Below are 55165 nucleotides of genomic sequence, written 5' to 3'. Positions count from 1 at the left end.
TATCCATTTTTACTAATATTTCAGTGGAATTTAAGACAGGTTATTAGATATTCCTAATGTGCGTCATTCATCACCAGAAAAAACAATATAAATAGTCCAGATGAAATTATTTATATTATTTAATAATCTTATTCTGGACGGTGAGGGAGAACAAATTTAAGCGCATCAGAAAAATCTAATTGTTCTACTACAGCCTGCAAACGCTGCACTGTGGATTTTTTTCCATAATGGCGATAGGTAAAACCAATTTTGCTATGTCCTGCCAGGTCTGCGACCGCATGTTCGGGTGTATCACGCTGTTGCAGCTCATCAATAACGGTGTGACGGAACCCATAGGCGGTAGGTCGTTGCCCCGCCACAAATCCCAGTTTCCCCAGGTAGCGGGAGAAGCGGCACTCGAAATTTTTGGTCCATTCGCCAAACTCCCCTGTAGCCGTACAACTGAATAGCTGCACATGGCCCTGCCTACGTCGTAATTCGACATAATGCAGGAATCCCAGCGCAATCAACCTGCTGTGGATGGGTACGAGTCGCCTGCTGTTGCCGTTTTTGATCGACTGCGCCTCTCCCTCGTCGGTAATGTTGAGGCAAGCGATATTATTCTGGGTCATCACATCACTGACACGTAGCTGACAGATCTCCGCAGGCCGTGCGCCAGTGTGTAGTAGTACCAAGGGTATCCAATAGTCATCGACGTTGCTGTAAGCGTGCTGGGTGAAGTTTACCGAGCTGAACAATGCCCTGAGCTGGGTGGGCTCCCAGCGCTGTCGTGGGGTCGGCTGCGCACATTTTATTTTGACCTGATCAAATGGATTTTTGGCCGTATATTCCATCTGCACAGCAAAATTCAGCATCTGGGTACAGGCCGCCTTGTATTCACGCACAGTCTTCAGTCCCTTACTGGTCGCCAGCTCCTGAACAAACTGATCTACATGCCTGAATTTCAAAGCCTGTACGAAGAAGCCACCACCCACAGCGTTGATAAGTGCTGTTGTACGAGTCTGGAGCTGCTGGAGCGAACGTGATGAGATTTTTTCATTCGATTTGCGCTCCAGAAACTCAGCCTGCAACTGGCCCATTGCCTTGGGCACTGTAACCGGATCAAGGTGCTGCATCGGCTCAAGAGACGGCTGTAACTGCGATGCCCTCATTGGAGAGTCGCAGCAGGATGCTGCTGACACGTCATCGGGCTGACTATAAGGAAGTGGGGACGACTGAATAAGCCCGTTAGCAGAGGAAAGCAGTTGTTGGCGTAAGCGAGCCAGATCCGGCGCGATAAGGTCTCGAAAACGGGTCGTCGGCTGATGGCTGTCAGTCCTCAAGAGAGCGGGTAATCTGCCCATCATTATCTTGATGCCATGTGCTGCAACCAGATTGCGTAGCGTGGCTTCACTGCGATCCTTGGTGAGCAGGGAGACTCGGATCTCTAGGGGGCAGCCTAACAGGCGGAGGGATTGGGGAAACGGAATGCGGGTGTAGTAGTTTCCGTTTCGGTTTTTCAGCAAGTAGCTCGGCATGATCGTGACACCTCATAGTGACACTGGCCTTTTCGCTCCTCCAGAAACGAAAAAACCCCATGAAATTCATGGGGTTGATTCACACTCAATTTGGCGGTGAGGGAGGGATTCGAACCCTCGATACGTTGCCGTATACACACTTTCCAGGCGTGCTCCTTCAGCCACTCGGACACCTCACCAAATTTTGGTCTGCTGTTTAACGTGCTCAGCCAGCACGATGTTCGCTGCGCCGTTGCGCTGGAACGGGGCGTAATTTAGGGGAAAGCCCCGCCGGCGTCAACGGCTTTTTGCATCAGGCGAACCGTTCGCACATTTAACGCACAAATCAGTGCACAGACTCCGGTGCAACCTGGATTTCCGGCAGATTCAGGAAGCCCAACCGCTCGCATTCGGAGACCACTTCATGGGTGGTGGCGATGGTGCTTTCAACGAACAGCAGGAACTGCTCGACCGACAGACCGGCCTTGGTGAAGACGGTGTGGCCCACCACCAGACGCGGCAGGTTGTCATCGATGATGTCGAGGAACACCTTGAGCGACGGGTACTGCATGTTGAGACGACCCAGTTCGGCCACCAGCGGCAGCAAGGCGGAGGGACGCACCTCCAGCTCGGATGAAAACAGCAACCCTTCCTCTTCGACGAAGATCCGGCTCTCCTGAATGCCTTCGACGGACTGCAGAGAGACAATGTGGATACCGTGGCACTGATCACAGACGTAGTGCTCGATACGAGCCTGCTGCAACCAACGCATTATCATTTCGGAGCTGGGGATATTCATCATTTCCACGACACAATTGGGATCAAGGGGCGCAGTCTAAACCAATTTTCCGGCAACCAAAAGCGCACTGGCCGGATAAGCACACGCCTCGCTTCTTTTTGGCAAGCCGCCTGCATATACTCAGCCCATTCCAGCGCCACACTCGCCCCACAGGGGGCTAAATGACCATCCAAGAAAAGTACCGCCTGCATCTGAAATCCCTCTCGGATGAACTCTTGATCCTGCAAAAGCCCATCCGCATTCTGGATGCCATCAAGTGGCCCCGTCACCTGCAGGCCGACTTTTTGGCCAGTGGAGGACGTACGCTGCCGGCCGTCGACAAGGCCTTCTATGACGGCCTCCCCCTCGGCTTCGATCCCCGCAACAAGTATCTGGAGCTCAAGGAGTTGCGGGATAGGATCCGCCGCCGACTCGGCCCCCAGGACGAGCTTGGCCGCATCCTGCAAGAGACGGTGGATCAATATATGGTGGTCATCGAGATGCTGCGCCAGCGCGGCCAACCGGATTTTCTGCGCTACAGCCAGCTGCTGTACGGTTCGGCCGGAGATCACCTGCGTGGCGATCGCAAGACCCTCAAGGAGCTGGGCGCGAGGCTGTGCGATATCTTCTCCCTGCCCGGTGCCCGCCACCTGGTCCGCCCCTACCCCAAAGAGTTCGAGGGGGAAGCGGCGGTGGCCAAATTGCAGGGCAAGCTGTCGAGCTATTTCAGTGACGGCACCGTGCAGGTCAAGCTGAGCGATGGCATCGTCTCGGACGCAGCGGCCGGCGGCGATTACATCAAGCTCAACTCCCACGCCCGTTTCTCCGAGCTGGATCTGCAGGTGCTGGAGGTCCACGAGGGCTGGGTGCACGTGGGCACAACCCTCAACGGACGTCAGCAACCCTATGCCACCTGGCTCAGTGCCGGTTCGCCGCGCATCACTGCCTGTCAGGAGGGGTTGGCGGTGCTGATAGAAACCCTCACCTTCAGCTCCTTCCCGGATCGAGCCAAGCGCATCTCGGATCGGGTGATGGCCATCGACATGGCGGAGCGCGGCGCCGACTTCATCGAAGTGTTCCAGCACTTCGTCGGCCAGGGCACCAGCGAACACGACGCCTACAAGATCACCCAGCGGGTGTTTCGCGGCGGCATGGTCGAGGGGGGCGCCTGCTTCACCAAGGATCTCTCCTATGTGAAGGGCTATGTGGAGACGGTCAACTTCATCCGCAGCGCCGTGCTGGAGGGGGTGCCCGAGATCCTGCCCATGCTGTTTGTCGGCAAGGTGACCCTGGACGACATCCCGGTGCTCTATCAGCACTATCTGGAGGGGCTGATCAGTGCGCCCCGTTATCTGCCCCCCATGTTTCGCGATCTCACCGGCCTTTACGTCTGGTTCGGCTTCGCCTCCGGCATGTCACTGGTGGATATCGGCCGGGTGCAGCAGCACTTTCGCCAGCTGTTCCACCGTCTGCCGGTGGCCGATCCCATCATAGCCCCCGTCGACATCGAGATTGACTGAACCGCCAGCAACAAAAAAGGCGCCAGATTGGCGCCTTTTTCTATCTACTCATCGCGATGAAGAGGGGGCTATTTGAAGGCCCGTCCTTCCAGATAGTGTTTGCGGCACAGGGAGACATAACGATCATTGCCGCCGATCTCCACCTGCTCGCCATCGCGCATCACCTGGCCGGCTTCATTGACCCGGGAGTTCATGTGCGCCTTGTTGCCGCACCAGCAGATGCTTTTCAGCTCCTCGAACTTGTCGGCCAGGCAGAGCAGGTGGTAAGAGCCGGGAAACAGCTCGCCGCGAAAATCGGTCTTGAGGCCGTAGGCGATCACCGGAATGTCCTGCTCGTCGACGAGGCGGGCCAGCTGATAGACCTGCTCCTTGGTCAGGAACTGGGCTTCATCGACGATGAACACGTCGATGTGCCGCTCGGCATGGCGGGCTTTTACCATCTCGAACAGATCGCAGCTATCGCTGAACACCTCGACTCTCAGCTCCAACCCCACCCGGGCACTGATCACCCCGACCCCGAAGCGGTCGTCGATGGCGGGTGTCATGGCCAAGGGATGCATGCCCCGCTCCAGATAATTGAAGTGCGCCTGAATGAGCTGGGTCGATTTGCCTGAATTCATGGTGGCAAACTTGTAGTGCAGTGAAGCCATGGTACTGTTCCGAAACTGAATTTATGGGGCGCATGCTAACCAAAGCCCCCAACAAAACCAAGGGGCCTGGCGGCCCCTTGTATTTTTTATGCGATGGCCAGGTCCGCTTGGGACCTTGCCTTGCGCAAATGGTAGCTGGAGAAGATGACGAACCAGAGCGCACTGACACTGAAGCCTGCCAGCACCGAGTGCATCAGCCCCATCACCAGATAACCGAGGGCGGCGCCGAAGGCGATGGCCAGGGCATAGGGCAGCTGGGTCATCACGTGGTCGATGTGGTGGCAGCCAGCACCGGTGGCCGACAGGATACTGGTGCTGGAGATGGGCGAGCTGTGATCACCGAACACGGAACCGGCCAGAACGGCGGCCAGCATCGGCAGCATCAACGTGATGTCACTGGCCGCCGCCATGTCACCGGCCAATGGCAACATGATGCCGAAGGTGCCCCAGCTGGTGCCGGTGGCAAACGCCATGGCGCAGGAGAGGATGAAGACCACAGCCGGCAGCACTTCGATGGGCAGGTTGCCGTTGGCAAGCGATGCCAGGTACTTGCCGGTCTCGACGTCACGCACCACGGCGCCGATGGTCCAGGCAAACAGCAGGATGTTGATGGCCGGCAACATGGCCATGACCCCTTGCGGCGCAGCCTTGATCCAGTTCTTGGCACCGAGCTTGAGACGCATGGCCAGACCGATGGAGACCACCAGGCTGCACAGAGCACCATATACCAGGGACGAGCCGACGTTGGTATTCTCGAACGAGCCGAGCACGCTGAACGGCTCGCCATTGGCGGCCAGCACGGCCGCGCCGGAGTCAATCATGAAATAGACGGTGGCCGCGGTCAGGGTCAGGATCGGCAGTACCATGTCGATCATGCCGCCGTTGCTCTCCTCCGGACTCTCCATATCCAGGCCGATGGGGCGCCCCTTGGACTCATCCCACAGCTTGCCTTCCAGCGCCCACTGCTCGTGCTGACGCATCGGGCCGATGTCGAGCTGGAACGCGATCACCACCAGCACCATGATCAGAGTGAACACCGCATAGAGGTTCATCGGGATCATCTCGACGAAGGCGGAGATGGGACTCTGCCCGGTGATACCGTGAGCCGCCATGATGCCACCTACCAGGGCGATGATATAAGCCCCCCAGGAAGAGATGGGCATCAGCACGCAGACCGGTGCGGCGGTGGAGTCAAGCAAGTAAGCCAGCTTGGCGCGGGAGATCTGGAAGCGGTCAGTCACCGGACGGCAGATGGCCCCTACCGACAGGCTGTGGAAGAAGTCATCGATGAAGAAGGCAAAGACCATCATGCCGGTCAGCGTCTTGGCCCCCTTGCGGGTCTTGGCGCGCTTGGCAGCCCACTCGGCGAAGGCCCGGGTCGCACCGGAAACGCTCATCAGGCTGATGAGGCCGCCCAGCAGCAGCATGAACAGCAGCATGTTGATGTTGTCACGGTTGAGTGCCCCGTCGACCCAGAAGATCTTGAGCACGGTATTCAACATGTAATGCAGGGAATCGAGGGGAGAAAACTGGTTCAGCAGCAGGCTGCCAGTGACTATGCCCACCCCCAGCGACAGCAGGACGCGGCGGGTCAGGATTGCCAGGGCAACGGCCAGCAGGGGCGGAATGATTGACCAACCGGAGTCGGCGTAGTGAATGATGTCCATGATCTCTTTGCACCTAAAGACAGCAGGTGGAGATCTACCGAGAGGATAAAGAAACAAAACCCATGGGGAGGTAATACTCCTCAGCCCCTTCAGGTAGCGCTCCATAGTGGATGACTATGGCAGTCCTGCACCTATTAGATGCAGAACCAGCAGCCCGGTATGATGGCCTGGCTACTTCGGCGCTGACTCCTTTCCTCGTGCATCACAGGCATCACCCTCCGCACAAGTAGTCATAGGCAGCGCGCCTCTACTTAAAGGTATTCGAGGCACATTTTATCGTGCCGGCACGTTATAGCAAGTTTTTTGATTAAATCACCAAATGGCGTGGCTTAAAATGGCATGGTGGTAGTCAAATGGTGCAAACATTATGATTTTGTCGCTATTTTCATCTATCAAGAACTCAGTCGAGTATGTACATTGCCAATATTGCTGAATCGGGCCTGAATCCAAAATAGATCACTTAATTTCCACTATGAATTTATTAATTCAGCTGACTTGACTTGATCATAAATGGCCGTATAAATTAGCCAAAATTACTATATCTATTTAATTCACTCTTTTGCTCGCGTGGTGAACACTATGAACGAATTTTTGAAAGTCCTGCTGAATATCCGTAGCCTGCGTGCCGCTTGCCGTGAGCTGACACTGGAACAATTGGAAGAAGGTCTGGAAAAGCTCTCCGCTATTGTCAGCGAGCGCCAGCAGGATGAAGCCGCCGAGCGTCAGGCTCGCGAAGAACATCTGCGTAAAATTAACGAATATGCCGAAATGCTGAAAGCAGCCGGCATCGATCCGGCCGAATTGGTTGGCACCGTGGCCGTTGAACCCGCCAAGGCCAGCAAGGGCAAACGTGCTCCCCGCCCGGCCAAATACCGTTATATGGACAACGGCGTGGAAAAAACCTGGACCGGCCAGGGCCGCATGCCTTCCGTGATTGCCAAGGCCGTTGCCGAAGGTAAATCCGTCGAAGAATTTGCCATCTGATAAAGCCGCATCGGCGCAATAAAAAACCTCGCATCGCGAGGTTTTTTATTGTCTGTAGCCTGGCTATCAGCCCCGCTCTGCGGCCTTGACCCAGAGCACTTCTGGGGTCGCCGCACAGGCCAGCAGGTAACGGGCAATAGTGAAGAACCAGTCACTCAGCCTGTTCATGTAGGGCAGAATGGCCGGATTGAGCTGCTCGCTGCGGCTCAAGGTCAGCAGCAGACGCTCGCAGCGCCGGGTGAGGGTTCGCACCACATGGGCTTGTGCCGCCGCACGGGAACCACTGGGCAAAATAAAATTGCGCAGCACAGGTAAATTGGCGCTGTAGGCATCAATTTGTTGCTCCAGCCGCACGGTCCACTCATTATTCACCTGCCAGATGGCTGCTTCCTGAGCGACGCTGGAAAATGCCAGCTCCCCGCCTAGATCGAACAATTCCTGTTGCAATAATAACAAGTCAGCCAATAATCCGGTTTCGGCCGCAGGCACCTCGGCAATAAGAAGACCTATATGAGAATTTAATTCATCAATATAACCATAGGTTTCTACCCGCATATCGTCTTTGGCCAGTTGCAGCCCATCGGCCAGGCGAGTCATGCCCTTGTCACCCTGCCTCGTATATATCCTCATACCGACATCCTGTTAATAATGGGAACAATCATGGATTCCAGCCCGTTGAGCTTGATTTCATAGGCCAGCGCCAGCGTTTGACCCAGTGAACCGGCGGGAAAACCGGTGCGGGCCAGCCACACCAGATAAGGCTCCGGAATATCGATGATGCGACGTCCCCGATATTTGCCATAAGGCATCTTGTTGGCCAGGGACAACAATACCCGCTCGTCGGACAACCACTCCATCTCAATCGATATCCAGATATTTATGGGTCTGGATGGAGAGCCGCCAATTGCGAGCAATGCAGGTTGCCATCGCCAATTGAGTGGCCCTGGGTTTCTGGCTGATGGGTTGCAGCGCGATCACCACGTTTTCACGCAAGCTGGCGGTGGCCAGCAACGCATCCAGCTCCTCCACATGGCGCTCGGTGGCCACCGGATGCTTGATCTCGTTGGCTCGCTCGAGGGCAGAGACCAGCACCGGCAGCCCTCCCTTCATATTGATTTTGGGAGATACGGTGACCCAGGTCTGCTCATGGGTCTGGATCTCGCTGGTACCGCTGGTTTCGATCTGCACCTGATAACCCGCCTCAATCAGGGCGGCAGAGAGATCCTGCAGATCATAGAGGCAGGGTTCCCCACCCGTGATCACCACGTGACGCGCCTGATAACCAAGCTGCTGGAAGCTGGCCAGGATCTGCGCCGTGCTCATCTTGCTCCAGCCATCGGATTCGTTGGAGCAGTCGAGTACCGCCTGTACCCCCACTTCACGAGCAGGATCGACCACCCAGGTATGACGGGTATCGCACCAGGGACACCCCACCGGGCAGCCCTGCAGGCGAACGAAGATGGCGGGCAGGCCGGTGAAGACCCCCTCCCCCTGGATGGTCTGGAATATCTCGTTGATTGGGTAGTGCATCTTGGTCACGGCTGGTTGCAAAAGTCGCGGATTATACCCCAAGCATGGCCGAGACGCAGGCTCAGCATCCGCTTTTCTCGCCCAGCCCGGTTTTTTGGTGCAAGCGTGCCGTCACGCCCGCCTTGTCCGCCAGGTACTGCTGCAGGCCACGGCTGCGCAGATCGCAGGCAGGACAGGCACCGCAACCGTCGCCGGCAATGCCGTTGTAGCAGGTGAGGGTCTGCTGGCGCACGGTGTCGAGGTGGCCGTAGTGATCCGCCAGTGCCCAGGTCTCGGCCTTGTCGAGCCACATCAGCGGGGTCTCGAAGCGAATGGCGCGATCCAGCCCCAAGGAGACTGCCTGATTGAGCGCCTTGACGAACTCGTCGCGGCAGTCGGGATAACCGGAGAAATCGGTCTCGCACACCCCGGTGATCACCGCCTCGGCGCCCACCTGATAGGCGTAGATGGCCGCCAGGGTGAGGAACAGGATGTTGCGGCCCGGTACGAAGGTATTGGGCAGGCCGTTGTCCTGCAGCTCGAAGCTCACCGGGATCTCGTCCCGGGTCAGGGCCGAGATGGCCAGCTCGCCCAGCATGGTCACGTCCATCACCTTGTGGGCGGCGATGCCGAGCCCACTGGCCAGACGGCGCGCCGTCTCGATCTCTTCCCGATGGAGCTGACCATAATCGAAGGTGATGGCGTGCACCTCGTCATAACGGGACAAGGCCTGGATCAGGCAGGTGGTGCTGTCTTGACCACCACTGAATACCACAACGGCTTTTTTCACGAATTATTCTCCTCTGGGCAGTTCAACTGCGCCGGCCCTGGGCAAAATCGTGCCACTGCCGGTTCAAATGGGTAAAAAGGGTCATCAGCGGGGCGAAGCGATCGGGCGCCCTCTCCCACTGCGACAACAGATGGTAGCCCGCTTCCAGGGTCGACAGCGCCTCTGGAAACGGCTTCTTGCGAATGGAATATTGCCCCGCGACGGCATCCAGCTTTATCCGCGGCAGCTGCTGCAACTCAGGGTTGCTTTGCAGCATCCGGTAGGCCTTGCGCCAGGTTCCATCAAGCAGCAAAAAACAGACCCGACGAGCCGGCTCGGTCGCCTCCCTCTCCCGTACCCTGGCAAGCGAGATGGCTTCCTCATCCGGCCACAGCAGATAACACTGCAGCGCGGGATCGGCCAGCAAGGCAGCCAGCTCGGGAACATCGGCCACCTGTTCGCCCACGTGCAGGCGGGCCTGCGCCAGCGAGGCGGCCAGCAGGATGGCGGTACCCTTGGGATGCCCGACTTCGCTCGGATGCTGCAAAATATGGAGAGGGGCGAGATGCGGCACCTGCCGAATATAATCACACAGACAGGCTTTGAGGGCTCTGGTGCAACGTGTACAGTAGCGGCTCTTGTTGTCGTCGGACTGTTTCATGTTGTCAGAAAAATCAGGATTGCTCTGGGTCATCACGCTTTCACTCGCCAGTTTGCTGCTCTTTTTCATCGTGCCGAATCACCAGCTCTCCTTCGATCGCACCCTGATAGCACAGGGTGAAGGGTGGCGCATCATAACAGGCAATGTGGCCCACACCAATCTGTGGCACCTGCTGCTCAATCTGAGCGGGTTGTGGGTACTTTACAGCCTGTTTCGCGAATACCTGACCGGTTGTCGGCTGCCGCTGCTGCTGTTGTTGCTCGGCTCCGCCGTCGGGCTCGGTATCTGGTGGTGGTGTCCGCAGACCCAGTGGTACATGGGATTGTCGGGCGCGCTGCATGGCCTGTTCGTCTGGGGCGCGCTGCAGGATATCCGCTATCGCCGCTACTCCGGCTGGTTGATGTTGGCAGGGGTGGCGATCAAGCTCGGGGTGGACTTCTACAGTGCGGGAGAGAGCCCGGTGTCCGCCCTCATCGGCGCCAGGGTACACATTGAATCACATCTGATTGGCTCGGGCGCCGGCCTGCTACTCGGCCTGCTCCCGATCACCCTGCGCGAGCCCGCTCCCAAGGAGTGACTCGGCCCTGATGCAATGCCGGCCCCATCGGGCCGGCATCCAGTCCATTATCGATTTGCCAGCTCTGCGTTGATACCTGCCAGCATGGCGGCAGGATCGGCCGCCTGGGTGATGGGGCGGCCAATTACCAGATAGTCGGCCCCCGCCTCCACCGCCGCCAGCGGTGTCATGACCCGGCGTTGATCCCCGGCAGCCGAGCCAGCGGGACGGATCCCCGGCGTCACCAGCTTGAAGTCGGCGCCGAGCAGCGCCTTCAATTCACGCGCCTCTTCGGCGGAGCAGACCACCCCATCGAGCCCCGCCTCCTTGGTCAATTTGGCCAGCCGGATCACCTGCTCGGCCGGGCCGACAGTAAGCCCCAGCGGCGCCATGTCGGCCTGCTCCATGCTGGTCAACACGGTCACCCCGATAAGCAGTGGCGCCTTGTCGCCATAAGGCAGCAGCGCCTCCTTGGCAGCCCGCATCATCCGCTCGCCACCGCTGGCGTGCACGTTCACCATCCAGACGCCGAGCTCGGCACTGGCGGCTACCGCCTTGGCAACGGTGTTGGGAATGTCGTGAAACTTCAGATCCAGAAAGACATCAAATCCCTTGGCAACCAGCTGACGCACGAACTGGGGGCCAAACAGGGTAAACATCTCCTTGCCTACCTTGAGACGGCACTGGGCCGGGGAGATACGTTCAATGAAGGCGAAGGCATCGGCCTCGTGCTGATAATCCAGCGCAACCAGTACTTTGGGATCTAGCATCTCACTTCCTATCGATGGTTATTCGCCGCCCGGAGCTTGGCCCCGGCTCGACCTGAAAACACCAGGCCGCAGGGGCCTGGCTCATGATCTTGTGGTGGCTCTTACTCCCCGTCCAGGCCGCGGATCGGCTTGATGGACCCCCACTGGCGGCAGGAGGGACACTGCCAGAACAGGGAGTGGGTGGCAAAACCGCACTGCCGGCACTTGTGGGTGGATTTGATCTTGATCTGCTCGCCAACCAGCTGCTGCAAGAGCTCAAGGCTCTCCTTGGCGGGGCCCTCCTCAGCGCTTGCCAGCTGGAAGCCCACCAGCTGATAGAAGCCCTTCATGGAGGGATGACGGCGCAATTGGCGCAGCACCAGCGCACGGGCCTGACTCAGGCCGTCACGCTCCTCCACCAGCTTGGCCAGTGCCAGGGTCACGCTGACGCCGGCATGATCCTCCACCGCCTGCTCCAGCAGGGGAATGAGATCGTGGGCACGACCCAGCCGCTGATAGCACTCATTGAGGGAGGGAATGGCTTCGGAGGCAAAGTCGATATCCTGCTCGAACACCCGCAAGAGATCCTTGCTGGCCTGCTCGTACTCCCCTGCTGCCATGGCCAGCTCCGCCAGACGCAGACTGGCACGGGCACAGGCGGGGTTGACGCTGAGCGCCCGCTTGAGCTTGGCAAGCCCGGCGGGTTTGTCCCCTTCACGCAAGGCGCTCTCTGCCTGCTCGCAGTAAAAATGGGAAATGGGCTCGGCCAGCTTCTTGCCCTGAAACTTCTGCAGCCGTACCGCCACGTCGATGGCCTTGTCCCAATCCCGCAGTTGCTGATGAATGATCAACAGCTGGGCCAGCGCCGTCTCTTCATAGTCGCTGTCATCGCACAGCTCGTTCCACAGCGCCTCGGCCCTGTCCAGCAGGCCGGCAGCAAGAAAGTCGCGCGCCAGCTCCTGCAACGCCAGCTGGCGCTGTTCCCGGGTCAGCTGGCGGGTCACCAGGTTCTGGTGGATCTTGATGGCGCGATCCACCTCGCCACGCTGGCGAAACAGGTTGCCGAGGGAGAGGTGGGTTTCGATGGTTTCGCTGTCCACTTCCAGCAGCTGGATAAAGAGATCCACCGCCTTGTCTGATTCATCGGACAACAAATAATTGAGGCCCGCCACGTACTGGCGGGAAAACTGGTTACTCTGTTTCTGGGTGTCCTGGCGAACACTCCTGCGCCCCATGTACCAGCCGTAGCCGGCAGCAATGGGCAACAGCAGGAAAAGCAGTTCAAGCATCGAGGGACATTATTCCTTGGCAGCCGACCGAGCCAGCTCCAACTCGCGGGATTGACGGCGCATGGTGCGATTGAGGGTGCGATTCTGCATCTTCAGACGCAGGAACAAGAGACCGAATACCAGCCAGCCCAGCAGGAAGCCACCACCAAAAAAGAATCCCAGCAACATGGAGAGTGAAAACTCACCCTGGGCAATCAGATAGTTGAACTGCACCAGCTGACCATTTTGCGAACCGACGGCCAGGGTCAGAATAAACACCAGCACCAGTGGAATGAGGGCCAAGATACGCTTCATAGGAGCTCCCTGTCAGTATCTAATGAAAGGCTGATTATCCTTAAAATCACCGGCAGACTCTAGAGCGAATGGGAAAAGACTTGGAGAAACCGGACAATTGCCACAAGGCAAACCATAAAAACAAAAAAGGCATACCCAAGTATGCCATTTTCTGCATTATTCAGCGATGTTCACACGCTCGCGTAACTCTTTGCCAGGTTTGAAATGGGGAACATATTTCCCGGTCAATTCAACCTTGTCCCCGGTTTTGGGGTTGCGGCCCACGCGGGGGGCACGATAGTGCAGTGAAAAACTTCCAAATCCACGGATTTCAATCCGGTCGCCGTTTTGCAAAGTCGATGCCATCTGCTCAAGGATCTCCTTGATGGCAGCTTCGACATCCTTGGCCGGCATATGCATGCGGCTGGCAGCCAATTGTTCGATGAGATCTGATTTGGTCATAACATTAAATCTCCTTCCCCGATCACATGCAATATTCATTACGCCAATGATAAAAAAGGGCGGCGTGACACGCCGCCCTTTTCTTGCATCAAGGATTATTCACCCTTGGCGGCTTTGAACGCTTCAGCCATGGCATTGCTGAACACAACTTCTTCTTGTTGGTTCAGGCTGTCGATAGCAACACGCTCATCAGCCTCGTCCTTAGCGCGGACAGACAGGCTTACAGTGCGGTTCTTGCGATCAACGCCCATGAACTTGGCTTCAACTTCGTCACCAACAGACAGCACCAGAGTGGCGTCTTCTACGCGGTCACGAGCAGCGTCGGAGGCACGCAGGTAGCCTTCTACACCGTCAGCCAGTTCGATCACGGCACCCTTGGCATCAACCTCGGTAACCTTACCCTTCACAATAGCACCTTTCTTGTTGTCAGACAGGTACTTATTGAACGGGTCTTCTTCGATCTGCTTGACGCCCAGGGAGATGCGCTCGCGCTCCGGGTCCACTTGCAGAACAACGGCTTCGATCTCGTCGCCCTTCTTGAATTCACGCACGGCTTCTTCGCCCTGGTTGTTCCAGGAGATGTCAGACAGGTGAACCAGGCCGTCGATGCCGCCATCCAGACCGATGAAGATACCGAAGTCAGTGATGGACTTGATCTTGCCGGAAACACGGTCGCCCTTGGCGTGAGTTTCGGCAAACAGCTGCCACGGGTTGGATTTGCACTGCTTCAGACCCAGGGAGATACGACGACGCTCTTCGTCGATGTCCAGAACCATCACGTCAACCACGTCGCCAACGTTAACAACCTTGGACGGGTGGATGTTCTTGTTGGTCCAATCCATCTCGGATACGTGTACCAGGCCTTCCACGCCTTCTTCGATTTCAACGAAGCAGCCGTAGTCGGTCAGGTTGGTCACGCGGCCAGACAGACGGGTGGTCTCCGGGTAACGCTTGGCGATAGCAACCCAGGGATCTTCGCCCAGCTGCTTCAGACCCAGGGATACACGGGTACGCTCGCGGTCGAACTTCAGAACCTTGACTGCGATCTCGTCGCCAACGTTGACGATTTCGGAAGGATGCTTAACGCGCTTCCACGCCATGTCGGTGATGTGCAGCAGGCCGTCAACACCGCCCAGATCTACGAACGCACCGTAGTCGGTCAGGTTCTTGACGATACCCTTAACTTCTTGACCTTCTTGCAGGTTAGCCAGCAGGCTTTCGCGCTCGGAGGTGTTCTCGGTCTCGATCACGGCACGACGGGAAACAACAACGTTGTTGCGCTTCTGGTCCAGCTTGATGACTTTGAACTCGAGTTCTTTGTTTTCCAGGTGAGCGGTGTCACGGATCGGACGCACGTCAACCAGAGAACCCGGCAGGAAGGCACGGATGCCGTTCAGTTCAACGGTGAAACCACCCTTGACCTTGCCGTTGATGATACCGATAACGGTAGCTTGCTCTTCGTAAGCTTTTTCAAGCTGCAGCCAGGCTTCGTGGCGCTTGGCTTTTTCGCGGGACAGCTTGGTTTCGCCGAAACCATCTTCGATAGAGTCCAGAGCCACGTCAACGGAGTCGCCTACGTTGATTTCCAGCTCGCCCATGGCGTTCTTGAATTCTTCAGCCGGGATAGCGGACTCGGATTTCAGACCGGCGTCAACCAGTACGAAACCATTTTCGATAGCAACGACAGTACCCTTGACGATGGAACCTTGACGGGTTTCAACGGCGTTCAGGGACTCTTCAAAGAGTTGAGCAAAAGATTCGATCATTGTTTATGTCACAAATGAAACATCCACTTGCAATCCGGCACAAGCGGGGTTGTTTTAAATTATCTGCGCCATCCATGGTGCAGACGACTGACATCAGTTTGTACTGACATCACCAAGTTGTTGCTCTGCATAGGCAAGTACCGTTACCAGCACTTCGTCTATGGACATGGCGGTTGAATCCACCACGAGAGCATCTTCTGCCGGTTTAAGGGGGGCAACGGCGCGATTTCTGTCGCGATCGTCACGTTCCCGAATCTCGGTTAAAAGACGCTCAAAGTTAACATCAAAGCCCTTATCTTGCAACTGCTTATAGCGGCGGGCAGCCCGTTCTTCGGCGCTGGCGTCGAGGAAAATCTTCACCTCGGCTTCCGGGAAAACCACCGTGCCCATGTCACGGCCGTCGGCGATGAGGCCGGGGGCTTGGCGAAATGCACGCTGACGACGCAGCAGAGCTTCGCGCACCCGTGGGAACGCGGCGATTTTACTGGCGGCATTGCCCACTTCCTCGGTACGGATGGTGCGGGAGACATCCTCCCCTTCCAGCACGACCTTCACCTGCTCGGCATCGACCTGGAACTGCACGTCCAGATTGGCAGCCAGGGGAACCAGCGCAGCTTCAGCATCGAGCTCTACATCGTGATGCAGAGCGGCCAGGGCCAGCACCCGATAGATGGCGCCGGAATCGAGCAGGTGCCAACCCAGTTTTTCAGCCAGCAACTGACACAGGGTGCCCTTGCCTGCACCACTCGGGCCATCAATTGTCATCACGGGGGCCATCTGCGGCATAACGTCTCTCCTGCACACTTGTTGCACACATCCCGGGAGGGATGGGGTAATGGGCGCCGATTATACCCAAATGTGCCGAGCCTGGCAGTCGTCGTGGCACACATTTGCGCAAAACCAGTCGCAACTGTCCTCTTTGTGTACCGCCAGGCAAACCATTAAGTTGTGCAAGGTTTTGTTCTTATGGTTGTTCCGCACAAGGCGCGCTAAACTGGCCGCCCTTTTTTAAGCAGCTGTAGTAAGGAGCAACCTATGAGCAGCGTTACCCTCGTGGCCAAATCCAAGTTGCCGACCCCCTGGGGCACTTTCACGCTGGTAGGCTTTCAGGAAACCGGCACCGGCAAGGATCACGCCGCACTGGTGATGGGCGATATCACGGGTGATGAGCCGGTGCTGGGCCGCATTCACTCCGAGTGCCTGACCGGCGATGCCCTGTTCAGTCTGCGTTGCGACTGCGGCTTCCAGCTGCAGGCTGCATTGGAAAACATCGCCAAGGCCGGCCGCGGCGTCTTGCTGTACGTGCGTCAGGAAGGGCGCGGCATCGGCCTGCTCAACAAGATCCGGGCCTATCATCTGCAGGATCAAGGCGCCGACACCGTCGAGGCCAACGTGGCACTCGGCTTTGCCGCCGACATGCGTGACTACACCATCTGCGCCGACATGCTCAAGCAGCTGGAGGTGAAATCCCTCAAGTTGATGACCAACAACCCGCGCAAGATGAAGGCGATGGAATCCTTCGGTATTCCAGTGGCAGAGCGGGTCCCCCTCCAGGAAGGGCGCAATCCCCACAACGAATTCTACCTCTCGACCAAAGCCAGCAAGCTGGATCACATGTTCAAGAAGTGAGCTCGCCTCGCCGCTCGTCGCCATGAAAAACGCCTCCCATCGGGAGGCGTTTTTTGTTGGTCTAGATCGCCGCGGCGCTAGCGGATGGGCAGCTCGATATCGGCAAACATGGCATCCACGTCGTCGCTGGAGCGCAGGGCGATGGCCCGCTCCACCACGTCCCGGGTCAGATGCGGGGCAAAACGGGTCATGAAGTCATACATGTAGGTACGCAGGAAAGAGCCCTTGCGAAAGCCGATCTTGGTGGTGCTATGGGCAAACAGGTGGCTGGCATCGAGCGCTACCAGATCGGTATCGACCTGGGGATCCAGCGCCATGGTCGCCATCACGCCGATCCCCACCCCCAGCCGGACATAGGTCTTGATCACGTCCGCATCGGTGGCGGTGAAGACGATGTTGGGCTCAAAACCGGCCCGGTTGAAGGCGGTGTCGAGTTCGGAGCGGCCGGTAAAGCCGAACACATAGGTCACCAGCGGGAAGCGGGCGATGTCGGCGATGGAGAGCTTGCCGACCTGGGTCAGCGGGTGGCCCTTGGGCACGATCACGCTGCGGTTCCAGTGGTAGCAGGGCAACATGATGAGATCTTCGTACAGATGCAGCGCCTCGGTGGCGATGGCAAAGTCGGCCTGGCCCTTGACCACTGCTTCGCTGATCTGGGTCGGCGTGCCCTGGTGCATGTGCAGGGAGACTTTGGGAAAGCGCTTGATGAAGCCCTTGATCACGTCAGGCAGCGCATAACGGGCCTGGGTGTGGGTGGTCGCAATGTGGAGCGTGCCCTGCTCGGGGTGAGTGTGCTGACTCGCCACCGACTTGATGCTCTCCACCTTGCCCAGGATCTCGTTGGCAATTTTGATCACGTCCCGGCCAGCCGGGGTGATCTGGGTCAGATGTTTGCCGCTGCGCTCGAAAATCTGGATCCCCAGCTCATCTTCCAGCATGCGCACCTGTTTGCTGATCCCTGGCTGAGAGGTGTAGAGGCTCTCTGCCGTTGCCGACACGTTCAGTCTGTGGTTGGCAACCTCAACGATATAACGCAATTGTTGGAGTTTCATGATGTTAGGCTCTAAAGGCGACTTGAACTAATACTAACAAACTTTTGCCTGATAGCCCTTCCTTCTTGGCCATTTATGGCTGTGCCTGCGCCAGCAAAAAATCCCGCAAGGCGCGGTTCGCCATGGAGAGCGGATCCCCTCGCCGCCACGCCACGCAGAGATCGAGAAAGATCGGGGGGGCAAACGGGATCCCGGTCAGGGCTGGCTCTTCGTCCAGCGCCATTCGCAAGAAGGTAGTCACCGCAAACCCCTGTTTCACCACCGCCTTGAGCAGCGGGATGAGGTTGCTCTCAAAGGCGATGTCGGGCTCGCAGCCCAGCCCCTGGGCCAGCGCTTCCATGTGCTCGCGGTGATAGAAGCCGCGGCGAAACATCGCCAGCTCCTGGCTGAAGAACTCGCTCAGCGACACGCTCCGGGCCTGGCGCAGCGGATGCTCCTCCCCCACCACCATCAACATCTCTTCACGCAGCAGCTGGGCCCCCTCTAGCGCCGGCGGCAGATCGCTGGTGATGAGGATGGCGAGATCCAGCGAGCCGTCCACCATGCGGCTCAATAGCTCGCGAGTGCCTGCCTCCTCCACCCGGATCTTGAGGCCGGGGTAGCGATGCTTGAAGGCCATCAGGATCGGCGGAAAGTAATAGGAGCCCATCATGTAGGGGATGCCGATTCGCACCTCTCCGCGCTCCAGCCCCTTGAGCTCGGCCATCTCGGCCTCGGCCTGATGCATCTGGCGCAGCAGGCGCTCGGCATGGCGGCAAAGCACCTCCCCTTCCGGAGTGAGCCGCACATTGCGATCCTGACGGTCGAACAAGCGCAGCTCGAGCTGCTGCTCCAGCTTGGCGATGGCCATGCTGATGGCGGGCTGCGCCACGTGCAACCCGTTGGCCGCCTTGGTAAAAGAGCCGGCATCCCGCACCGCCAGCAGATAGGTGAGCTGTTTCAGGTCCATATCAATTAAATTTATCAGATGAATAACTTAAATATATTATATTTATATTCTGGCGCGCACTAACCTGCAACAAAGCTGTCAGGACAATTGCATATGATCGAAGTCGGTAGTCGTGAATGGATCCGCGCCACCCTGGCCCTCAGCCTGGGCTCCTTCCTGGTGTTTCTCAATCTCTATCAAACCCACCCGCTGCTGCCGCTGCTGGCCGAGGTGTTCTCCGTCAGCTCGCTGTCGGCTGGCTGGACCCTGGCCGGCTGCACCGCTGGGCTCGCCGTCTCGCTGCTCGTCTGCGCCCGGCTGGCGGATCGCTTCGGCCGGCGCCGGATCATGCTGTGGAGTCTGGCCGGTGCCATCCTGCTCTCCCTGCTCATCAGCCTGGTCAGTCAGTTTGAACAGCTGCTGTTGCTGCGGCTCCTGCAGGGGGTCCTGCTGGCGGGGCTGCCCGCCACCGCCATCGCCTACATGGGGGAAGAGTTCAGCAAGCGGGCCCTGCTCTCCGCCGTCGGGGTCTACATCGCCGCCAACTCGCTGGGGGGTATCGCCGGCCGGGTGGTCGGCGGTCTGCTGGCAGGTTGGTTTGGCGGCTGGCAGCACACCTTTCTCGGCATCGGCCTCATCAGCCTGGCGCTGCTGCCTCTCGTCATCTGGCTGCTGCCGCCCCAAACCCGTTTCGTGCCCGTCATCGCCAAGCCGGGCCAGTTTCGCCAAGCCATCGCCAGCCACCTCGGCAACCCGCTGCTGGTGGGGGCCTACCTCATCGGCGGCCTCAACTTCATGGTGTTTCTGAACCAATACAGCTACCTCACCTTCCTGCTGGCCAGCCCCCCCTTCTCCTTGCCTACCCAGTGGCTCGGCATGCTGTTTCTGACCTATCTGTCGGGGACGGTGGCCTCCTCCCTCAGCGGCCGCTGCGCCCATCGCTGGGGGGCACAGCGCCTGCTGCTGGTCGGCATAGCCCTGATGGCACTCGGCAGCGCCCTGCTGCTGGGTGGCTCGCTCGGCGCCATCCTCTCAGGCCTGCTTATCTCGAGTTTCGGCTTTTTCCTTGCCCACGCCTGCGCCAGCGCCTGGGTCGGCCAGCACGTGGAGCACAACCGGGCGCTCGCCTCGTCGCTCTATCTGGTGGGTTACTATCTGGGGGCCAGTCTGGGGGGGCTATATCTGCATCCCTTCTGGGAGCAGGGGGGACTCGGGGGATTGGTGCTCGGCATCGAGCTGGTACTGGTCATCACGGCAGGGTTGAGCCTCTGGCTCGGCCACTTGAAGGGGCGCCCCGCCCGCCCCCGCATCTGCCATCCCTGATATGAGACGGGGCCAGCCAAGCGGCCCCGTTTCATCAATCCTGGTCGTAGTAGCCGGCAGGCACCGGCACCACGGCGCCGCTTACCAGCTCTTCCTCGATCACCTCGGCCAAGGTGCGCAGATGAAATTTGATCTGCCCAGAGGCCAGCATCACCGCCACGTCAGGATTGCGCTCATCGCGCAGGTTGCCGGTTTTGAAGGGCACCTCGGGATGGGCCGCCAGCAAGGCGTCCAGCGAAGGCACCACCAGTTCGATATGTTCCAGCCCCGCCTGATGGCTGCGACCCGGCTTGGGCGCCGCCAGCTCGATGCAGGGCACGATGCCGTGGGCGTGGGGTACCGGTTGATGCAGGCGGTAGGTGGCAATGGGCCGTCCGCCGATCAGCCCCTCCACCAGCAGGTCACCATGGCTTGCCAATAGAGCCTTCAGGGCCTGGTACTCCGACAGGGTGGCGGCCCGGTAGCAGAGGTGATCAACCTCGATGGCGGCAGGATGGATGGCGAGGGCCTCCAGCTCGGTCAACAGCTGGCAAACAAATGGGGCCATCGGCCCCAGTGTGGTATCGAGTGAGTGCGACATAATCACCATTTCTTCTTGGGTTGGAACAGGACGTCCAGCTCGTCCGCCTCTTTGTCCTTGATGCTTTGCAGCTCTTTCTCGCTGTGCTCCTGCAGGTGGGCATCGAGTCCGGCCAGGCCCTGCCGCATGTCCTCTTCACGGGCCATCAGGTAGGGATCCTTGTCGGTGACGCTGGCCAGGGCCGAAAGCCCCTTGGTGTAGAGCTGCCGGCAGGTGCCGAACTGCCCCTGGATCTGAGCATCCATGGCCCGTTTCACCAGGTTGGCGATGTTGATCTTGAGCTGCATCAGCTCGAGGCGGCGATCCTCCTGGGCAAAGCCCTGCGGATCTATCTTGCCCTTGTTGTGTTCAACCCGCAGCACAGCCCGCATCTTCTTGACCAGCTGCAGCATCTGAATGGCCTGGCGATCCGACTCCGGGGTCTTGAAGTGCCCCTCATCCTGGCTGCTGTAGTTCTCCTGCACGTTCTTGATCTGGGTCTGCACGTCGGCAATGCGCTGCTTGAGCTGGCCGCTCGGCATCACCAGGGTGATGGCGCGATAGGCATCGAGGATCCGGTGCTGCAACAGCAACACTATGTTCTTGGAGAAGGGCACCAGGTTGACGTTGAGCAGCATCTCTTCGGTTTCATCCACCACCGACTTGTGGCGGGCGATGGCGTGACGCTTGTCGGCCTCTGCCTTCTGCTTATATTGCTGCACCACGTTATAGGCGATGACCAGAAACAGGAGTGCGCCAATAGACAGCAATACCAAGGTTAAAATCATAGGAAGTCCAAACTCCTGTCCCAATCCAATTGCGTGATCCTACAACAGCTTACCTAGTTAAGGTAGTCCGCAGCGCGGAGCTTGCCCCCGATTTGTTGTGCCCAGACGGGCAGGAGCACAAGGGAAAGCCAGGATCACGCGGCGCTGGCGACACCGCCATTACCCCTTAGTATCGCCCATCGGGCCCATTACTTGAGGTTGAACCCCCTGGATCGCAGGAAATCCTGCATGAAGGGGCGCGCCTCCTTGCCCAGGATGCCCCGGATCTGGCCGCTCCAGCTCTGCTGCTTGTTGCTGCTGCTGCGGGACTGGTAGTAAGCCTCAATCTGCTGGTCGTAGCCGGCAAGCAGATCGCGATCCAGTTCGGTCTGATAGCGATTTTCATGCACCACCAGGGCCCGAGGCAGGCGGGGTTTCTGTTCGGGTGCCTGGGCGGGATGGCCGAGGCAAAGGCCGAACAGCGGGATCACCTGATGTGGCAGCCCCACCGCCTCGCTCACGGCGGCCGGATTGTTGCGGATCCCGCCGATATAGACGCCGCCAAGACCCATGGACTGGGCTGCCAGCAAAGCATTCTGGGCCATCAGGGCACCGTCGATGGCGCCGATCAGCAGCTGCTCCACAAAGCCGGTCTGGGCATCCGGCACCACTTCGCAGTGGCGATGGTAGTCGGCGCAAAAGAGCAGGAACTCGGCGGCCTGGGCCACATAGGCCTGGTGTCCCGCCAGTTCGGCCAGTCGGCTGCGCAGTGCCTTGTCGGTCACCCGGATGATGCTGTTGGCCTGCAAAAAGCTGGAGCTGGAAGCGGCCTGGGCCGCGCTCAGGATCTGGTCGAGCTGAATGTCGGTGATGGGCTCGGCGGTGAATTGACGAATGGAGCGATGGGCGAGAATAAGGTCGAGAGTCGGGTTCATGTTGCCTCCAGAGACGAAGTCCACACTCTACCCAAAAACAGCGAGGGGCCCAAGGCCCCTCGCATTAGCAGCGCCGCAGAGTAATGCGCTAGCCTGCCAGCGGATAGCGGCCGGCCTTGCAGCTGACCATGAACTGGCTCTCTTCCACCTGCGCCACCGTCATCGGCTTGCTGAACAGGAACCCCTGAAACACGTGGCAGCCCTGGGTGCGCAGGGCGGCGAGCTCGTGCTCGTCCTCCACCCCTTCGGCCATGATGCCGAGACCCAGGCTGGTGGCCATGGCGACGGTGGCGCGGATCACCGGCAGGTTGAGGCCCACCACGAAGGAGCGATCCAGCTTGATGGTGTCGATGGGCAGCCGGTTGAGATAGGCCAGCGACGAGTAGCCGGTACCGAAGTCGTCGATGGCAATCTTGATCCCCTGCGCACTCAGGGCGTCGAGGATCTCGATGCACCCCTTCATGTCCAGCATCAATACCGTCTCGGTCAGCTCCAGCGTCAACAGGCTGGCTGCCACCCCGAACTCCTTGAGCTGCTGGGCCACCAGTTCAGGCAGGGCGGAAGAGAGCTGGAAGCCGGAGAGATTGACCGACACCGGCACATTTACCCGCCACTCCCGTTGCCAGTGAGCCATCTGGGCCAGCGCCGTCGACAGCACCCAGCTGCCTATCTCGCGGATCAGCCCCATCTCTTCCGCCAGCGGGATGAACTCCACCGGCGAGACGTGGCCCAGCACGGGGTTGTGCCAGCGCAGCAGCGCCTCGTAGCCGAGCAGCTTGCCCTGTGCTACATCCACCTGAGGCTGGTAGCAGAGGCTCAGCTCCCCCCGCCCGATGGCCTTGGCCAGGAACTGCTTCAGGGTCAGCTTGCGATGCAGTGTCTGCTGCATGCTGGGAGTGAAGCGCTGCCAGCGCAGGCGGCCCATCTGCTTGGCCTGGTACATGGCCATGTCGGCGCGGGTGATGAGGTTATCGCCGTCGTCCGCATCGTCCGGATAGATGGCGATGCCGATGCTGCCGCCGATGGTCACCTCGGGCACGCCGCTCAGCTGCAGCGGCTTGGTCATCTGGGAGAGCATGAGGTCGGCCACCTCCTGCGCCCGATCGCTCGAGTGGCTGAGCGGCACCAGGGCGGTGAATTCGTCGCCACCGAGCCGGGCCAGCTCCACATCGCGCGGACAGATCTGCTTGAGCCGACCGGCAACCCGCTCCAGCAGCCGATCACCGGCCTTGTGGCCATAGTTGTCGTTGACCAGCTTGAAGTTGTCCAAGTCCATGAACACCAGCGCAAAACGCCCGCCCAGCCCGCAATAGGCCTCCAGCGATTTCATCAAACCATAGCGGTTAAGCAGGCCGGTCAGCGAGTCGTGCCACGCCAGGTGGCGGTGTTCCAGCTCTTCCAGTTTGCGGTCGGTGATGTCGCGCATGGTGAGCAGGATCTGGGCCCCCTGCTGAATGTGGCGAAACTGGTACTGAAACCAGCGCATCCCCTTGAGGGTGCGGCACTCCCCCTCAGCCACCACTTCATCGAGGCGGGAGAGCTTCTGGTAGAAAGCCTCGTCATTGCCGGAGAAGAGCTGGGAGAGGTAGCGGATCTGGTTGCCGAAACACATGTCAAAATGGTGGTTGCCGCTCTCCAGCTGGCCCTGATTGTCAAACAGACAGGCCAGGGTATCGCCGGTGGCGAGCGAGGACTCCTGATAGAGGGTATCGGCGTCGATCACCGCCTCGGTCATCATCATCAGCCGACCCGCCAGCTGGATGCCGGAGAGGCGCAGGTAGATCTGCTTTTTCACGCCCTTGGGGGAAAGGGTCCACCACTCGCTGTAGCTGCGCCCCTGCTGGAAATCCCCGAGGTAGCGCTGCAACAGCAGATCGATGGCCTGTGCCATGTCGGCCGAGAAATCGCGCGATTGCAGCTCGCCCAGCGAGCTCGCTTCCCACACGCTCAAGGCGGCGCGATTGGCCCAATAGATGTGGTGATGCCGGATGTCATAAACCCAGATTGGGGTATGCAGCACATCCATCCCGTTCAATAACCGTTCGTCTAGCGTATTCATCTAATATGGTGATTCATGATGTGTGATCACAGGGAAACCCAGCGACGGAGGGCCCTCCCGGGCACCCGGTGCTGGTACAAAATCGGATCCAGCCCATAATGTGAAACAAGCATGCGCAAAGGGCTGACTTCATATGAAAACGCTACATGTGAAACCCATGGTCAGAAAAAACGGACTCACGTTGGTATTGTTGGGCATCATAGTAACCATTGCTATGATTTTTATACTTTTTTTATTCGGTGAACAACCACTAATCCCCCTCGTCTCCGGCCTGCTGGCGGGTCTGATGATGATATTTATCGGTTCATTGAAGCTGATTGAACCCCACTTCAGTCTCTCGCTCTGTCACGATTGTCTGCAATATCACCATAAATACGGCGGTTGGATCCTGAAATGGAGAAATATTCAGCGAATCGACCAGCCGCGCATTCATCTGGGCTGGGATCTGGTCCCCCTGCCCTATATCGGTTTGAAAATAAAAGATTACGACGATTTTTTGACATTGATCACACCCAGATTGGCAGTACGCCTGCTTACCGAGCAACGCAGCGTCTTGCTGCAGGCTCTGCGTAGCGAACAACCGGCCTGCAGCAGCGGGGGTTGTGCCTGTGCCTTTCAGGGCGAGGGATTGCTGGAGGAGAGCCATTTTCGCTCTCCCTCCGGTCAGCGCTATGAGGGGGTGATCGCCATGCTGGCTAACCGCATGACCCGGCTGCGCGAGCTGCTCGGCTACGATCTGCTGGTGCCGGACAACAGCCTTGACCGGGATCCGGTCGAATTTGTCCGGCTGTTGCACCAGTACCAGCGGGAGTCGAATCTAATCCAGATCAATTAAACGCCGGATTGAGCTTGCCAAGGCGGGCGCCTCTTCTTAAGGTCACTGGCTTGTTACACCCAGAACACCGCTTATGAAGTACATCGAAGAGTTCTATCTGTTCGTCAAGGTGGTGCAAGAGGGAGGCTTCTCCCACGCGGCTGCCGCACTGGGCATGCCAACCGGCACCATCAGTCGACGTATTTCTCAGCTGGAAGAGCAGCTCGGCTGCTCCTTGCTACACAGATCCACCCGCAAACTCCGCCTCACCGACGAAGGGCTGCGCTACTACGAGCGCCTGTGCACCCCGTTGGCCGCAATCGAGCAGGCCACTGGCGAGATCCAGGGCAAAGAGGCCGACATCAACGGGGTGATCCGTCTGGCGGCCCCCATCGCCCTCTCCAACACCATCCTGGTCGACATGCTGGCGGACTTTGGCCTGCACTACCCAGAAGTGTAGTTCGACATTACCCAGACCAACGACCACCAGCATCTGTTCGACAACGACCGGGATCTGGTGTTCTTCAACGGCGAGCTGCCGCAATCCTTGCCCAACGCACTCTGCCTTGGCCACATCGAATACGGCCTGTTTGCCTCCCCGCTCTATCTGGAGAAGATGGGCACACCGGCGCATCCCGCCCAGCTGGAAGAGCACGCGCTGATCTACTGCTGGCCACACCAGCACTGGCAGTTGACCGATCGGGACGAGCAGACGGTACAGATCAAGCGCACCGCCAAACTGACCGTCAACCAGACCCAGGCTGCCGTCCGGGCGGCCAGGCGCCACCTGGGGATCGTCAATGCCCCGCTCCACTACGTGCATCCCTTCCTGCAGGATGAACAGCTGGTCCCGGTGCTGCCCGATTGGAAAACCGGCAACCGACCCTTCTATATGTTGCGCTGCCAGCCTCAGTTTGCCCCGCTGCGTGTTAAGATGTTCGCTGAATTTGTTGAAAAATATTCAGCGCGCTACCGGAATCGCCAATGGGACAATCAATTTTCACCGGCGACCAGCCTGTCCCATTGCATCTGACCGTTGGCGGGCCACACTTATAGCAATCCTCGTTGACCAGGCCAGCCTAACACTATGAATGTATTGATATGTGATGACTCAGGATTCGCCCGTAAACAGCTGGCCCGCGCCCTTCCCGCCGACTGGGACGTGACGCTGCATTACGCCGCCAACGGGCTGGAAGGGATAGAGCAGGTGCTGATGGGTCATGGGGATCTGATCTTTCTCGACCTGACCATGCCGGAAATGGATGGCTACGGCGTGCTGGAGACCCTCCAGCGGGAGGGGCTGCGCAACAAGGTCTTCGTGGTCTCCGGCGATATCCAGCCGGAAGCCTATCAGCGGGTGATGGGGCTGGGAGCGCTGGATTTCATCAAGAAACCCGCCGCACCGGAAACCCTCAGCGCCCTGCTGAAACAGCATGATCTGTGGCAGGCCAAAGGTGCCGCCACTGCACATGACATCCGGCCCGCTGGCCAGAGTGTCAGTGATGTCGGCAGTCTGGATACCGGCATCAAGATCAGCCCCGAGGTACGTGACGTCTATCAGGAACTCGCCAACGTCTCCATGGGCCAGGCTGCCGACCTGCTGGCCCGCCTGCTCAACGCCTTCGTGGTGCTGCCCATTCCCAACGTCAACGTGCTGGAAGTGTCCGAGCTACACATGGCCCTCTCGGCCGCTGCCGACTCGGATACTCTCTCCGCCGTCTGTCAGGGCTTCATCGGCGCCGGTATCGCCGGCGAGGCGCTGATCCTGTTCCACGACTCCAGCTTCAAGGATCTGGCCCGGCTGATGAACCATCAGGGCGTGCTCGATCGCAACGCCGAGCTGGAGCTCTTGATGGATACCGCCAACGTGCTGATCGGCGCCTTTTTGCGCGGTTATGCCAGCCAGCTCGATACCCCCTTCAGTCAGGGCCATCCTGTGGTACTTGGCCAGCACAGGCCCATCAACGAGCTCATCAACACCAACAAGAGCCGCTGGCGCCGCACCCTGGCCATCGAGATCAACTACCGGGTCCAGGATTACGCGGTGCAGTGCGATCTGCTGCTGCTGTTTACCGAAGATTCCATCGCCACCATGAACAACAAAATCATGCACATGCTCTAGGAGTGACCATGGAAATCCGTGAATTTCATTGGCTGATGAACATAGTCCAGAACCTGGACGTGGGGCTGGTGGTGCTCGACAAGGAGTACAAGGTGCAGGTGTGGAACGGCTTCATGGAGAGCCACAGCGGCCGGTTGGCCGGCGAGGTGCGCGATGGCGTGCTGTTCGAGCTCTTCCCCGACGTGGATCGGGCCTGGTTCGAGCGCAAGGCCAACATGGTGTTCAAGCTCAACAACCGTGCCTTCAGCACTTGGGAGCAGAAACCCTATCTGTTGCGTTTTTCCAACTACCGCCCGATCACCGGCTCAGCCCCCCACATGTTCCAGAACCTGACCCTGGTGCCGCTGGCCGATTTTGGCGGTCAGGTGACTCACATTGCGGTCATGATCTATGACGCCACCGACGAGGCCATGCTGATGAGCGGCCAGCGCCAGGCGTGACCCGCTTTCTTCTCAAAAAATAAAACAGGGCGCCTTGGCGCCCTGTTTTATTGAGTGAACCTTAACGTGCGGCAAGGTACTCGGTGAAGGCATCAATCACCTCGTCGATGTCGTCATCGGTGATCTGCAGGTGAGTCACCAGCCGCATCTCGCCGTAACCGGAGAAGAGGATCCCTCGCTCCTTCATGAACGCGATCAGCGCCTCGGCGTCCCCTTTCACCAGCCGCAAAAATACCATGTTGGTCTGCGCCAGCGCGAGATCCAGCTCAATGCCGGGCAATGCGGCCAACCCTTCGGCCAGCCGTCTGGCACGGCGGTGATCGTCCGCCAACCGGGCCACATGCTGATCGAGGGCAAACAGACCGGCCTGAGCCAGGATCCCCGCCTGGCGCATGCCACCACCCAGCATCTTGCGCAGCCGTCTGGCGCGGGCGATGAAGGGGCGAGAACCCACCAGCAGCGACCCTACCGGTGCTCCCAGCCCCTTGGAGAGGCAGATGGAAATGCTGTCAAAGGGGGCGGCCAGCTCGTCTACCCCATGGCCGCTCGCCACGGCGGCGTTGAACAAACGGGCACCATCCAGATGCAGTCGCAACCCGCGTTCGTCGACGAATTTGCGCATCGCCTGCAGGTAGTGAAGAGGCAGCACCTTGCCGTTATGGGTGTTTTCCAGGCAGACCAGCCGAGTCTGCACAAAATGGGCATCATCAGGGGCGATCGCCGCGGCGACATCGGCCACTGCCAGCGAACCGTCGGCCTGCATGGGCACCGCCTGCAGCGCAACCGAGCCCAGCACGGCGCTCCCCTGCGCCTCATAGCGATAGATGTGGGCCGCCTGACCCACGATGGCGCCCTCCCCCCGCTGACAGTGGCTCATCACCGCCAGCAGATTGGACATGGTGCCCGAGGGGACAAACAGTGCGGCCTCCTTGCCAAGCAGCTCGGCCCCGCGGGCCTCAAGTGCATTGACGCCGGGATCTTCCCCGTAGACATCATCCCCCACCTCGGCATGCAGCATGCTCTGACGCATGGCATCCGTAGGCTGGGTGACCGTATCACTTCGTAAATCGATATAGCGCATGACATCCCTCCTGAAGCAGGAGGATGACGTTAGCCAGCAGGAGCTGGCTTGGCAAGCGGGCCGTTTCCGGAATGTGAAGCTGGTGACGGCTTACCAGGGCAGCGGCTGCCCCTGCAGGTCGAGGAAACCGCCGGACTGGGCCGGCGACAATTGGTTGATGAGATCAAGCAGACGCGGCGCCACCAGCGCCGGATCCTGCAAGGTCTCGGCCGCCAGTTCATCGAGGAAGGGTTGATTCATGGGGGTGGCCATCAGCCCCGGATGCACGGTGACAACCCCGGCAGCGGGGAAGCGCTCCCGCCACTCGTGGGCCAGCGTTCTTGCCCCCATGTTGAGTGCCGCCTTGCTCATCCGGTAGCTGTAACGACTGCCCGTCTCGTTGGCGCCAAGACTGCCGGCCAGATCGGAAAGAGAGCAAAGCCAGAGGCGGGCATCCGGCGTCATCCGGCGGCTCAGGCAGGCGGCCAGAGCCAGCTGCGGCCAGGCGTTGGCCAGCAGGCTGTCGCACAGCCACCTGGGGTTGACCTCCTCCACCCGCCGCTCCGGCATGAAGTTGATGTCGTGCAGCAGGCCGATGGTGTTGATCACCACGCTCGGCAACGGCGCCGTGTCATAGAGGGTGAACAGGGCATCGAAGGAAAGCACATCCACCTCCTGCAACGGAAAATAGCAGACGGGATCCACGCCCTTGGGCAGCTGCCTGCCGGCCAGCACCAGCTCCTCGCCACGGGCGGATAGCTCATGTGCCAGCGCCGTGCCCAATCCGCCGCTGCCCAAGATCAGATAGCCCATCTCCCTCTCCCCACTGCCCTCATCTGCTTTAGAGGGTATCAGAATAATCCCCGGCCGTTGCCCGGCCATCCCTATCCAGGCTCACGCCTCATGCAGGTGTTTGCCAAATTCGCGCGCCCGCGCCAGATCCAGAAATCCATCAGCCTGCTTGTGGCTGCGCAAGAACTGGTAGTAAGCGAGCAGGGTAACCAGCTCGTCTTCTGCGGGCAGGCGCTGCTGCGGCAACTGTTCCTGCAACAGGGTGCCGGCAGCGCTCAGCGCTTCTCGGTCCACTACCTCCGCCTGCCGATAAAGGTAGCCGCAGCCGGTGGCGAGCCACTCCAGCGAGCAGTTGGCGGCCATGGCAATCTGGTTGGCCTTGCCAAGGCCGGGTTCGGCTCCTTTCAGATATTTACGGATCAGGGCCTCACTCAACCCCACCTTGCGGGCAAAGGCACTGATGCTGCCCGTCCCGATCAGGCTCTGCAAGCGCTCGGCAAAACCGTCCATTTCCTTCTCCTTCAGAACCAAAGTTCGAATTAACAAAAGCCGCATTATTGCCTTGCCAGCCAGAAGAGACCAAGATGCTGGCAGCATTTTTTCCCTTATCCGCCAAGGAGCCACCATGTCCGTATCCCGCCTCTCTCTGCATCCACAGGGCCCGACCTTCTCTCGCCTCATCATGGGTTACTGGCGTCTGATGGAGTGGCAACTCTCTCCGAACGCCCTGCTGGATCTGATGAAGTACCACCTGGATCTGGGGGTCACCACCATCGATCACGCCGACATCTATGGTGGCTACCAGTGCGAAGAGGCCTTCGGCAACGCCCTGCGCCTTGACCCCTCTCTGCGCAGCCGGATGGAGATCGTCAGCAAGTGCGGCATCGCCCTCACCGCCAAGCCGGAACACGCGCTGAATCACTACAACACCGGCAAGGCGCACATCATCGCCAGTGCCGAGACCTCCTTGCAAAAGCTCGCCACCGACCATCTGGATCTGCTGCTGATCCACCGCCCGGATCCCCTGATGGATGCAGACGAAGTGGCCGATGCCTTCATTACCCTCAAGCAGGCGGGCAAGATCAAGCATGCCGGGGTATCCAACTTCACCCCTCGTCAGTTCGAGCTGCTGCAGTCGCGCCTGCCCTTCCCGCTGGTCACCAACCAGCTGGAGATCTCGCCGCTCAACCAGAGCACCACTCTGGACGGCACCCTGGACCAATGCCAGCAACTGCGCATCAAGCCGATGGCCTGGTCCTGCCTCGGTGGCGGGCGCCTGTTCCAGGCCCCCGAATATGCCCCGCTGCGCGCCGAGCTCGAGCAGATCCGCCAGGAAGTGGGTGCCGAGCAGATCGAACAGGTGGTCTACGCCTGGGTCATGATGCTGCCAAGCCAGCCGCTGCCGCTGATAGGCTCCGGCAAGCGGGAGCGGATCGCCGCCGCCGTGGCCGCTGAATCCATCATCCTCAATCGCCAGCAGTGGTTCCGTATCCGCAAGGCGGCGCTCGGCTACGACGTCCCCTGATTCATCCGGCAAACGCCAGAAACAAAAACGGCATGGGGGAAACCCATGCCGTTTTGCGTTATCGAGGCAGCTCAGCGATGGCGCTGGGGGCGACCACGTGGTGCATCTGTCTTCGGCTTGGCCTGGTTGACTGTGATGGTACGGCCACCGATTTCGGTGCCATGCAAACCGGCGATGGCCTTTTCAGCCTCGCCATTGACAGGCATTTCAATGAAGCCAAACCCCTTGGACTGACCGGTATCGCGATCGATGATGATATCGACCTTGTCTACCTGCCCAAATTGGCTGAACACGGTTGTCAGTTCGTCGGCCGTCATCCGGTACGACAGATTACCTACGTAAATCTTCATGCCATCCACTCTCGATTCAAGGTGCCTTCTCTATCCAATCACCAACACAAAGGTAAGGGCACAACCCCCATGCCGGACCTGCCAGGGCATCATGCCTGGGCACTCCCCCGTACGGTTCACTCAAGTCATTGATCTCTTGGGTGAACAGAACGAGCAAGATCAATTCGAGTCACTGGCAGTATCTGAGCTTTAGGGAAGATTGTCGAGAAAATAGTCAGCTCATATGGGGAGCAGGGCATCCAACAGCACCTGTAGCGTGCGTCGACCATGCCAGGCGCGCTTAAAGCCAAAGCGATAGATGCCGGGCGCCACGACATGGGCGCCTTCCCGACTCAACCCCATCAGCGTGGTGGCGGTCGCCAGCTGCTCATCGTTCAGCGCCAGATCCAGGCTGAAGGCCAGCCACTGACCATCGTGGCCCACCTTGCGATCCCGCTCGACCCCGACCAGTACCGATCTTGGCAGGGCCTGTGCCCGATCACTGCTGCCATTGAGCAGGTAAAGGTGCGTCTCGTCCCAGGCCAGCTCCGCCAGCCGCCAGCGCTGCCAGCTGCGAGGCAGTATCATCATCAGCAGCACTATGCCGCCAAACACCAGCCCCACCCAGGGCAGCAGACCCATGTGTGGATAACCCAGACCGACGGCAGCCAGCACGGTGAAAAGGCTCGCCAGCAACAGCACCACCATCACCGGATAGAAACGACGAGCAGGGGGCATCAGCCAGACCAGTCCCTCTTTGTTCACCAGCTCACTGACCTTCATTATTCTCTTCTCCTCTTGCCTGTGCGTTTACACGCCCTGGATGCGCCAATTTTGGCGCGCATTGTGCGCGAGCCCGACACCGGGATGCAACCGGGCTCGCTCATCGGGTGACGGCCTCACCGGACTCTTGGTATCATTCTCTTCATCTGAGCCCATTCGCATGCTTGTCGGGAGTCTCATGCTTGCCACCACCCTGCTCTTCATGGCCAGTACCTTTCTTGCCGAACCTCATCCCCGCCAGGCTGAAGCGATTGGCGGCTACTCCGCCGGCTGCCTCAAGAACGGAGTAGCGCTGCCGCTGACCGGCCCCGGCTATCAGGTGATCCGCACCAAGCGACTGCGCTACTACGGCCACCCCGAGCTCATCGCCTACCTGACCACCCTGGCCAACCAGACCCGCATGGCCGGCATGCCGGACCTCTATATCGCCGATCTCGCCATGGCCCACGGTGGCCCCTTCACCTCCGGTCACCGCAGCCACCAGACCGGCCTCGACGCCGACATCTGGTTTCGCATGGCCAACCAGCCCATCTCAACATGGGAGCAGGATGCCCCCAAGGAGTGGGCCCTGATCGATGAGCCCAGCTACCGGGTACTGCCCGGGCGCTTCGGCCCCCAGCAGCTAAACCTGCTGCGCCTGGCAGCCAGCAAACCCGAGGTCGCCCGCATCTTCATCAACCCGGTGCTCAAGGCCGAGGTATGCAAACGGGCGCCTGATGAACCCTGGGTCGGCAAGCTGCGCCCCTGGGTCGGCCACTTCAGCCACTTTCATGTGCGTCTGCGCTGCCCGGCCGGCAGCCCGGATTGCCAGCCTCAGGCGCCGATCCCGCCCGGCAACGGCTGCGGCGCCGAGCTGGCCTCCTGGCTCAAAGACAAGCCGCAACTGCCCAAGGTTTCGATGGCTTACCACAAACCCAGACTGCCCGCCCGTTGTGGCGGTTGACCACAAGCTGGTATGGTGAGCCGTTATCTGCAAAAAATGTCAATGGAGAACAACAAGATGGCCACTTCACTCTGGCAGAGGGCAACCCAGTCCCTGTTGGTTATGACCCTGCTGCTGGGCCTGACCGGTTGCGGCATGAACAATATTCCGACCCTGGATGAGCAGGTCAAGGCGAGCTGGGGCCAGGTCGAGAACCAGTATCAGCGACGCGCCGATCTGGTCCCCAATCTGGTGGCCACCGTCAAGGGCTACGCCAGCCACGAGCAGGAGACCCTCAAGGCGGTGACCGATGCCAGAGCCCGGGTGGGCAGCCTGCAGGTCAGTGATCCCGCCCAGCTCAAGGAGTTTGAAGCGGCCCAGAACCAGCTCTCCGGCGCCCTCTCCCGGCTGATGGTGGTGGTCGAGCGCTACCCGGAGCTCAAAGCGGATCAGCAGTTCCTCACCCTGCAGGCCCAGCTGGAAGGCACCGAAAACCGTATCTCGGTGGCCCGGCGCGACTACATAGAAGCGGTACGCCAGTTCAATACCGAGATCCGCACCTTCCCCGGCGTCATCTGGTCCAAGCTGCTCTACTCGGATCTGGAGGCCAAACCCACGTTCAGCGCCAAGCCAGGTGCCGATGAGGCGCCCAAGGTCAGCTTCCAATGAAGCGCGTGATCCGTGCCCTGTTGTCCTGCCTGCTGGTGTGGACAACGGTGGTGTCCGCCGCCCCCACCTTCCCCGCCTTGAGTGGACGAGTGGTGGACGAGGCCAACCTGATGTCCCGCAAGCAGGCCCACCAGCTCACCCAGCAGCTGGCGGCATTCGAGAAGCGCAGCGGCATCCAGCTGGTGGTAGTCTCCATCGACACGCTAGCGGGCGACACCATCGAAGAGTACGGCTATCAGCTCGGCCGTCACTGGGGCATCGGCCAGAAGGGCAAGGACAACGGGGTGCTGCTGCTGATCGCCCAGGATGAGCGCAAGGTGCGCATCGAGGTGGGTTACGGGCTGGAAGGTGCCCTGCCCGATGCCATCGCCGCCAACATCATCCAGACCCGGATCCTACCCGCGTTCAAACGCGGCGACATGGTGGCCGGGGTGGTCGCCGGCAGCCAGGCGATCATGCAGGCACTGGCGGGCGAGTACAAACCGGTGGACAACGCCAGCAAGGATAAGCTGGGCGGGCCCTGGCTGTTCATCCTGATGGTGATAGTGATGATCGTGCTGCACAACCTGCGTGGCGGTGGTGGTGGCGGCAGGGGTGGCCGACGCCGCGCCGCTTACCTCGCCGGTGGCTTCGGTGGCGGCTTTGGTGGTGGCGGCGGTTTCAGCGGAGGGGGCGGCAGTTTCGGCGGCGGCGGTGCCTCCGGTGGTTGGTAACAGGGATTAAGAGACGACACATGATTTCGAAACAGTTCTTTCACACGCTGCAGGCCAGGGTCAAACAGGCGGAGCAGGCAACCGATGCCGAGCTGGTGACCGTACTGGCCCCCGCCAGCGACGGCTATCGCTATATTCCCACCCTGTGGGCGGCGCTGCTGGCCATGCTCACCCCGCTGCTGGTATTCGAGCTCGGTTTCTGGCTCGGCTGGTACGAGATCCTGCTGGTGCAATGGTCGGTCTGGCTGGTGCTGAGCATCCTGTTCCACTGGACCCCCATCAAGATGTACCTGATCCCCAAACAGGTTCGCCAGCACAGGGCAGCCCTGATGGCACGCCTGCAGTTCGTCGAACAGGGGTTGCATCGTACCCAGGATAGGCTGGGTGTGCTGATCTTCGTCTCGGTGGCCGAGCACTACGTGGAGATCCTGGTGGATGACGGCATCGCCCAGCACATCGACAACGGTCAGTGGCAGGAGATCATCGATGACTTCACCCGCCGGGTACGCAACAAGGAGGTGGAGCAGGGTTTCCTCGAGTGCATCGAGCGGACCAGCGCCATTCTGACCGACGCCTTCCCCGCCACCCGCGACCAGAACGAGCTGCCGGACAGCCTGATCATCCTCCCTAAGCCCTGAGCGGGTTTAAAAAACCGGCATTCTGTTCAAGGGATAGGCGTTCTATAAAGATTATGAAAAATAAGGGGAAAAGTGGTTGACCCAGGCAGCCCTTTCCCCTAAATTACGCCCCGTTCCAGCGCAACGGCGCTGTGAGCGAAAATTTGGTGAGGTGTCCGAGTGGCTGAAGGAGCACGCCTGGAAAGTGTGTATACGGCAACGTATCGAGGGTTCGAATCCCTCCCTCACCGCCAAATTTAAAGAACCGACCCGATGGTCGGTTTTTTGCTTCTGGGAGCACAGCAAATCTGATGCCCACAGAGGGAGGGTGAGAACCCTCGCCGGGTTCGAGCAGAGCAGCTTGCTGCGATGAACGGCCGCAGGCCGCCCCGAAGGGGTGAGCCACGCAGTGGCGAATCATCCCTCCCTCACCGCCAAATTTTAAAGAACCGACCTGATGGTCGGTTTTTTGCTTTTCGGGTTTTCAGATGCGTGATTCTCGTTAAAGAAAGCAGCAGCCTCGCCGGGTGCAAGCAACGTTGCCTTCGGTGATGGACGGCTTACTGCCACACCCAAGGAAAAACCACACGGACTGAAGCATCCCATCCCCACAATCCAATCTAAGAAAACCGGCTCAATACCCGGTTTTTTGCCTTCCAACATTTGCAATCTGATCTGCCCAGGCCCTCTTCCCGTCAAAGTCCCGCGACGGCCCCTCCCCTTTTCGGTAAAACGCCCTGCGTGGCCCGGCTGCTTGCCACCCGGGAAAGAAATCTGTCCATCGAGGTCAAGGCACTCACTTTATTGCTCATCGATTGGATATCATTTTGAAAAACTGATACTTAAATAGCTACACTAGCCATTATCAATATTCAGGGATGTATAAAAAATGAGCTTAATCGGCCTGGTCCTGGCATTGATCGCCATCCTGGGCGGCAACATGATCGAGGGTGGACATCCCAGCGCCCTGCTCGATCTGCCCGCCTTCCTCATCGTGATCGGAGGTACCATAGGTGCCGCCTTGACCCAGTTCCCCTTCTCCGTTGTCGGCAGCACTCTCAAGCGTTTCAAGTGGCTGCTGGCCCCCCTCAAACTCGACATGCAGCAGCAGGCCGAACTGCTGGAAAACCTGGCCGGCAATGCCAGACGCAGCGGCATGCTGGCCCTCGAAGGCATGATCGACGAGATCAAGGATCCCTTCTTGCAAAAAGGGGTGCAGATGATGGTCGACGGCTACGAGAAGACCAAGATCCACGAGGTGCTGGAGAACGAGATCGAGTTCGAGCAAGAAGATCTCGAGCAGACCGTCAAATTCTATGAAGCCATGGGTGGCTACTGCCCGACCATGGGGATCGTGGGGGCGGTGTTTGGCCTGATCCACGCCATGGGCCTGCTGGATGCCCCTGACAAGCTGGGGGGCGCCATCGCGGTGGCCTTTATCGCCACCATCTACGGGGTATCGGCCGCCAACCTGATCTTCCTGCCCTTCGGCAACCGTTACAAAGGGTTTGCCCATCAGATCCGCCACTACAAGGAGATGACCCTGACCGGTATCCTCTGCATCGTGGATGGCGAATCCCAGCAACGCCTGCAAGTCACCCTCGAACCCTACCTCGGAGGCCACGGTGGCAAAAAAGAAAAAGGCTGAAGCGCCGGAGAACCACGAACGCTGGCTGGTCTCCTATGCCGACTTCATGACATTGCTGTTCGCCCTGTTCGTGGTGCTCTACTCCTTTGCCATGGCCAAGCAGTCTGAAACCCGGGTGTTGATCCAGGGCTTCATCGAATCGCTGGGCAAAATTGGCCTCATCTCCCCTGCCGCGGGCTCCCCCGTGATGCAGGGCGGTACCGGCATCCTGGAACCCGAGTCCAAGACCACTCCCAGCAGCCCGAAGAAAGAGACGGTATTGGAGAAGGATGCCCCCATGGCCGCCTCGGACCCCTTCAACGAGACCATAGGTGCCTCGGAAAAGCCGAGCGCAACGGAGTCATGGCCTCACAAGACCAAGGAGCAGGAGTGGGTGCAGGTCACCAAGAAGAAGCTCGAGCAGCAGCTCAAGGCACAGATTGAATCCAAGGATCTGGAGGTGGAACAACTGGGCAGCCAGCTGGTGATCCGCATCGGCGAGAAGGCGCTGTTCCCGGCCGACTCCGCCTTCCTGCAGCCCCAGTTCATCCCGCTGGTCAACAAGATCTCCGGCATTCTGGCTGACATTCCGGGCAAGGTGGTGGTCACCGGCCACACCGACAACTCCCAGGCTCCGGTAGAGCTCTATCGCAGCAACTGGGAACTGTCGGTATTACGATCCGCCTCCATCGTGCACACATTGCTGACCAACCCCAAACTCGATGCCACCCGGGTCATCGCCCAGGGGGTAGCAGATGCCCAGCCACGCTATCCCAATGACACACCCGAACATCGTCAGGCCAACCGCCGGGTCGAGATCACCCTCTCCCAGGGCAAGGCAGCCGAAGAGGCGCTACCCATCCTCAAACCCTGATCGAGCAGACCCCGCCTGGCGGGGTCTCTCCTTTCACGATTAGTTTATTTTTCAAACGATCCCGCCATTTCCGCCACACCCTAAAAGCGATTGAAAATGATTCTCAAATAGGAACATTGACTCCGCTAGCAAAATACGATTTTCCTCCCGCTGATTAATAATTAATCCTTTGAAATGACATGTAAATCAGTACGAAAGTGGCATAATACGTAACATCCTTGTTAAGTCGCGTGATTAATTCGGTTAGGGAAAACTCCTATGTTTGCTGATATTGCTGTCCAGCATTGGGCTTTTGCTGTCTATGTAGTTGGGGCCATCTGCATCTGCCTGACCATGATCGGCCTTGCCGCCCTGCTGGGTGGTCGAGCCTATGGTCGTGCCAAGAACAAACCCTTCGAATCTGGCGTCGATTCGGTGGGCAATGCCCGTCTACGCTTCTCCGCCAAGTTCTATCTGGTTGCCATGTTCTTCGTCATCTTCGACGTCGAGGCACTCTACCTCTTCGCCTGGTCCGTCTCCGTTCGGGAAAGCGGCTGGGTCGGTTTCATCGAAGCCACCATCTTTATCTCCCTGCTGCTGGTAGGACTCGTCTACCTGTGGCGCATTGGCGCCCTCGACTGGGCACCGAAAAAGCGCGTTCTGACCGACAAGAAGCCAGACTGAATTACTGATTATCCCTTTGAGGTTGCACCATGAAGTACACCCTGACCCGGATCGACCCAGATGCGCCCGTTGAGCGCTACCCCCAGGAACAGCGCCAGACCGTCGAGGATCCCCTGGCTCAAGAGGCCTCACGCGGCATCATGATCGGGCGCCTCGAAGAGGTGCTGCAAGACACGGTCAACTGGGGCCGCAAGAACTCCCTATGGCCTTACAACTTCGGTATCTCCTGCTGCTACGTAGAGATGTGTACCGCCTTCACCTCCCCCCATGATGTGGCCCGCTTCGGTGCCGAAGTCATTCGTGCCTCACCGCGCCAAGCCGATTTCATGGTGATCGCCGGCACCCCTTTCATCAAGATGGCCCCCGTCATCCAGCGTCTTTATGAACAGCTGCTCGAACCCAAGTGGGTTATTTCCATGGGTGCCTGTGCCAACTCCGGCGGCATGTACGACATCTACTCGGTCGTTCAAGGCGTCGACAAGTTCCTGCCGGTCGACGTCTATATTCCGGGTTGTCCGCCCCGTCCCGAGGCATTCCTGCAGGCGCTGATGCTGCTGCAGGACTCCATCGGCAAGGAGCGCCGTCCGCTCTCCTGGGTCGTTGGCGATCAGGGCATCTATCGTCCCCAAATGCCTGCCGAGAAGGACCGCAAGCGTGGCGAGCGGATCAACGTCACCAACCTGCGCACGCCGGATGAGATCTGACCATGAAACTGACTCGAGAATTCCCCAGCAACTACGCCATGGCCCAGTGGCAACCGAGTGATCACAAAGACGCTCAGGTGATCGGCGAGCTGTTCGCCCATTTCGGTGCCGAACGTTTCACCATCCAGAATACCCGTACCGGCGTGCCGGTGGTCTGGCTCTCCCGCGAGCTGCTGCTGGATGTCATGGGCTTCCTGCGCAAGCTCCCCTCCCCGTTCGTGATGCTATTCGATCTCAGCGCCACCGACGAGCGGATGCGCAGCCATCGCCACGATCTGCCCGACAGCGACTTCACCGTCTTCTATCACCTCATTTCCATCGATCGCAACGCCGACCTGATGTTGAAGGTGCCGCTCAAGGAGGGGGATCTGACGCTGCCCACCGTCAGCCGCCACTTCCCCAACGCCAACTGGTATGAACGGGAAGTGTGGGATCTGATGGGCATCAATTTCGATGGTCACCCCCACCTGACCCGCATCATGATGCCCAAGAGCTGGCAGGGTCACCCGCTGCGCAAGGATTATCCAGCGCGCGCCACCGAATTTGATCCCTTCATGCTCGATGCGGTCAAACAGGATCAGGAGCAGGACAACCTGCTGTTCAAACCGGAAGAGTGGGGCATGGCCCGTGGCAACGAGAACGAGGACTACATGTTCTTGAACCTCGGCCCCAACCACCCCTCCGCGCACGGCGCCTTCCGCCTGGTGCTGCAGCTCGATGGCGAAGAGATCCGCGACTGCGTGCCCGACATCGGTTATCACCACCGCGGTGCAGAGAAGATGGGCGAGCGCCAGTCCTGGCACAGCTACATCCCCTACACCGACCGGGTCGAGTACTTAGGCGGGGTGATGAACAACCTGCCTTACGTGCTGGCGGTCGAGAAGCTGGCCGGCATCAAGGTGCCACAGCGGGTCGACATGATCCGGGTGATGCTGGCTGAGCTGTTCCGCATCCAGAGTCATCTGCTGTTCATCGGTACCTATATCCAGGACGTGGGTGCCATGACCCCGGTCTTCTTCACCTTCACCGACCGGCAGCGGATTTACACCATCATCGAGGCCATCACCGGCGCCCGCATGCATCCGGCCTGGTTCCGCATCGGCGGCGTGGCCCACGATCTGCCCGTCGGCTGGCAGCGGCTGGTGCAAGACAACCTGCTGAGCTGGCTGCCCAAGCGACTGATGGACTATGAGAAGGCCGCCATGCGCAACAGCATACTGCGTGGCCGCACCATCGGCGTCGCCGCCTACAATACCGAACAGGCGCTGGCCTGGGGCACCACGGGCGGCGGTCTGCGCGCCACCGGCCTCAACTTCGACGTGCGCAAGTGGCGCCCCTACTCCGGCTACGATCAGTTCGAATTCGAAGTGCCGGTCGGCGCCAACGGCGATGCCTACGATCGCGCCCTGGTGCGCATCGAGGAGGTGCGCCAGAGCATGCGCATCATAGAGCAGTGCATGAAGAACATGCCGGAGGGGCCGTTCAAGGCGGATCACCCGCTCACCACACCACCGCCCAAAGAGCGCACCCTGCAGGACATCGAGACCCTGATCACCCACTTCCTGCAAGTGTCGTGGGGCCCGGTCATGCCGGCCGCCGAGTCCTTCCAGATGATCGAGGCGACCAAGGGGATCAACAGTTATTACCTGACCAGCGATGGCTCCACCATGAGCTACCGGACCCGGATCCGCACCCCGAGCTTTGCTCACCTGCAACAGATCCCCTCGGTGATCCGTGGCCAGATGGTGTCGGACCTCATCGTCTATCTGGGCAGTATCGATTTCGTTATGTCGGATGTGGACCGTTGAGTAACGGCTGTTACCAAGACCCGTTACACGACAAAAAGGACAAGCCACAAAAGGTTAAGCCATGAGCCAGCAATGTCAGTGCCAACACAATCAGTCCCCGCAGGGACAGAGTTCATGCCAGGGCAAGGGGAAGGATTTCGTCCTGAGCCAGGCAGAACGCGATGCCATCGAGCATGAGAAACACCACTACGAAGATCCCCGTGCTGCCAGCATTGAAGCGCTCAAGATAGTGCAGCAGGCCCGCGGCTGGGTGCCTGACGGTGCCATCCACGCCATCGCCGCCGAGCTCGGCATCCCCGCCAGCGACGTGGAGGGGGTCGCCACCTTCTACAGCCAGATCTTCCGCCAGCCGGTCGGTCGCCACATCATCCGCGTCTGCGACAGCATGGTGTGCTACATCAACGGCCACGAACAACTGCTGGCCGGCCTGAAAGAGGTGATGGACCTGGCCCCCGGCCAGACCTCTGCCGACGGCCGCTTCACCCTGCTGCCGGTCTGCTGCCTCGGCAACTGCGACAAGGGGCCGGCGCTGATGATCGACGATGACACCTACGGTGGGCTCGACGCCGTCAGCCTGCTCAAGACCCTGGAGGCTTACCCATGAGTCTGGCATCCCTTGGTACCGCCAATCGCATCGCCCGCGCGGCCGAGACCCATCCCCTCACCTGGCGGCTGCGCGACGACGGCCAGCCGGTCTGGCTGGATGAATACCAGAGCAAGCAGGGTTACGATGCGGCCCGCAAGGCACTGAGCCAGATGAGCCCGGACGAGATCGTCGGCACCGTCAAGGATGCCGGTCTCAAGGGTCGCGGCGGCGCCGGTTTCTCCACCGGCGTGAAGTGGGGCCTGATGCCCAAAGACGAGAGCATGAACATCCGTTACCTGCTCTGCAACGCCGACGAGATGGAGCCGAACACCTACAAGGATCGGCTGTTGATGGAGCAACTGCCCCACCTGCTGATCGAGGGGATGATCATCTCGGCCAAGGCCCTCAAGGCCTACCGTGGCTACATCTTCTTGCGCGGTGAGTACGTCGATGCCGCAGCCAACCTGCGCCGCGCGGTGATCGAGGCCAAGGCCGCCGGTCTGCTCGGCAAGAACATCCTGGGCTCGGGCTTTGACTTCGAGCTGTTCGTCCACACCGGCGCAGGTCGTTACATCTGCGGCGAAGAGACGGCGCTCATCAACTCCCTGGAAGGGCGCCGCGCCAACCCGCGCGCCAAGCCCCCCTTCCCCGCCGTTTCCGGCGTCTGGGGCAAGCCGACCTGCGTCAACAACGTCGAGACCCTGTGCAACGTGCCCGCCATCATCGGCAACGGTGTGGCCTGGTATCAGGGGCTGGCGCTGCCGGGCTCGGAAGATCACGGCACCAAGCTGATGGGCTTCTCCGGCAAGGTCAACAACCCCGGCCTGTGGGAGCTGCCATTTGGCATCACCGCCCGCGAGCTGTTCGAAAACTATGCCGGTGGCATGAAGCCCGGCTATCGCCTGAAAGCCTGGCAACCAGGCGGTGCCGGTACCGGCTTCCTGCTGCCCGAGCACCTGGATGCCCAGATGTACGCCGGCGGCATCGGCAAGGTCGGCACCCGAATGGGCACGGGCCTTGCCATGGCGGTGGATGACAGCATCAACATGGTCTCTCTGCTGCGCAACATGGAAGAGTTCTTCGCCCGCGAGTCCTGCGGCTGGTGCACCCCCTGCCGCGACGGCCTGCCCTGGAGCGTCAAACTGCTGCGCGCGCTGGAGCGGGGCGAGGGTCAGCCTGGGGATCTCGCCACCCTGGAGCAGCTGGTCAGCTTCCTCGGCCCAGGCAAGACCTTCTGCGCCCATGCCCCTGGCGCCATCGAGCCGCTGGGCAGTGCGATGAAGTATTTCCGGTCGGAATTCGAGGCCGGCGTCAAGGCGCCGCAGGATAATCGCAAGCAGCTCAAGGGTATCCAGCCCAACCTGCTGGGCGAGCGCTGGTAAGGCGCGCAGTACGCCCGCCGCGGGCCCGCTGAACCGGCGCGAGCCAAAGAATTTATCTCATTGAAGTCAGGGAAGTTGTATGGCCACCATTCATGTAGACGGTAAAGAGTACGAGGTAGACGGGGCAGATAACCTGCTGCAAGCCTGTCTGTCCCTTGGTCTGGACGTCCCCTATTTTTGCTGGCACCCGGCGCTCGGTAGCGTCGGCGCCTGCCGCCAGTGTGCGGTGAAGCAGTATCAGAATGCCGACGACAAGCGCGGCCGCCTGGTCATGTCCTGCATGACCCCCTCCACCGATGGCACCTATATCTCCATCGAGGACGAAGAGGCGAAGGAGTTCCGCAAGACGGTGGTGGAGTGGCAGATGACCAACCACCCCCACGACTGCCCGGTGTGCGAAGAGGGTGGCGCCTGCCACCTGCAGGACATGACGGTGATGACCGGCCACAACAGCCGCCGCTACCGTTTCACCAAACGCACCCACCAGAATCAGGATCTGGGCCCCTTCATCAACCACGAGATGAACCGCTGCATTGCTTGCTATCGCTGCGTCCGTTACTACAAGGACTACGCTGGCGGCGAGGATCTCGGGGTCTACGGCGCCCACGACAACGTCTACTTCGGCCGGGTCGAGGATGGCACTCTGGAGAGCGAGTTCTCCGGCAACCTGGTGGAGGTCTGCCCCACCGGCGTGTTCACCGACAAGACCCACTCCGAGCGCTACAACCGCAAGTGGGACATGCAGTTCGCCCCCAGCATCTGCCAAGGGTGCTCGGTTGGCTGCAACATCAGTCCAGGTGAACGTTATGGCGAACTGCGCCGCATCGAGAACCGCTATCACGGCGCCCTGAACCACTACTTCCTGTGCGACCGCGGCCGCTTCGGCTACGGCCACGTCAATCTGACCGACCGCCCGCGCCAGCCCCTGCTGCAGGATGGCTGTGACAAGCTGGCCATCACGGTGGACGGCGCCCTGAACCGTGCCGCCGATGCCCTGCGCACCGCCGCCGGCGTCATCGGCATCGGCTCGCCCCGCGCGTCGCTTGAGAGCAACTTCGCCCTGCGCGAACTGGTGGGTGCCGCCAACTTCTACAGCGGCGTCGAGCAAAGCGAATGGGAATGCCTGCAGAAGATGCTGCAGATCCTGCAGCACGGTGGTGTGCGCACCCCCAGCCTGCGTGACATGGAAGAGGCCGACGCCATGCTGGTGCTCGGCGAGGATGTCACCCAGACCGCCGCCCGCATCGCCCTGGCCCTGCGTCAGGCAGTCAAGGGCAAGGGCCGCGAAATCGCCCGCAAGCTGAAAGTGGATCTGTGGCAGGTCGCCGCGGTGCAGACCCTGGCCCAGAACGAGCGCTACCCGCTGCTGATCACCAGCCTGGACAGCACCCGACTGGACGACGTGGCGAGCGGCACCCTGCACGCTCCCCACGCGGATCAGGCGCGCCTCGGCTTCGCCATCGCCCATCTGCTCGATGGCAGCGCCCCTGCCCTGACCGATCTCGCCCCCGAGCAACAGGCCCTGGCCGCCAGCTGGGCCACGCTGCTCGGCAACGCCAAGAAGCCGCTCATCATCGCCGGCACCGGTGCCCGCAGCCAGGCGCTGCTCGAGGCGGCCAGCAACATCGCCCGCGCCCTCAAGGGCCGTGGCCAGGCCGTGGAGCTCGCTCTGGTCGCTCAGGAGACCAACAGCCTGGGGCTGGCCATGCTGGCCGGCAATGCCGCCCCGCTGGAAGCCGCTTTTGATCGTATCGAAAGCGAAGAGAAGCTCGCGCTGGTGATGCTCGAGAACGATCTCTACCGCCGCGCACCGCGCAGCCGCGTTGATGCCGCCATCGACCGTCTGCAGCACCTGCTGGTGGTCGACCATCAGGACACCGGCACCACCCAGAAGGCGAACCTGGTGCTGCCTGCCGCCAGCTTCGCCGAGGCCGACGGTACCCTCATCAACATGGAAGGCCGCGCCCAGCGCTTCTTCCAGGTTTATGCCCCTGCCTTCTACAACGCCGACATTCAGGTGCGCGAGAGCTGGCGCTGGCTGGCCGCCCTGCAAGGCGTGCAGGATCGCAAACCGCTGCGCTGGAACACCTTTGACGAGGTGAGCAGTGCCTGCGCCGCCAGCGCCCCGCTGCTGACCAGCATGCGCGAGGCCGCTCCCAACGCGGGTCTGCGCATCCGTGGCATGAAGCTCGCCCGCGAGCCGCACCGCTACAGTGGCCGCACCTCCATGCTGGCGGACCAGAACGTGAGCGAGCCCAGAGTCGCCCAGGATCCCGACTCGCCCTTCAACTTCTCCATGGAAGGCTACGCCGGTGCCCGCCAGCCGCTGCAACAGGTGCCGTTCGCCTGGGCGCCGGGCTGGAACTCCCCGTCCGCCTGGAACAAGTTCCAGGATGAAGTGGGTGGCAACCTGCGTGCCGGGGATCCCGGTCGCCGTCTGTTGGAAGCGGGTGAGGACAACCTCGGCTGGTTCGACACCGTTCCCGCCCCGTTCAGCGCCAAAGAGGCGCTGCAGGTGGTGAGCTATGACCAGCTGTTTGGCGGCGAAGAGCTGTCTGCCAGGAGCCCGGTCATCCAGGCCCGCATGAGCGAGCCCGTGCTGGTACTGAACCCGGCCGACGCCAACCGTCTCGCCCTCAGTGCCGGCAGCCAGGTCGCCTTCTCCTGGGGTGGCCATCACTGGCGGCTGACCCTGCGTCTGAGCGAGCATCTGACCGCGGGTCTGGTGGGTCTGCCGCTCGGTGTCAACAGTCTGCCGACCGCCCTGCACCAGCAATATCTCGCTAACCTGCAGGAGGCCATCGCATGAGCGACTCTCTGATCGATCTGTTGCTGGAAATCGGCAAGGCATTGATCGTGCTAGTGGGGATCGTGGGGGCCGGCGCCTTCATGAGCTTCATCGAGCGCCGTCTGCTGGCGCTGTGGCAGGATCGTTACGGCCCCAACCGGGTAGGCCCCTTCGGCCTGCTGCAGCTGGCGGCCGACATGATCAAGATGTTCTTCAAAGAGGACTGGATCCCGCCATTCGCCGATCGCCGGATCTTCGTGCTGGCCCCCATCATCGCCTTCACCGCCTTCATTCTGGCGTTTGCGGTGGTGCCGATCACCCCCACCTGGGGCGTGGCGGACCTCAACGTGGGGCTGCTCTACATCCTGGCCATCGCGGGGCTGGCGGTCTACGCCGTGCTGTTCGCCGGCTGGTCGAGCAACAACAAGTACTCATTGCTCGGCAGCCTGCGCGCCTCGGCTCAGACCCTCTCCTACGAGGTGTTCCTGGGCCTCTCCTTGATGGGCATCGTCATCCAGACCGGCAGCTTCAACCTGCGGGATATCGTGGAAGCCCAGGCTGGATTGTGGAACGTGATCCCCCAGATCCTGGGTTTCATCACCTTCCTGTTTGCCGGCGTCGCCGTCACCCACCGCCATCCGTTTGACCAGCCGGAAGCAGAGCAGGAGCTCGCCGACGGTTATCACATCGAGTATGCGGGCATGAAATGGGGTCTGTTCTTCGTGGGCGAGTACATCGGCATCGTGCTGATCTCTTCGCTCATCGTGACCCTGTTCTTCGGTGGCTGGCACGGCCCCTGGCTGCCGCCTTTCATCTGGTTTGCCCTGAAGACCGCCTGTTTCATGGTGTTCTTCATCCTGCTGCGGGCCTCCCTGCCCCGCCCGCGCTTTGACCAGGTGATGTCGTTTGGCTGGAAAGTCTGCCTGCCACTGACCCTGCTCAACATGCTGGTCACCGGCGCCGTGGTGCTGATGAATGCGCAGTGAGGCCGCAATGGACAGAAAAATTGTGATGCCGTTTGGCTGGAACGTCTGCTTGCCCGCCGCCCTGCATCCCGCTCGGGATGCAGCCGGTACGGGCTGTGGTGCTGATGAATGTGCAGTGAGGCACGACTATGAAAATTATTAACATCATCAAGGGTGTCGGCACCCAATTGCGCAGCCTGGGCATGGTGTTCTCCCATGCCTGGAGCCCCCGCGAGACCCTCAACTATCCGGAACAGGCCGTCTATGCGGCGCCCCGCTATCGCGGCCGCATCGTGCTGACCCGCGATCCGGACGGCGACGAGCGCTGCGTGGCCTGCAACCTGTGTGCGGTGGCCTGCCCGGTCGGCTGCATCTCGCTGCAGAAATCCGAGCGGGAAGATGGTCGCTGGTACCCGGAGTTCTTTCGCATCAACTTCTCCCGCTGCATCTTCTGCGGCCTGTGCGAAGAGGCTTGCCCCACCACCGCCATCCAGCTGACGCCGGATTTCGAGATGGGTGAGTACCGCCGCCAGGATCTGGTGTACGAGAAGGAAGATCTGCTGATAAGCGGCCCCGGCAAGTATCCGGATTACAACTTCTACCGCATGAGCGGGATGGCCATCGACGGCAAGCCGAAAGGGGATGCCGAAAACGAAGCCAAGCCCATCGATGTCAAGAGCCTGCTGCCCTGAGGAGTCAATCATGGAACTGGCATTCTATGCCGCGGCCCTGGTCGCCATTTACAGCACGCTGCGGGTGATCAGCACCAGCAATCCGATGCACGCGCTGCTCAATCTCATTATCTCCCTCATCGCCGTGGCCATGATCTTCTTCTGCCTGGGCGCCTCCTTCGCGGGCGCCCTGCAAGTGATCGTCTATGCGGGCGCCATCATGGTGCTGTTCGTGTTCGTGGTGATGATGCTGAACCTGGGCTCGGCCCAGGATCAGGAAAAGAACTGGCTCACCCCCACCACCTGGGTGGGCCCCGGCCTGCTTTCGCTCATTCTGCTGGGTTTTCTGGCCTACGGCATTCTCGGGGTCACCGGCGGTGAACTCGGTCTGACCGACGTCAGTGCCAAAGCGGTCGGCATCGCCCTGTTCGGTCCTTACGTGCTGGCGGTGGAGCTTGCCTCCATCCTGCTGCTGGCGGGTCTGGTCACCGCCTATCACCTGGGCCGTGAAGACAAGAGCGGGGAAGTGCTCTCCGTGCCAAAAGCCTCGGCACATCCGTCTCAAGAAGGAGGTCAATGATGAACGGAATCCCGATGGAACACGGCCTGCTGCTGGCTGCCGTGCTGTTCTGTATCGGCCTGTGCGGCCTGCTGATACGTCGCAACTTGCTGTTTATCCTCATGAGTATCGAGATCATGATGAACGCGTCGGCACTGGCATTCGTGGTGGCTGGCAGCCGCTGGGCCCAGGCTGATGGCCAGATCATGTACATACTGGTGATTTCTCTGGCGGCAGCGGAGGCCAGTATCGGCCTCGCCCTGTTACTGCTGCTCTATCGTCGTTACCACACCCTCAACGTGGACACTGTGAGCGAGATGCGCGGATGAGCCTCCTATACCTGACTTTTCTTTTTCCGCTGCTGGGATGGCTGGTGCTGGCCTTCTCCATCGGTCGTTTCGGCGAGCGTACTGCTGCGCTCATCGGCGTCGGCAGCATAGGGCTGTCGGCCCTCACTACCCTGTGGGTCGGCATCGATTTTCTCAACACCATGCCAGCTGGCGGCGTCTATACCCAGACCCTGTGGCAGTGGATCTCGGTGGGTGAATTCACCCCGACCTTCCGCCTGGCGCTGGACGGCCTGTCGCTGACCATGCTCGGCGTGGTCACCGGGGTGGGTTTCTTCATCCACCTGTTCGCCTCCTGGTACATGCGCGGAGAAGAGGGCTATTCACGCTTCTTCACCTACACCAACCTGTTCATCGCCAGCATGGTGTTCTTGGTGCTGGCCGATGACCTGCTGTTCGTCTACCTCGGCTGGGAAGGGGTGGGGCTGTGCAGCTACCTGCTGATCGGCTTCTACTACCGCAACCCGGCCAACGGCGCCGCCGCCCTCAAGGCGTTCGTGGTGACCCGGGTCGGCGACGTGTTCCTCGCCATCGGTCTGTTTGTCCTCTACCGGGAGCTGGGTACCCTCAACATTCACGAGTTGCTGGTCCGTGCACCGCTGATGTTTGCCGAGGGCTCCCCTGCCCTGTCGTTTGCCTGTCTGATGCTGCTTGGCGGCGCCGTCGGCAAATCGGCCCAGCTGCCGCTGCAAACCTGGCTGGCGGACGCGATGGCGGGCCCGACCCCGGTCTCGGCGCTGATCCACGCGGCCACCATGGTGACCGCCGGTGTCTATCTCATCGCCCGTACCCACGGCCTGTTCCTGCTGGCCCCCGAGATCCTGCATCTGGTGGCGCTGGTCGGTGCCATCACCCTGGTGCTGGCAGGCTTTGCCGCCCTGGTGCAAACCGACATCAAGCGGATCCTGGCTTACTCCACCATGAGCCAGATCGGCTACATGTTCCTGGCCCTCGGTGTTGGCGCCTGGGAAGGGGCCATCTTCCACCTGATGACCCACGCCTTCTTCAAGGCGCTGCTGTTCCTCTCCGCCGGTGCCGTGATCGTCGCAACCCACCACGAGCAGAACATCTTCAAGATGGGAGGCCTGCGCAAAAGCCTGCCGCTGGTCTATGCCTGCTTCCTGGTGGGGGGCTCGGCCCTGGCCGCGCTGCCGCTGGTGACCGCCGGTTTCTACAGTAAAGACGCCATCTTGTGGCAGGTGCAGGCCAGCGGCCAGAGCGCCCTGCTGTGGGCCGGTCTGGGTGGTGCCTTCCTCACCTCCCTCTACACCTTCCGCCTGATTTTCATCGCCTTCCACGGCAAGGAGCAGACCCAGGCTCACGCCGGTCACGGCCTGGCCCATCAGCTGCCGCTGCTGGTCCTGCTGGTGCTCTCCACCGGTATCGGCGCCCTGATCGTGCCGCCGCTGGCGGGGGTACTGCCGGCAGGTCCGGGGGATCACATCGAAGAGGGGCGCCATGGACTGGAGATCACCTCCGCCGTCATCGCCATCGCCGGCATCGCACTGGCTGCCTTCCTGTTCCTGGGCGAGCGCCGCTTGGCCAGCAGCGTGGCCAACAGTGCGCCGGGCAAGTTGCTCAGCACTCTCTGGTTCAATGCCTGGGGCTTTGACTGGCTTTACGATCAGCTGTGGGTCAAGCCGTATCTGCTGGCGACCCGGCTGCTCGGCAAGGATCCGCTGGACTGGATGATGAACCTGCCGGCCTGGCTGGCACAGAGTGGCCACCAGCTGTTGGCCTGGACCGTTTCCGGCAAGTTGCGCTGGTATGCAGCCTCCATGGGGATGGGCGCCGCCCTGATCCTGGCCCTGCTGCTGCTCGGCTGATCCCGTGATGCAGCCCCTGAACTCGCAGCAAGCCCACGGGCCTGCACAGTGACTAGAACATAGACGAGAGCTGATATCGTGACCTTACTCTGGATCTTGTTAATACCCTTCATCGGCGGTCTGCTCTGTTGGCAGACCGAGCGATTCGGCGAGTACTTCGTACGCTGGGTCGCCCTGCTGTCGATGAGCGCCTGTCTGCTGCTCTCCTGCGCCATCTGGTGGAGCGGTGACTTCACCCTGGCCGCCCAGGGCGGCGTGCCCGTCTGGGCCGCCGAACTGCAACTGCCCTGGATCCCCCGCTTCGGCATCTCATTGCACCTGGCGGTGGATGGCTTGTCGCTGTTGATGGTGATCCTCACCTGCTTTATCGGCGTGCTGGCCATCCTCTGTTCCTGGAAGGAAATCGTGCAGCGCATCGGCTTCTTCCACCTCAACCTGCTGTGGATCCTGGGTGGCGTGCTCGGCGTCTTCATGGCGCTGGACCTGTTCCTCTTCTTCTTCTTCTGGGAGATGATGCTGGTACCGATGTACTTCCTGATTGCGCTGTGGGGCCACTCGGTCACCGACGGCAAATCCCGGATCAACGCTGCCACCAAGTTCTTCATCTACACCCAGGTCAGCGGCCTCATCATGCTGGTCGCCATCCTCGGCCTGGTGCTGACTCACCATGCCGCCACCGGCGTGTTCACCTTTGACTATCAGGACTTGCTGAATACCCCGATGAGCAAGGGTGTGCAGTGGCTGCTGATGCTGGGCTTCTTCATCGCCTTCGCGGTCAAGATGCCGCTGGTACCGCTGCACGGCTGGCTGCCGGATGCCCACAGCCAGGCACCGACCGCGGGTTCCGTGGACTTGGCGGGGATCCTGCTGAAAACCGCCGCCTACGGTCTGCTGCGCTTCGCCCTGCCGCTGTTCCCCGAGGCGTCCGCCGAATTTGCCCCCTACGCCATGGTGCTGGGTCTCATCGGCATCGTCTACGGCGCCATCGTGGCGTTCGCCCAGACCGACATCAAGCGGCTGGTGGCCTACACCAGCATCTCCCACATGGGCTTCGTGATGATCGCCATCTACTCCGGCAGCGAGCTGGCCCTGCAGGGCGCCGTGGTGCAGATGATCGCCCACGGTCTCTCCGCCGCCGGCCTCTTCATCCTGTGCGGTCAGCTCTACGAGCGTCTGCACACCCGGGACCTGCGTCTGATGGGCGGGCTGTGGGGCCGTCTGCGCTACCTGCCCGGCGTGATGCTGTTCTTCTCGGTCGCCTCTCTGGGGATGCCGGGTACCGGCAACTTCGTCGGCGAGTTCCTGATCCTCATCGGCAGCTTCCAGGTTGCCCCCGTGCTCACCATCATCGCCACCTTCGGCCTGGTGCTGGCCTCGGTCTACTCCCTCATCATGCTGCAGCGCGCCTGCTTCGGTACCCCCAAGGACGAGAGCGTCCTCAAGGGGCTCGACAGCCGCGAGCTGGTGATGATGATGACCATCGCCGGTCTTTTGGTACTGCTCGGTGTCTATCCCCAACCTGTGCTCGACACCGCGGGCAACAGCCTGCTGAGCGTGCTGCACTGGTACGCCCTGCCCTTCGCAGGAGCATTGCAATGAGAGTGACCGCTGTTAAACCGCTGGCCCTGTTGCCTTCCTTGTCCATTACAGGAGCACTGCAATGACCTTCACCGCTTCGCAACTGCTGGCCCTGCTGCCCCTGTTGCTGACAACCGGGGCCATGGTGGCCCTGATGCTGGCCATCGCCTGGAAACGGTGTGATGACACCGCCTTCGTGGTCACCATCGCCGGTCTCAACCTGGCGCTCTTCTCCCTGCCCATCGTGATGGCGCAAGGAGATCAGGGGGTCACCCCGCTGCTGCAGATCGATGGCTACGCCGTCTTCTACATGGGCTTGGTGCTCATCGGCGCCCTGGCGACCTGTACCTTCGGCCGCTCCTGGCTCAAGGGCTATCCGGACAACCGGGAAGAGTTCTACCTGCTGCTGCTGATCGCCACCGCCGGTGGCCTGGTGCTGGCCGGCTCACGTCACCTCGCCTCCCTGTTCATCGGGATCGAGATGCTGACCCTGCCGATGTTCGGTCTGGTGGGCTACGCCTATCGCGAGCGCCACTCGCTGGAGGCCAGCATCAAGTACATGGTGCTCTCCGCCGCCGCTACCGCCTTCCTGCTGTTCGGCATGGCGCTGCTCTATGCCCAGGCCGGCAGCCTGAGCTTCAGCGATCTGGGGCTGACCCTGGCCACCACCCCGGCCCACCACCCGCTGCTGATGGGCGGTCTGGGTCTGATGCTGGTCGGCTTTGCCTTCAAGCTCTCCCTGGCGCCGTTCCACCTCTGGACTCCGGACGTGTACGAAGGGGCGCCGGCCCCGGTGGCCACCTTCCTCGCCACCGTCAGCAAGATAGCCGTGTTCTGCGTGCTGCTGCGCTTCTACCTGGCGGTGCCCGCCGCCGCGGATCCCATGATCCACTGGCTGCTGGCCGCCATGGCGGTGGTTTCCATCGTCATCGGTAACCTGCTGGCTCTGCTGCAGACCAACATCAAGCGGATGATGGGTTACTCCTCCATCTCCCACTTCGGTTACCTGCTGGCGGTGATCGTGGCGAGCCGTCTCGGCCAGATGCCGGTGGAAGCGGCCGGCGTCTATCTGCTGATGTATCTGTTCACCAGCCTGGGGGCCTTCGGCGTCATCAGCATGATGTCCAGCCCCTATCGCGGCAAGGATGCGGACTCCCTGCACAGCTACCGCGGCCTGTTCTGGCGTCGTCCCTACCTGACCGCCGTGCTGACCGTGATGATGCTCTCGCTGGCCGGTATCCCCATGACGCTCGGCTTCATCGGCAAGTTCTACCTGATCGGGGTGACCGTCGATGCGAAGCTGTGGTGGCTCTCCGGCGCCATCGTGCTCGGCAGTGCGCTGGGTCTCTACTACTACCTGCGGGTCATGGTCACCCTCTACCTGCGCGAGCCCGGCATGCAGCTGCGCGATGCCAAGGGGGACTGGGCCATCACCTCCGGTGGTCTGGTGGTACTGCTCTCCGCCGCGCTGGTGGTGGCACTGGGTCTCTATCCCCAGCCGGTCATCAGCCTGGTGCAGGGCTTCCAGAACGTGGTGCTGCACTGATTTCACTCCACCCAAAAAACCGGCCCAAGTGGCCGGTTTTTTTATCAGCCCAAAGCGGGATGCCTGACCAGCTTTCTCAAATTTATCTGCCTTTATAACGGGTTATGCTCGCTTGCCGGACACGACCGGGTATCCACCGCGCCCCCTTGCTGATATATTGATGATTGGCAGGAAAGGAGTTCCGAACGATGATGCAGCCCGCGTTTCATTCATTCGATGCGCAGCCACTGGCCGAGGCACTGCGCCCCTATCGCGGCCAACGGCTCGACGTCTTGCTGGCCGAGCAGGATGCAGCGCACGTAGCCGACCTGCAGCAGCAGTGCCTGAACCTCGAAATTCAACTCAGCGGCGCCCTCTTTCCGCGCCTCCTCAGCCGTCACGGCTTTCATGAGCGTGGCGCCTGGCTGCTGCCGCGCCCGGCCTCCCACGCCCCGCTGCTCATCCCGCTCGATCCCATCGCCAGCGCAGATGAGCAGGCCCATATCCTCTGCGACGCGTTGGCCCCTCGTCTTGCACAGTGGCCACCAGCCGAAGGCATACCGACCCTCTTTCTGACCTTCGATGCCATGATCCCCAACATCGCTTCCCTCCTCGAGGGGATCTATCTGCATCTCGCGGACAGGGTCCACTATGCCGGCGTCAATGCCGGCAGCGGCCAGTTTCGCCCCATGCCCTGCCTGTTCGACAACCACAGGCTGCTGGAACAGGCGGTCTGCTGCACCCTGCTGCCCCATCGCAGCTACCCCCTGCTCGAGCACGGCTATCAGCTCACCGCCCAGCCCATGCTGGCTACCAGCAGCGAGGGCAACAAGATCTCCTTCATCGACTGGCAGCCCGCCTTCAGCCGCTACCAGGCCCTGGTCCAGCAACAGTTCCAGCAGCGCCTGACTCCGGAGCAGTTCTACCAGTACGGCGTCCACCTGCCGCTTGGGCTGCTGCGGGCCAACGGCGACGTCATCGTGCGCATCCCGGTCGCCGTCACCGACGAGGGAGCGCTGCTCTGCGTCGGGGAAGTGCCGGATCACAGCATCCTCACCCTGCTCAAGGCGCCGCACAGCCCGACCGCCCACGCCATCGAGCTGGCCGAAAAACTGAGCCGGCACGGGGCACCGGAGCGCCTCGAGATCTACTACTGCGCCGGCCGTCAGCAGCACTTCGGCGAGCAGAGTACGCTTGAGCTGGAGACCCTCTTCACTCACAGCGGCGCCCACCAGCTGGTCGGCGCCCTCTCCCTTGGCGAGATTGGCAACCTGCGGCCGGGGGACTATCCGCTGTTTCACAACGGCGCCATTCTCTGCAACGGGGAGGGATTGCGATGAACAACGACCACGCCATGGCCATCGTCTGCGATCTCGCCCTCTGCATCGGCCGCGAGGTCACGCTGGATGCCCTGCTGACCAAGGTGCTGCAGCGCTTTCTGTTTCACTGCGCCTGCCCGGTCGGGCTGGTGCTGCAGCAGTTGCCGCAGGGGGAGTACAAGATCATCAAGGCGATCGGCGACGAGCAGCTGCTTCGCCATCAGGGAGAGCCGCTCCCACTGCCCCACTGGGTCAGCGACGGCGAGCAGTGCATCCTGCGGGCAGCGCTGCCGCTGCCAGGCTCGCGCCCCTACCCGTTTGCCTATCGGCTGCGGATCGAGGGGGGCTACCTGATGCTGCTGCTCTCCCCCAATGCGGAGCAGCAGGGAGAGCAGCTCTGCCACCTGTTCAGCCCCATCCTCGGCAACCTGGCCCGCGCCATCCAGCTGTGCCGGGATAGCGAGCAGCTGGCTCTGCGCCAGCAGGCGGAGCTGGTCGACATGCAGCGCTTCAACGAGTCCCTGCTCAAGGCAATCCCCATCCCGGTGTTCTACAAGGATGTCGAGGGACGCTTCATCAGTTGCAACCCGACCTTCACCCAGATCACCGGCATCAGCAAGGCCGAGCTGCTGGGCAAGCGGGTGGACGAGATCCTCCCCCCCGAGATGGCCGACGAATATACCCAGCGCGACCTGGAGGCTGACTCTTATACACAAATAGCGGTCTGAACGGAACTTTTCCCGTTTTCCAGGATCTGATCTTCCATGTGACTCCCA

Annotated in this window: 55 protein-coding genes, 2 tRNA genes, 1 other RNA gene, 2 pseudogenes and 1 riboswitch; of the genes and pseudogenes, 33 read left to right on the top strand and 27 right to left on the bottom strand. The window is 60.6% G+C overall.

Translation table 11 applies throughout. From position 1 onward, the window contains the following. Positions 1-128: 128 nt before the first annotated feature. The 3 genes from PG899_RS18090 to PG899_RS18080 all read right to left on the bottom strand — a co-directional run bounded on the left by PG899_RS18090 (position 129) and on the right by PG899_RS18080 (position 2298). Entirely contained in the window at positions 129-1517 is a 1389-nt protein-coding gene (locus PG899_RS18090) for a site-specific integrase (protein WP_063625531.1), read from the bottom strand. Positions 1518-1608: 91 nt separating this feature from the next. Next, positions 1609-1696, bottom strand: a tRNA-Ser gene (locus PG899_RS18085). A 146-nt stretch (positions 1697-1842) separates the two neighbouring features. Further along, positions 1843-2298, bottom strand: coding sequence for a YbjN domain-containing protein (locus PG899_RS18080; RefSeq protein ID WP_029301206.1), 456 nt, complete (start codon positions 2296-2298; stop codon positions 1843-1845). A gap of 158 nt (positions 2299-2456) precedes the next feature. Here PG899_RS18080 and PG899_RS18075 point away from each other — a divergent pair, with 158 nt between their 5' ends. Continuing rightward, entirely contained in the window at positions 2457-3794 is a 1338-nt protein-coding gene (locus PG899_RS18075) for a flavohemoglobin expression-modulating QEGLA motif protein (RefSeq protein ID WP_016350446.1), read from the top strand. Positions 3795-3862: 68 nt separating this feature from the next. On the opposite strand, the gene PG899_RS18070 is transcribed toward PG899_RS18075, so the two are convergent. Beyond that, complete coding sequence (locus PG899_RS18070; RefSeq protein WP_016350445.1) at positions 3863-4444, bottom strand: thymidine kinase; 582 nt, start codon at positions 4442-4444, stop codon at positions 3863-3865. A gap of 86 nt (positions 4445-4530) precedes the next feature. After that, positions 4531-6111: a Na+/H+ antiporter NhaC family protein gene (locus PG899_RS18065; protein ID WP_011705702.1), complete on the bottom strand. Its 1581-nt coding sequence runs from the start codon at positions 6109-6111 to the stop codon at positions 4531-4533. 86 nt (positions 6112-6197) lie between these two features. Continuing rightward, a riboswitch (Lysine riboswitch) is annotated at positions 6198-6369 on the bottom strand. 321 nt (positions 6370-6690) lie between these two features. Between PG899_RS18065 and PG899_RS18060 the strand changes: the two genes are divergently transcribed. After that, entirely contained in the window at positions 6691-7095 is a 405-nt protein-coding gene (locus PG899_RS18060; RefSeq protein ID WP_190283632.1) for an H-NS family histone-like protein, read from the top strand. A 66-nt stretch (positions 7096-7161) separates the two neighbouring features. Here PG899_RS18060 and PG899_RS18055 read toward each other — a convergent pair whose 3' ends face one another. The 5 genes from PG899_RS18055 to PG899_RS18035 form a co-directional block, all read right to left on the bottom strand. Further along, entirely contained in the window at positions 7162-7725 is a 564-nt protein-coding gene (locus tag PG899_RS18055; protein WP_085735180.1) for a cob(I)yrinic acid a,c-diamide adenosyltransferase, read from the bottom strand. Beyond that, a complete protein-coding gene (locus tag PG899_RS18050; RefSeq protein ID WP_005299948.1) occupies positions 7722-7952 on the bottom strand; it encodes a DUF3820 family protein in 231 nt (76 codons plus the stop codon). The genes PG899_RS18055 and PG899_RS18050 overlap by 4 nt, the downstream gene beginning before the upstream one ends. A 1-nt stretch (position 7953) precedes the next feature. Beyond that, positions 7954-8625: a 7-carboxy-7-deazaguanine synthase QueE gene (gene queE, locus PG899_RS18045; protein WP_045526445.1), complete on the bottom strand. Its 672-nt coding sequence runs from the start codon at positions 8623-8625 to the stop codon at positions 7954-7956. Positions 8626-8686: 61 nt separating this feature from the next. Then, positions 8687-9394 carry a 7-cyano-7-deazaguanine synthase QueC gene (queC, locus tag PG899_RS18040; RefSeq protein WP_190283633.1) on the bottom strand — a complete coding sequence of 236 codons (708 nt, stop codon included), beginning with the start codon at positions 9392-9394 and terminating at the stop codon, positions 8687-8689. Positions 9395-9416: 22 nt separating this feature from the next. Next, positions 9417-10103, bottom strand: coding sequence for a tRNA-uridine aminocarboxypropyltransferase (locus PG899_RS18035; protein WP_080697974.1), 687 nt, complete (start codon positions 10101-10103; stop codon positions 9417-9419). On the opposite strand from PG899_RS18035, the gene rrtA reads away from it, so the two are divergent. Then, positions 10033-10611 carry a rhombosortase gene (rrtA, locus tag PG899_RS18030; RefSeq protein ID WP_225319234.1) on the top strand — a complete coding sequence of 193 codons (579 nt, stop codon included), beginning with the start codon at positions 10033-10035 and terminating at the stop codon, positions 10609-10611. The genes PG899_RS18035 and rrtA overlap by 71 nt on opposite strands. 47 nt (positions 10612-10658) lie before the next feature. On the opposite strand, the gene pyrF is transcribed toward rrtA, so the two are convergent. The 6 genes from pyrF to cmk form a co-directional block, all read right to left on the bottom strand. Further along, positions 10659-11360, bottom strand: a complete 702-nt coding sequence (pyrF, locus tag PG899_RS18025) for an orotidine-5'-phosphate decarboxylase (RefSeq protein WP_011705694.1) — start codon at positions 11358-11360, stop codon at positions 10659-10661. A 101-nt stretch (positions 11361-11461) separates the two neighbouring features. After that, positions 11462-12628: a lipopolysaccharide assembly protein LapB gene (gene lapB, locus PG899_RS18020; RefSeq protein ID WP_016350438.1), complete on the bottom strand. Its 1167-nt coding sequence runs from the start codon at positions 12626-12628 to the stop codon at positions 11462-11464. 9 nt (positions 12629-12637) lie between these two features. Then, on the bottom strand, positions 12638-12922 hold the full coding sequence (locus PG899_RS18015; RefSeq protein WP_011705692.1) for a LapA family protein: 285 nt from the start codon (positions 12920-12922) through the stop codon (positions 12638-12640). Between the two features lie 156 nt (positions 12923-13078). Beyond that, the gene (ihfB, locus tag PG899_RS18010) at positions 13079-13363 is read right to left on the bottom strand and encodes an integration host factor subunit beta (protein ID WP_011705691.1); all 285 of its coding nucleotides are present in this window, start codon (positions 13361-13363) and stop codon (positions 13079-13081) included. A 95-nt stretch (positions 13364-13458) separates the two neighbouring features. Continuing rightward, positions 13459-15129 (bottom strand): 30S ribosomal protein S1, encoded by a 1671-nt coding sequence (rpsA, locus tag PG899_RS18005; protein WP_011705690.1) that lies wholly within the window; start codon positions 15127-15129, stop codon positions 13459-13461. 93 nt (positions 15130-15222) lie between these two features. Continuing rightward, the gene (gene cmk, locus PG899_RS18000) at positions 15223-15915 is read right to left on the bottom strand and encodes a (d)CMP kinase (RefSeq protein ID WP_011705689.1); all 693 of its coding nucleotides are present in this window, start codon (positions 15913-15915) and stop codon (positions 15223-15225) included. A gap of 249 nt (positions 15916-16164) precedes the next feature. Here cmk and ribA point away from each other — a divergent pair, with 249 nt between their 5' ends. Then, a complete protein-coding gene (gene ribA / locus PG899_RS17995; protein WP_005299914.1) occupies positions 16165-16758 on the top strand; it encodes a GTP cyclohydrolase II in 594 nt (197 codons plus the stop codon). Positions 16759-16835: 77 nt separating this feature from the next. On the opposite strand, the gene cysB is transcribed toward ribA, so the two are convergent. Both cysB and PG899_RS17985 read right to left on the bottom strand, forming a co-directional pair. Then, a complete protein-coding gene (cysB, locus tag PG899_RS17990) occupies positions 16836-17810 on the bottom strand; it encodes an HTH-type transcriptional regulator CysB (protein WP_010634254.1) in 975 nt (324 codons plus the stop codon). 73 nt (positions 17811-17883) lie between these two features. Then, positions 17884-18759 (bottom strand): LysR family transcriptional regulator, encoded by an 876-nt coding sequence (locus PG899_RS17985; RefSeq protein ID WP_010634255.1) that lies wholly within the window; start codon positions 18757-18759, stop codon positions 17884-17886. A gap of 93 nt (positions 18760-18852) precedes the next feature. Here PG899_RS17985 and PG899_RS17980 point away from each other — a divergent pair, with 93 nt between their 5' ends. After that, entirely contained in the window at positions 18853-20061 is a 1209-nt protein-coding gene (locus PG899_RS17980; RefSeq protein ID WP_041216310.1) for an MFS transporter, read from the top strand. 34 nt (positions 20062-20095) lie between these two features. Here the strand turns inward: PG899_RS17980 and PG899_RS17975 are convergent, their stop codons facing one another. The 4 genes from PG899_RS17975 to PG899_RS17960 form a co-directional block, all read right to left on the bottom strand. Further along, a complete protein-coding gene (locus PG899_RS17975) occupies positions 20096-20650 on the bottom strand; it encodes a VOC family protein (RefSeq protein WP_041216311.1) in 555 nt (184 codons plus the stop codon). Next, complete coding sequence (locus PG899_RS17970) at positions 20644-21408, bottom strand: DNA repair protein (protein WP_041216312.1); 765 nt, start codon at positions 21406-21408, stop codon at positions 20644-20646. The genes PG899_RS17975 and PG899_RS17970 overlap by 7 nt, the downstream gene beginning before the upstream one ends. A 188-nt stretch (positions 21409-21596) precedes the next feature. Then, positions 21597-22322, bottom strand: a complete 726-nt coding sequence (gene nfsA, locus PG899_RS17965) for an oxygen-insensitive NADPH nitroreductase (RefSeq protein WP_190283634.1) — start codon at positions 22320-22322, stop codon at positions 21597-21599. Positions 22323-22410: 88 nt separating this feature from the next. Further along, on the bottom strand, positions 22411-24348 hold the full coding sequence (locus PG899_RS17960) for a putative bifunctional diguanylate cyclase/phosphodiesterase (protein WP_041218152.1): 1938 nt from the start codon (positions 24346-24348) through the stop codon (positions 22411-22413). Positions 24349-24514: 166 nt separating this feature from the next. On the opposite strand from PG899_RS17960, the gene PG899_RS17955 reads away from it, so the two are divergent. From PG899_RS17955 to PG899_RS17940, 4 genes and pseudogenes are all read left to right on the top strand, one after another. Then, positions 24515-25216, top strand: coding sequence for a DUF2982 domain-containing protein (locus tag PG899_RS17955; protein WP_041218153.1), 702 nt, complete (start codon positions 24515-24517; stop codon positions 25214-25216). A gap of 73 nt (positions 25217-25289) precedes the next feature. After that, a pseudogene (locus tag PG899_RS17950) lies at positions 25290-26228 on the top strand (LysR family transcriptional regulator). Between the two features lie 54 nt (positions 26229-26282). Beyond that, positions 26283-27317: a response regulator gene (locus tag PG899_RS17945; protein ID WP_017410192.1), complete on the top strand. Its 1035-nt coding sequence runs from the start codon at positions 26283-26285 to the stop codon at positions 27315-27317. Between the two features lie 8 nt (positions 27318-27325). Then, on the top strand, positions 27326-27757 hold the full coding sequence (locus PG899_RS17940; protein WP_005346525.1) for a PAS domain-containing protein: 432 nt from the start codon (positions 27326-27328) through the stop codon (positions 27755-27757). A 61-nt stretch (positions 27758-27818) separates the two neighbouring features. Here PG899_RS17940 and ltaE read toward each other — a convergent pair whose 3' ends face one another. The 3 genes from ltaE to PG899_RS17925 all read right to left on the bottom strand — a co-directional run bounded on the left by ltaE (position 27819) and on the right by PG899_RS17925 (position 30119). Beyond that, the gene (ltaE, locus tag PG899_RS17935) at positions 27819-28838 is read right to left on the bottom strand and encodes a low-specificity L-threonine aldolase (RefSeq protein WP_270697533.1); all 1020 of its coding nucleotides are present in this window, start codon (positions 28836-28838) and stop codon (positions 27819-27821) included. A gap of 90 nt (positions 28839-28928) precedes the next feature. Next, on the bottom strand, positions 28929-29630 hold the full coding sequence (locus tag PG899_RS17930; RefSeq protein ID WP_024944062.1) for an SDR family oxidoreductase: 702 nt from the start codon (positions 29628-29630) through the stop codon (positions 28929-28931). 81 nt (positions 29631-29711) lie between these two features. Then, positions 29712-30119 carry a helix-turn-helix domain-containing protein gene (locus tag PG899_RS17925; protein WP_011705676.1) on the bottom strand — a complete coding sequence of 136 codons (408 nt, stop codon included), beginning with the start codon at positions 30117-30119 and terminating at the stop codon, positions 29712-29714. A gap of 115 nt (positions 30120-30234) precedes the next feature. Between PG899_RS17925 and PG899_RS17920 the strand changes: the two genes are divergently transcribed. After that, positions 30235-31134, top strand: coding sequence for an aldo/keto reductase (locus tag PG899_RS17920; protein WP_024944063.1), 900 nt, complete (start codon positions 30235-30237; stop codon positions 31132-31134). Between the two features lie 71 nt (positions 31135-31205). On the opposite strand, the gene PG899_RS17915 is transcribed toward PG899_RS17920, so the two are convergent. Continuing rightward, the gene (locus PG899_RS17915; RefSeq protein WP_026080382.1) at positions 31206-31484 is read right to left on the bottom strand and encodes an RNA recognition motif domain-containing protein; all 279 of its coding nucleotides are present in this window, start codon (positions 31482-31484) and stop codon (positions 31206-31208) included. A 219-nt stretch (positions 31485-31703) separates the two neighbouring features. After that, positions 31704-32246 carry a hypothetical protein gene (locus PG899_RS17910; RefSeq protein ID WP_024944064.1) on the bottom strand — a complete coding sequence of 181 codons (543 nt, stop codon included), beginning with the start codon at positions 32244-32246 and terminating at the stop codon, positions 31704-31706. A 178-nt stretch (positions 32247-32424) separates the two neighbouring features. Here PG899_RS17910 and mepA point away from each other — a divergent pair, with 178 nt between their 5' ends. The 23 genes and pseudogenes from mepA to PG899_RS17795 all read left to right on the top strand — a co-directional run. Beyond that, complete coding sequence (gene mepA / locus PG899_RS17905; RefSeq protein ID WP_024944065.1) at positions 32425-33189, top strand: penicillin-insensitive murein endopeptidase; 765 nt, start codon at positions 32425-32427, stop codon at positions 33187-33189. Between the two features lie 42 nt (positions 33190-33231). Continuing rightward, complete coding sequence (locus PG899_RS17900) at positions 33232-33837, top strand: LemA family protein (protein ID WP_016350422.1); 606 nt, start codon at positions 33232-33234, stop codon at positions 33835-33837. Further along, a complete protein-coding gene (locus tag PG899_RS17895; RefSeq protein ID WP_024944066.1) occupies positions 33834-34550 on the top strand; it encodes a TPM domain-containing protein in 717 nt (238 codons plus the stop codon). Before PG899_RS17900 ends, PG899_RS17895 begins: the two co-directional genes overlap by 4 nt. Before the next feature lie 20 nt (positions 34551-34570). Then, entirely contained in the window at positions 34571-35188 is a 618-nt protein-coding gene (locus tag PG899_RS17890) for a TPM domain-containing protein (protein WP_011705669.1), read from the top strand. A 145-nt stretch (positions 35189-35333) separates the two neighbouring features. Further along, positions 35334-35421, top strand: a tRNA-Ser gene (locus tag PG899_RS17885). A 54-nt stretch (positions 35422-35475) separates the two neighbouring features. After that, positions 35476-35604: non-coding RNA, RtT sRNA (locus PG899_RS17880), on the top strand. A 452-nt stretch (positions 35605-36056) separates the two neighbouring features. Further along, positions 36057-36815 (top strand): flagellar motor protein, encoded by a 759-nt coding sequence (locus PG899_RS17875; protein WP_011705668.1) that lies wholly within the window; start codon positions 36057-36059, stop codon positions 36813-36815. Beyond that, complete coding sequence (locus PG899_RS17870) at positions 36793-37668, top strand: flagellar motor protein MotB (RefSeq protein WP_011705667.1); 876 nt, start codon at positions 36793-36795, stop codon at positions 37666-37668. The genes PG899_RS17875 and PG899_RS17870 overlap by 23 nt, the downstream gene beginning before the upstream one ends. A 258-nt stretch (positions 37669-37926) precedes the next feature. Next, positions 37927-38331 (top strand): NADH-quinone oxidoreductase subunit A, encoded by a 405-nt coding sequence (locus PG899_RS17865; RefSeq protein WP_016350419.1) that lies wholly within the window; start codon positions 37927-37929, stop codon positions 38329-38331. Between the two features lie 29 nt (positions 38332-38360). Then, a complete protein-coding gene (locus tag PG899_RS17860) occupies positions 38361-39035 on the top strand; it encodes a NuoB/complex I 20 kDa subunit family protein (RefSeq protein WP_005299840.1) in 675 nt (224 codons plus the stop codon). A 2-nt stretch (positions 39036-39037) separates the two neighbouring features. Further along, positions 39038-40843 (top strand): NADH-quinone oxidoreductase subunit C/D, encoded by a 1806-nt coding sequence (gene nuoC / locus PG899_RS17855; protein ID WP_011705665.1) that lies wholly within the window; start codon positions 39038-39040, stop codon positions 40841-40843. A 61-nt stretch (positions 40844-40904) separates the two neighbouring features. Beyond that, on the top strand, positions 40905-41447 hold the full coding sequence (gene nuoE / locus PG899_RS17850) for an NADH-quinone oxidoreductase subunit NuoE (protein WP_024944068.1): 543 nt from the start codon (positions 40905-40907) through the stop codon (positions 41445-41447). Then, complete coding sequence (nuoF, locus tag PG899_RS17845; RefSeq protein ID WP_024944069.1) at positions 41444-42811, top strand: NADH-quinone oxidoreductase subunit NuoF; 1368 nt, start codon at positions 41444-41446, stop codon at positions 42809-42811. Before nuoE ends, nuoF begins: the two co-directional genes overlap by 4 nt. 79 nt (positions 42812-42890) lie before the next feature. Then, positions 42891-45620, top strand: a complete 2730-nt coding sequence (gene nuoG, locus PG899_RS17840) for an NADH-quinone oxidoreductase subunit NuoG (RefSeq protein WP_190283636.1) — start codon at positions 42891-42893, stop codon at positions 45618-45620. After that, positions 45617-46585 (top strand): NADH-quinone oxidoreductase subunit NuoH, encoded by a 969-nt coding sequence (nuoH, locus tag PG899_RS17835; protein ID WP_011705661.1) that lies wholly within the window; start codon positions 45617-45619, stop codon positions 46583-46585. The genes nuoG and nuoH overlap by 4 nt, the downstream gene beginning before the upstream one ends. Before the next feature lie 128 nt (positions 46586-46713). After that, complete coding sequence (nuoI, locus tag PG899_RS17830; protein WP_011705660.1) at positions 46714-47256, top strand: NADH-quinone oxidoreductase subunit NuoI; 543 nt, start codon at positions 46714-46716, stop codon at positions 47254-47256. A 10-nt stretch (positions 47257-47266) separates the two neighbouring features. Next, positions 47267-47815: an NADH-quinone oxidoreductase subunit J gene (gene nuoJ / locus PG899_RS17825; RefSeq protein WP_011705659.1), complete on the top strand. Its 549-nt coding sequence runs from the start codon at positions 47267-47269 to the stop codon at positions 47813-47815. Continuing rightward, positions 47815-48123: an NADH-quinone oxidoreductase subunit NuoK gene (nuoK, locus tag PG899_RS17820; protein ID WP_005299823.1), complete on the top strand. Its 309-nt coding sequence runs from the start codon at positions 47815-47817 to the stop codon at positions 48121-48123. Before nuoJ ends, nuoK begins: the two co-directional genes overlap by 1 nt. Then, entirely contained in the window at positions 48120-49967 is a 1848-nt protein-coding gene (gene nuoL / locus PG899_RS17815) for an NADH-quinone oxidoreductase subunit L (protein ID WP_024944071.1), read from the top strand. Before nuoK ends, nuoL begins: the two co-directional genes overlap by 4 nt. 78 nt (positions 49968-50045) lie before the next feature. Continuing rightward, positions 50046-51566: an NADH-quinone oxidoreductase subunit M gene (gene nuoM / locus PG899_RS17810; protein ID WP_016350413.1), complete on the top strand. Its 1521-nt coding sequence runs from the start codon at positions 50046-50048 to the stop codon at positions 51564-51566. Between the two features lie 61 nt (positions 51567-51627). Continuing rightward, positions 51628-53091 carry an NADH-quinone oxidoreductase subunit NuoN gene (nuoN, locus tag PG899_RS17805; RefSeq protein ID WP_017410206.1) on the top strand — a complete coding sequence of 488 codons (1464 nt, stop codon included), beginning with the start codon at positions 51628-51630 and terminating at the stop codon, positions 53089-53091. A gap of 188 nt (positions 53092-53279) precedes the next feature. After that, positions 53280-54410: an FIST signal transduction protein gene (locus PG899_RS17800; protein ID WP_270697532.1), complete on the top strand. Its 1131-nt coding sequence runs from the start codon at positions 53280-53282 to the stop codon at positions 54408-54410. Further along, positions 54407-55087, top strand: a pseudogene (locus PG899_RS17795) (PAS domain S-box protein); the annotation flags it as partial. The gene PG899_RS17800 and the pseudogene PG899_RS17795, both read left to right, overlap by 4 nt. Positions 55088-55165 lie beyond the last annotated feature (78 nt).

Origin of the sequence: Aeromonas sp. QDB39, from assembly GCF_027707585.1 — a bacterium.
Classification (GTDB): domain Bacteria; phylum Pseudomonadota; class Gammaproteobacteria; order Enterobacterales; family Aeromonadaceae; genus Aeromonas; species Aeromonas hydrophila.
Note: the sequence above shows the minus strand (reverse complement) of the source record. Positions and strands in the feature narration are given on the sequence as shown.

What these genes read in the sequence shown, in the direction of transcription:
- PG899_RS18090 (WP_063625531.1), bottom strand. Translation starts at nt 1,517, where the DNA reads ATGCCGAGCTACTTGCTGAAAAACCGAAACGGAAACTACTACACCCGC.
- PG899_RS18080 (WP_029301206.1), bottom strand. Translation starts at nt 2,298, where the DNA reads ATGATGAATATCCCCAGCTCCGAAATGATAATGCGTTGGTTGCAGCAG.
- PG899_RS18075 (WP_016350446.1), top strand. Translation starts at nt 2,457, where the DNA reads ATGACCATCCAAGAAAAGTACCGCCTGCATCTGAAATCCCTCTCGGAT.
- PG899_RS18070 (WP_016350445.1), bottom strand. Translation starts at nt 4,444, where the DNA reads ATGGCTTCACTGCACTACAAGTTTGCCACCATGAATTCAGGCAAATCG.
- PG899_RS18065 (WP_011705702.1), bottom strand. Translation starts at nt 6,111, where the DNA reads ATGGACATCATTCACTACGCCGACTCCGGTTGGTCAATCATTCCGCCC.
- PG899_RS18060 (WP_190283632.1), top strand. Translation starts at nt 6,691, where the DNA reads ATGAACGAATTTTTGAAAGTCCTGCTGAATATCCGTAGCCTGCGTGCC.
- PG899_RS18055 (WP_085735180.1), bottom strand. Translation starts at nt 7,725, where the DNA reads ATGAGGATATATACGAGGCAGGGTGACAAGGGCATGACTCGCCTGGCC.
- PG899_RS18050 (WP_005299948.1), bottom strand. Translation starts at nt 7,952, where the DNA reads ATGGAGTGGTTGTCCGACGAGCGGGTATTGTTGTCCCTGGCCAACAAG.
- queE (WP_045526445.1), bottom strand. Translation starts at nt 8,625, where the DNA reads ATGCACTACCCAATCAACGAGATATTCCAGACCATCCAGGGGGAGGGG.
- rrtA (WP_225319234.1), top strand. Translation starts at nt 10,033, where the DNA reads ATGTTGTCAGAAAAATCAGGATTGCTCTGGGTCATCACGCTTTCACTC.
- PG899_RS18035 (WP_080697974.1), bottom strand. Translation starts at nt 10,103, where the DNA reads ATGAAAAAGAGCAGCAAACTGGCGAGTGAAAGCGTGATGACCCAGAGC.
- pyrF (WP_011705694.1), bottom strand. Translation starts at nt 11,360, where the DNA reads ATGCTAGATCCCAAAGTACTGGTTGCGCTGGATTATCAGCACGAGGCC.
- lapB (WP_016350438.1), bottom strand. Translation starts at nt 12,628, where the DNA reads ATGCTTGAACTGCTTTTCCTGCTGTTGCCCATTGCTGCCGGCTACGGC.
- PG899_RS18015 (WP_011705692.1), bottom strand. Translation starts at nt 12,922, where the DNA reads ATGAAGCGTATCTTGGCCCTCATTCCACTGGTGCTGGTGTTTATTCTG.
- ihfB (WP_011705691.1), bottom strand. Translation starts at nt 13,363, where the DNA reads ATGACCAAATCAGATCTCATCGAACAATTGGCTGCCAGCCGCATGCAT.
- rpsA (WP_011705690.1), bottom strand. Translation starts at nt 15,129, where the DNA reads ATGATCGAATCTTTTGCTCAACTCTTTGAAGAGTCCCTGAACGCCGTT.
- cmk (WP_011705689.1), bottom strand. Translation starts at nt 15,915, where the DNA reads ATGCCGCAGATGGCCCCCGTGATGACAATTGATGGCCCGAGTGGTGCA.
- ribA (WP_005299914.1), top strand. Translation starts at nt 16,165, where the DNA reads ATGAGCAGCGTTACCCTCGTGGCCAAATCCAAGTTGCCGACCCCCTGG.
- cysB (WP_010634254.1), bottom strand. Translation starts at nt 17,810, where the DNA reads ATGAAACTCCAACAATTGCGTTATATCGTTGAGGTTGCCAACCACAGA.
- PG899_RS17985 (WP_010634255.1), bottom strand. Translation starts at nt 18,759, where the DNA reads ATGGACCTGAAACAGCTCACCTATCTGCTGGCGGTGCGGGATGCCGGC.
- PG899_RS17980 (WP_041216310.1), top strand. Translation starts at nt 18,853, where the DNA reads ATGATCGAAGTCGGTAGTCGTGAATGGATCCGCGCCACCCTGGCCCTC.
- PG899_RS17975 (WP_041216311.1), bottom strand. Translation starts at nt 20,650, where the DNA reads ATGGTGATTATGTCGCACTCACTCGATACCACACTGGGGCCGATGGCC.
- PG899_RS17970 (WP_041216312.1), bottom strand. Translation starts at nt 21,408, where the DNA reads ATGATTTTAACCTTGGTATTGCTGTCTATTGGCGCACTCCTGTTTCTG.
- nfsA (WP_190283634.1), bottom strand. Translation starts at nt 22,322, where the DNA reads ATGAACCCGACTCTCGACCTTATTCTCGCCCATCGCTCCATTCGTCAA.
- PG899_RS17960 (WP_041218152.1), bottom strand. Translation starts at nt 24,348, where the DNA reads ATGGATGTGCTGCATACCCCAATCTGGGTTTATGACATCCGGCATCAC.
- PG899_RS17955 (WP_041218153.1), top strand. Translation starts at nt 24,515, where the DNA reads ATGAAAACGCTACATGTGAAACCCATGGTCAGAAAAAACGGACTCACG.
- PG899_RS17945 (WP_017410192.1), top strand. Translation starts at nt 26,283, where the DNA reads ATGAATGTATTGATATGTGATGACTCAGGATTCGCCCGTAAACAGCTG.
- PG899_RS17940 (WP_005346525.1), top strand. Translation starts at nt 27,326, where the DNA reads ATGGAAATCCGTGAATTTCATTGGCTGATGAACATAGTCCAGAACCTG.
- ltaE (WP_270697533.1), bottom strand. Translation starts at nt 28,838, where the DNA reads ATGCGCTATATCGATTTACGAAGTGATACGGTCACCCAGCCTACGGAT.
- PG899_RS17930 (WP_024944062.1), bottom strand. Translation starts at nt 29,630, where the DNA reads ATGGGCTATCTGATCTTGGGCAGCGGCGGATTGGGCACGGCGCTGGCA.
- PG899_RS17925 (WP_011705676.1), bottom strand. Translation starts at nt 30,119, where the DNA reads ATGGACGGTTTTGCCGAGCGCTTGCAGAGCCTGATCGGGACGGGCAGC.
- PG899_RS17920 (WP_024944063.1), top strand. Translation starts at nt 30,235, where the DNA reads ATGTCCGTATCCCGCCTCTCTCTGCATCCACAGGGCCCGACCTTCTCT.
- PG899_RS17915 (WP_026080382.1), bottom strand. Translation starts at nt 31,484, where the DNA reads ATGAAGATTTACGTAGGTAATCTGTCGTACCGGATGACGGCCGACGAA.
- PG899_RS17910 (WP_024944064.1), bottom strand. Translation starts at nt 32,246, where the DNA reads ATGAAGGTCAGTGAGCTGGTGAACAAAGAGGGACTGGTCTGGCTGATG.
- mepA (WP_024944065.1), top strand. Translation starts at nt 32,425, where the DNA reads ATGCTTGCCACCACCCTGCTCTTCATGGCCAGTACCTTTCTTGCCGAA.
- PG899_RS17900 (WP_016350422.1), top strand. Translation starts at nt 33,232, where the DNA reads ATGGAGAACAACAAGATGGCCACTTCACTCTGGCAGAGGGCAACCCAG.
- PG899_RS17895 (WP_024944066.1), top strand. Translation starts at nt 33,834, where the DNA reads ATGAAGCGCGTGATCCGTGCCCTGTTGTCCTGCCTGCTGGTGTGGACA.
- PG899_RS17890 (WP_011705669.1), top strand. Translation starts at nt 34,571, where the DNA reads ATGATTTCGAAACAGTTCTTTCACACGCTGCAGGCCAGGGTCAAACAG.
- PG899_RS17875 (WP_011705668.1), top strand. Translation starts at nt 36,057, where the DNA reads ATGAGCTTAATCGGCCTGGTCCTGGCATTGATCGCCATCCTGGGCGGC.
- PG899_RS17865 (WP_016350419.1), top strand. Translation starts at nt 37,927, where the DNA reads ATGTTTGCTGATATTGCTGTCCAGCATTGGGCTTTTGCTGTCTATGTA.
- PG899_RS17860 (WP_005299840.1), top strand. Translation starts at nt 38,361, where the DNA reads ATGAAGTACACCCTGACCCGGATCGACCCAGATGCGCCCGTTGAGCGC.
- nuoC (WP_011705665.1), top strand. Translation starts at nt 39,038, where the DNA reads ATGAAACTGACTCGAGAATTCCCCAGCAACTACGCCATGGCCCAGTGG.
- nuoE (WP_024944068.1), top strand. Translation starts at nt 40,905, where the DNA reads ATGAGCCAGCAATGTCAGTGCCAACACAATCAGTCCCCGCAGGGACAG.
- nuoF (WP_024944069.1), top strand. Translation starts at nt 41,444, where the DNA reads ATGAGTCTGGCATCCCTTGGTACCGCCAATCGCATCGCCCGCGCGGCC.
- nuoG (WP_190283636.1), top strand. Translation starts at nt 42,891, where the DNA reads ATGGCCACCATTCATGTAGACGGTAAAGAGTACGAGGTAGACGGGGCA.
- nuoH (WP_011705661.1), top strand. Translation starts at nt 45,617, where the DNA reads ATGAGCGACTCTCTGATCGATCTGTTGCTGGAAATCGGCAAGGCATTG.
- nuoI (WP_011705660.1), top strand. Translation starts at nt 46,714, where the DNA reads ATGAAAATTATTAACATCATCAAGGGTGTCGGCACCCAATTGCGCAGC.
- nuoJ (WP_011705659.1), top strand. Translation starts at nt 47,267, where the DNA reads ATGGAACTGGCATTCTATGCCGCGGCCCTGGTCGCCATTTACAGCACG.
- nuoK (WP_005299823.1), top strand. Translation starts at nt 47,815, where the DNA reads ATGAACGGAATCCCGATGGAACACGGCCTGCTGCTGGCTGCCGTGCTG.
- nuoL (WP_024944071.1), top strand. Translation starts at nt 48,120, where the DNA reads ATGAGCCTCCTATACCTGACTTTTCTTTTTCCGCTGCTGGGATGGCTG.
- nuoN (WP_017410206.1), top strand. Translation starts at nt 51,628, where the DNA reads ATGACCTTCACCGCTTCGCAACTGCTGGCCCTGCTGCCCCTGTTGCTG.
- PG899_RS17800 (WP_270697532.1), top strand. Translation starts at nt 53,280, where the DNA reads ATGATGCAGCCCGCGTTTCATTCATTCGATGCGCAGCCACTGGCCGAG.